Genomic DNA, 55,812 nt, shown 5'->3' with positions numbered 1-55,812 from the left:
CTCGTTCGGCAAGGACGACATGGTCGTGCCGGACAACAAGTGGTCGATCGTCGACGACACCCGCACGCTGGTGAAGGACTACGAGCAACAGTACAACGACGGCCTGATCACCCAAGGTGAGAAGTACAACAAGGTAGTTGATGCCTGGGCCAAGTGCTCGGACAAGCTCGCCGCCGAGATGATGCTGCGCATCTCCACCGTGCAGAAGGACGAGAACGGCGCCGACAAGCAGATCAACTCGATCTACATGATGAGCCACTCGGGCGCGCGCGGCTCGCCGGCGCAGATGAAGCAGCTCGCCGCCATGCGCGGGCTGATGGCCAAGCCGTCCGGCGAGATCATCGAGACGCCGATCATCTCGAACTTCAAGGAAGGCCTCGACGTCCTCGAGTACTTCAACTCCACCCACGGCGCCCGCAAGGGGCTGGCGGACACGGCGTTGAAGACGGCCAACTCCGGCTACCTGACCCGCCGCCTCGTCGACGTGGCGCAGGACGCGGTGATCCGCGAGGTCGATTGCGGCACCGAGAACGGCATCAAGATGCGCGCCATCATCGATGCCGGGCAGGTCGTCGCGACGCTCGCCATCCGCATTCTCGGCCGTGCGACCGCTGAGGATCTGGTCGCCCAGGACGGCACGGTCATCGTCAAGACCGGCGAGACCATCGAGGAGCGCCACCTGCCCGCTATCCAGGCGGCGGGCATCCAGGAGGTGAAGATCCGCTCGGTGCTGGTCTGCCAGACCCGCCAGGGGGTTTGCGCCACCTGCTACGGCCGGGATCTGGCCCGCGGCACGCCCGTCAACATGGGCGAGGCGGTGGGCGTCATCGCGGCGCAGTCGATCGGCGAGCCGGGCACCCAGCTCACGATGCGCACCTTCCACATCGGCGGCGCGGCGCAGATCGCGGATTCGTCCTTCATCGAGTCGAGCTTCGAGGGCACGATCAAGATCCGCAACCGCGCGGTCGCCAAGAACTCGGACGGCGACCTGATCGCCACCGGCCGAAACGTGGCGGTGGTGATCGTCGGTGCCGACGGGGCCGAGCGGGCGGTGCACCGCCTCCAGTACGGCGCGCGCCTGCGGGTCGACGACGGCGACAAGATCAAGCGCGGCCAGCGCATCGCCGAGTGGGACCCCTACACCCGCCCGATCATCACCGAGACCGACGGCACCGTGGTGTACGAGGACATGGTCGACGGCCAGTCGATCACCGAGACCACCGACGAGTCGACCGGCATCGCCAAGCGCGTCGTCATCGATTGGCGCGGATCGGCCCGTACCTCGGACCTGAAGCCGGCGATGGTCGTCGTCGACGCCGAGGGCAAGCCGTACAAGCTGCCGCGCGGGTCGGATGCCCGCTACTTCCTGCCGGTGGACGCGATCATCGGCTACGATCCGGGCGGTACGGTGAAGGCGGGCGACATCCTCGCCCGCGTCTCCACCGACTCGGCCAAGACCCGCGACATCACCGGCGGCCTGCCGCGGGTGGCGGAGCTGTTCGAGGCGCGGCGCCCGAAGGACGCGGCGATCATCGCCGAGAAGTCGGGCACCATCGCCTTCGGGCGCGACTACAAGAACAAGCGTCGGCTCTCGCTGACGCCGCACGACGGCAGCGAGAATGTCGAGTACCTGATCCCGAAGGGCAAGCACATCCACCTTCAGGACGGGGACGTGGTCGAGCTCGGCGACTACATCGTCGACGGCAACCCTGCGCCGCACGACATCCTGGCGATCAAGGGCGTGGAGGAACTGGCCGCCTACCTCGTCAACGAGATCCAGGAGGTCTACCGGCTCCAGGGCGTGTCGATCAACGACAAGCACATCGAGGTCATCGTCCGGCAGATGCTGCAGAAGGTCGAGATCACCGACGGCGGCGATTCCGACATCCTGGCGGGCGACCAGATCGACCGCACGGAGCTGACCGAGATCAACGAGAAGCTGTTGGCCGAGGGCAAGAAGCCGGTCCAGGGCGTGCCGGTCCTGCTCGGCATCACCAAGGCGTCGCTGCAGACGAAGTCGTTCATCTCGGCGGCCTCGTTCCAGGAGACCACCCGCGTGCTGACGGAGGCGGCGGTCAACGGCAAGGTCGATCACCTCGAAGGGCTCAAGGAGAACGTCATCGTCGGCTCGCTCATCCCGGCGGGCACGGGCTCGATGGTGGCCGACATCCGCACGATCGCGCGGCGGCGCGACAGCATGATCCTGCAGCAGAAGGCGAGCGAGAGCGGTGCCCGCCCGCTGGAGGAGCTGCCCCCGGCCGCCGCCGAGTAAGGGCGGGCAGGACGTGCGAAGGGGCGGCCCGGCGGGCCGCCCCTTCCTCGTTTACGGGCTCGATTTCGGGAGGCACATCCCTTGCAGTCCGGAGCGGGCGGCCTCGCCGATCCGGGCGGCGGCCCGGCCGGTCCCGCGTCGGGCCCGGAGGGATGAATGCCGTTGACGCCGAAGGATCTGACGGCCGGGAGCTGCTACCTCGCGCATGACGGTCAGGTTCGATGCATCGAGGTGGTGACGGCGAAGGATGTCATCTATCGACCGCGCGAGGGCGTTCCTGGCCGGCGCAGTTGGACCTTCAGCGAGACCGTTCGGATCGCGCGCTTCCTCGCCGAGGCGGACCGCGAAGTCCCTTGCGATTACGAGCGCAGCTTCGTTTGACGCCGTGTCTCACGGCCTCGGGGCGTCCCGCCTCAAGGACTGCCCTCCGCCGAGGCAGGCAACCCCCGCACCGCCCGACGCCGACCCGCGAGCTTGGCCTGCCGGGTCGCGTCGTTCGTCGTCGCGCGGAAGCGCCGGTCCGGGCGCTGGAGGTCGGCGAAGCGTTCCGGCTCCGGGTAGAGGCCGCCGACGAGGCCCGCGAGGTCGACGGCGCCGCATGGTGGTCTTTCGGCGAGGGCTCGCGCAGGGGTCACGGCCGCGCTGCCACCGCCGGTACTCCCGGCAGGTGTCACGCGCGCCCTGCTCGCGGAACCCGGGTTGATGGCCCGCCGCGGCCCCGCCCATCATGCGCGGCGGGGCCGGGACCAGCAGCATGACCGACGACGCCGACAGAACACGTATGGCGCAGGTCGTCGCCGGCCTCGGCGAGGGCGTGATCCTGATCGAGCCGAACCACACCCTTTCCTACGCCAACAAGGCCGCGCTCGCCATGCACGGCGTCGCCGACCTCGAAGACCTCGGTGTCACCGCGGCCGAGTACCGCGCCAATTTCGTGCTGCGCTACCGCAACCACCACGAGGTCGGGCCGCTCCAGCCGCCGATCGAGCGCGTGCTCGCCGGCGAGGCGTTTCGCGACGCCGTCGTCGAGGTTCGGCACGCGCGGGGACGGGACGGGATCTGGATGCATCGCATCCGCGGGCTGGTGACGACCGATGCGGCCGGGACGCCGACCGGCCTCGCCCTCGTCATGCAGGACGTGAGCGACCGCTACGAGGCCGAGAAGCGCTTCGAGAGCATGTTCCGCGCAAACCCGGCGCCGGCCGTGGTCTGCCGGCTCTCCGACCTGCGCTACGTCAAGGTCAACCAGGGGTTCGCCGATCTGACCGGATACACCCGCGCACAGGTGCTCGGCCGGACCTTCACCGAAATCGACCTCCTGGGCCAGGGCGAGCATCGTGCCGCCGCGATCGCTAACCTGCACGCCGGCACCACCATCCGTCAGCGGGAAGCGTGCCTGTCCGTTCCGTCCGACGGCGAGAAGTACGTCATCGTGGCCGGCCATCCCATCGAGATGCCGGGAGGCGAGCCGTGCATGCTGTTCACCTTCGCCGACCTGGAGGATCGCCGAAGGGCGGAGGCCGAACTTCGCCTGAGCGAGGAGCGCTTCGCCAAGGCCTTCGCGCTCAGCCCCATCCCGACGGCCCTCCTGAGTTCGGACGCGGACGTGCCGACGAGCGTCAACGATGCGTTCGCGGCGGCCTTCGGCGATGCCGCGAACATCGCCTCGGTCCCTTGGGCCGAGGAGGCGGAGCGCACCCGGTTTCGGCGCGAGTTGCAGCGCTACGGGCGGGTCCGGGCCTTCGAGGGGCGCCTGCGCACCCGGCAGGGCGATGTGCTCGACTGCTTGGTCTCGGCCGAGCAGGTCGTGGTGAACGGCGCCGCCGGCCTGCTCTGCGCCGTGCAGGACATCACGGCGCGCAAGCGCACCGAGACCGAGCTGATCTCAGCCATCGAGGCGGTGATGGCCGACGCGTCGTGGTTCAGCCGCGGGGTGATCGAGAAGCTCGCCCTGCTGCGAAACCCGCCCCGGCCCGGGGCGCCTCCGTCCTTCTCCGGCAAGCTCACGGCCCGCGAGAGCGACATGCTGGAGGGGATCTGCCGCGGTGCCACCGACGCGGAGATCGGTGCCGCACTCGGCCTGTCCCTGAGCACGGTCCGCAACCACGTCGCGAGCCTCTACCGCAAGATCGGGGTGAGACGGCGCAGCGCGGCGGTCGTCTGGGGGCGGGAGCGCGGGATCGGCAGCAGCCGGCCCACCGATCCGGCGGGATCTGCGAAGCTGGGTCGAAAACACTAAGCCGACTGGGCTAAAATATTATTATGTAAATCGTCGGAACATCGCCTGACGAGGCGTCTTGTGAGGCCAGAAGCTAATTTGAGCCGAGCATCACATCACTAGGTCGCGAGACCGGAAGTGGTGAGCGGCTTGAACATGCGGTGAGCTTCTGTCGGATGGTTGTGGTCGCGCTCTGATCAAGCAAAACTTGGCATGATCCGCGGAAACGGCCAAGGCAAGGGGATACGACTGTCAAATTCGTCGCACTTAAAACGTGGCACGCCAGCCGGCCGACCACGTTGTTTCGGTATCTCCACTCACAACGACCGAGTTCGGTCTAGATCAACCATCCCGTCATTCAAGCTCGCAGGCCGCATCCTGTGGGAGCACCGACGCGCACCTGAACGCCGGAGCCAGCTCTTGTCCCCTCCTCGCTCGGATCGCCTCGGGGTCCTTCACGAAACGCCCCAACCGCGGCTCTCACCGGATCGGCCACGAAGTTCGAGCGTTTCCTGAGGAATTCCTGGGCCCGACCGCGGCCTTCCTCGACGGTTTCCCGCATCGTCGCGTCTCGGCACACTCAAACCCTCAGTAATCCTGGAACTCGGCTCGGCGCCGTCACGCTCAACCCATCGCCGGGCCGGCCGGAACACGTTCTCATCTTTACCGTAAAACTCAAGGATCGATCCGCATGGCAATCGTCTCAGAGACAACCCGACCGGTCGTCGACCGTGACATTCCGCAAACTAGCATGGTGACGCCGGCCGAGGACATGCGCACGATGATGCTGCACTCGGTCTCGTGGGGTGCGGTGTTCGCGGGTGCCGTGGCGGCGCTGATCACGCAGGTCATCCTCAACATGCTCGGCATCGGCATCGGTCTCTCGACGGTCGATCCGATGGGCGACGGCACGCCGTCGGCGAGTTCCATCGGGATCGGCGCAGGCTTGTGGTTCGTGCTCTCTGGCGTGCTCGCCGCGGCCGCTGGCGGCTACTTGGCCGGCCGCCTGTCGGGCAAGCCCTCGACTTCGACCGCGGGCTATCACGGCCTGATCGCCTGGGCGGTCTCCACCCTCGTGGTGCTCTACCTGCTGTCCTCGGCCGCCAGCGGCCTCGTCGGCGGCGCGCTCGGCACCGCATCGAGCGCCATCGGCGGTGTCGGCAACGCGCTCGGCGGCTCGGTCAAGACCGCGGCGCAGGCGGCGGCGCCGTCCCTGACCAAGCTGTCGGACCCGTTCTCCGGCATCGAGGGTCAGGTCCGCGGCAGCACCGGCTCGGACCCGGCAGCGCTCAAGGACGCGGCGGTGACCGCGATGCGCTCGGCCGTCACGGGTGACGCCGCTCAGCAGGCCGACGCCTCCGAGAAGGCGGCCCAGGCTCTGTCCAAGGCGCAGAACATCCCCGTCGAGCAGGCTCGTGCGCAGGTCGCGCAGTACACGCAGCAGTTCAAGGACACGACGGTGAAGGCCAAGCTCCAGGCGCAGCAGGCCGCTGATGCCACGGCCCGCACCGTGTCGCAGGGCGCCCTGTTCGGCGCGCTGGCGCTGATCTTCGGGGCGCTGGCCGCCTTCTTCGCCGGGCGCGGTTCCGCGGTCGATCCGACCGTGACGCGCACCGCGCCGCTCACCGCCCGCCGCGCATGAGCGGGAACGACCTCGCCGCGCCCGAGCCTCCCCTGCTCGGCGCGCGGGAAGCCGACGCGGCGAGGATGGTCGGCGGTTCGGAGATGGTCCTGCCCCTGGTCGAGGAGACCGCGCGCATCGATGTGCGTGCGGTCGAAACGGGGCGAGTCCGGGTCAGCACCCGAACCGAGACCACCGAGCAGATCCTGCGCGAGAGTCTGCGCAGCGACGGGGTTGGGGTCACTCGGGTGGCGATCAACCGCACGCTCGCCGAGGGCGAAGCCCCACCAAAAGTTCGGACGGAGGACGGCGTGACCGTCATCCCCGTCCTGGAAGAGATCCTCGTCGTCGAGAAGCGGCTGGTGCTCCGGGAAGAGGTGCACATCCGCAGCACGACATCGAACGATGAGGTCGAGGTCCCCGTCACGCTGCGCACGCAGCGCGCCGTGGTCGAGCACGTGAGCCCGGACGGCCACGTCGCGGAGCAACCATCCCTACCAGAGGAGACGACATCATGACCCAGACCATCACAGCCATGTACGACAACCACGCCGACGCAGTCGCTGCGCAGGCCAAGCTCGTCACCCTCGGCATCCCGGCCAGCGCGATCAAGATCCTGTCGGGCAAGCAGACGACCCAGACCGGGACCACCAGCGCCAGCGGGAACGAGGGCGGCGTGTGGGGCTCGCTGAAGGAGTTCTTCATGCCGGAGGAGGATCGCTACGCCTACAGCGAGGGCCTGAACCGCGGCGGCACCATGCTGAGCGCAACCGTCGAGGACGCTCATGCCGAGAAGGCCTACGACATCCTCGAGGAGCAGGGCTCGGTCAACCTCGACGAGCGCGAGGCCACGTGGCGCAAGGAAGGCTGGACCGGCTACGCCGGCGCTGCCGGCACGACCACCGCCGGCGCGGCAACCGGCGCGACCGCGTTGCGGGCGCAGGGCGCGACCGAGGCCGTCGGCGCCCGCGGCGCGGCGGTCGGCGACAAGGACTACATCCCGGTGGTCGAGGAGCGTCTCAACGTCGGCAAGCGCTTGGTCGACAGCGGCCGGGTGCGGGTGCGGTCGTACGCGGTCAGCAAGGACGTCAGCGAGAACGTGACGCTGCACGACGAGACCGTGACGGTGGACCGCCGCGCAGTCGATCGCCCGGTAACGGTGGCCGACGAGGCGCTGTTCGCCGACAAGACGATCGAGGCGACCGAGATGCGCGAGCAGGCGGTGGTGTCGAAGGACGCCCGCGTGGTCGAGGAGGTCGGTATCCGCAAGGACGCGAGCCAGCGCACCGAGACGGTCAGCGACACGGTGCGCCACACCGAGGTCGAGGTCGAGGACGAGCGCGGCAACGTCACCCGGACCGGCACGACCGGGACCACGACGAGCACCACGCCCCGCAAGCCGCTCTGAAGGCCACGAGCCGACCTGCCCGGTGTCGCCGCGACGCCGGGCGGGCCCTCGAAACGCCCCGCGCGTGCGCTGCCGACCTGCAGCCGTACGGGCCCCACCCAAAACCCCGAGACCCTCATGCGAACGAAGCTGACCATCCTCGCCGTGCTATCGCTGATCGGGACGGCCGGTCCCGCCCCTGCGCAGACCACCGTCACGGGGACTCCCGCCACCGGGGGCACATCGAGCGCGACGTCCGGCGGCCAGAACGCCGTGACGCGGCCCAACACCGACCATGCCGTGGACGGCAAGCCCGCAGGCACCGGTACCCTGGCGAACGTCAAGCTGGAACCGGGTGCCAACAGCTTCACCGAGAACGAGGCGCGCCGCCGCTTCGAGAAGTCCGGCTTTCACGAGGTCAAGGACCTCAAGAAGGACGCGGACGGCATCTGGCGCGGAAGCGCGATGCTGGATGGCAAGGCTACCGAGGTCGGCCTCGACTTCAAGGGCAACGTCGCCCTCCGGTAGGCGCCGTTCACCCCCGGCCATCTCCTCAGATCCTCAATCCCTTCGGGAGCACACCATGCCGACGCGTACCTTGACGGCTCTCTACGACCGCTACGAAGACGCCACGACAGCCGTGACGAAGCTCGAGACGGCCGGCGTACCGCACGGCGACATCAGCCTCGTCAGCAACAACGAGGGCCAGGCGACCGACGGGACGCGCGAGACTGCCGAGCACGCCTCGACCGGTGCCGGGACCGGTGCCACGCTCGGCACGGTCTTGGGCGGAGGCGCGGGCCTGCTCGCCGGCCTCGGCCTGATGGCCATCCCCGGCGTCGGCCCGGTCGTGGCCGCGGGCTGGCTCGTCGCGACGCTGACGGGCGCCGGCATCGGGGCCGCCGCCGGAGGGCTCGCCGGCTCGCTCGCGGGCGCCGGCCTGAGCGAGGCGGACGCTCACGCCTACTCGGAGGGCGTGCGCCGCGGCGGAACCGTCCTCACCGTACGCGCCGACGAGGCGCACGTCGCCATGGCCAGCACCATCCTGGAGGAGCACGGCGCAGTCGACATCGACGCGCGTCAGGAAGGCTGGAAGCAGTCGGGCTGGACGGCCCCGGGGACCGATGCCGAGGCGATCCGCACGGAAACCAACACCTCCACGCTCACCGGCGCGAACCCGGCCGCCGGGTCGGTCCTGGGCGACACCGCTTCGGCGGGCCACGCGCGCGTGCCCATCGGCCGGCGTGTGCGGGTCTACAACTACCCGGGCTGAGGCGGTCGAGGACCGTTGCGCCTCGCCGACGCCGCGACCGGGCGGAACGGCCATCTGCTGCGGGTTCCGCGACGATCGGAGTCCGCGCGGCGACCGGTTGCCGGCCCCGGGCTCGCGCGGCCCCGGCTCGCGACTTGGCCGCCCATCGTCGGGCCCGCCAAGCGCGACGGGCAACGCCGTCACCGGATCAACGAACGCAACGTCTGAGGACACCGTGACCATCATCAAGAGCCTCGCTCTCGCCGGCACACTCAGCCTGCTCGCACTCGACGGCATCTCGGCCAAACCCTGCGCGGTCGGGACGACGACGGACAGCACCGGGCAGAAGGCATCCGGAGACAACACCTCGATCGCCGACGGCTCGTCGACGGCGAAGGTCACGCCCGGCGCCAAGAAGGAAGATCCGGGTGCTGTGGGCGCGATGGAGAACGTCGGCGCCAACGAGCGGATCAAGCCCGACGAGGCCAAGCCTGCCGAAGGCAAGGTGGTCAAGCAGGGCAGCGACGATTGCTAGCAGGGGCGCAGCGGCTCGGGCACGCACCTCGGACCGTCACGCGGCGTTCGGCTCCAGGGCCGCTTCAGGAGTAGAGAACATGGGACTTCTCGACAGCATCATCGGCAGCGTGCTGGGCGGCAACGCCGGCCAGCAACAGGGTTCGGGAGCCAACCCCCTGGTGGGCGTCCTGATGAGTCTGCTCGCGGCGCAATCCGGCGGCAATGCCGGCGGGCTCAGCGGCCTCCTGGGGCAGGCGGCTGGCGGCAGCTTGGGCGGTTCGACGCAAGGGAGCGGTCTCGGCGGCCTCCTCGGCGGCGCGGGCGGGGCCGGCGGCCTCGGCGCCCTGGTCGAGCAGTTCACCCGGGCCGGCCACGGCGACACGATCAACTCGTGGATCGGGTCCGGCCAGAACCAGCCGATCGCACCGCACGATCTCGGCGCCGCGCTCGGCCCCGAGACGGTGGGACAACTCTCGCAGCAGACGGGGATGGGCGGTTCGGACCTGCTCTCGCAGCTCTCGCAGATGCTTCCGGGCGTGATCGACCAGCTCACCCCGCAGGGCCGCATGCCGACCCAGCAGGAGCACGCGCACTGGTAGCGATCGTCGCCGGCCGAGCCGAAGGCATTCACGCCGACTTGATCCTGAGCCGGTGTGTCTGAGCAGGCCCGCCGACGAAGACACGCTTAACCCTCCCGGCTGCGAAGCCCCGAGTGAACCCGAACGGCCGAACGTCCTTCAACGTGCGCAGCAGGTGGTCGGCCCTGTTGCGCGCGGTACGTCTACCTCGATCCGGCCTCTCCACTGCCCCTCACCTGACCTGCACGCTGTCGACGACCTCGCGGAACTTCGCCAGCATGCCCTCGCGCTGATCTTGCCGCACGACGCCGAGCGCGCGCAGGTATCCGTCCGGCGCGAAGCGGATGGTCTGGGAGACCACTACAGGGGTGTTCGTCGGCAGGTCGGTGGCGCGCGCCACGATCTCGTGCCAGTCGGTGCCGTTCGAGCGATAGCTCTGCGCCCGCTCGATCACGAAGTCCTTCATGGTCTGGTTGGCGTAGAGCGCCGCCCTGGCGAACGCGTCGCGCTGCTCGGCGGCTGGGGGGGGTTGCACCGCCTGAGCCAGAACCAGGATCGGCTGCTCCAGGCTGGTCATCTGGTCCTTCGGCCCCTCCGTCATCAGGATCGAGTTGCCGGCAAGCACCCGCAACGGCCGGAAGCCCGCCGGATCGGCGATCCGGAACGGCAGCGCCTCGACCTGCTGCGCCAGCGACAGGGCCGGGCGGATCGTCACGCCGGTGACGAGGTCGCGCATCGTCGTCTCGGTCTCGGCGTCCGGCAGCGCCTGCCCGATGATCAGGCCGGTCACGGTCGGATCACCGACGAGGAGCAGCCACTTGCGGACCGTGGGCGTGCCGCTGCCCGGCTCGCCCGGTTGCGCACCGATGAACAGCATGCCCTCGGCCTCGCCGATCTTGACCGGCTCGCGCGTCTCCACCTGGAAGCCCTGACTCTTCAGGTTGGCGTCGGTGAAGTTCGTCACGAGGTCGGCGAAGGCGGCCGGGGGCAACTCGACCACCGACAGGGTGGCGCCGCCCTCCTTGCGCTCGAAGCCCGAGAACCGGCGCGAGGGCGCCATGTCGGAGGGCGGCGCGAAGCCGAAGCGCGAGCCCGCCGGGTAGACCGGCTCCACCGCCACCGCCGGCATCGAGGCGGCGAGGCCGAGCGCCGCCGCGGGCGCCAGGAGCCCAAGGAGACGAATCACGTGGCGTAGCCGCATCGGACGTCGGTCTCCGTCGGGCATCCCAGGAGGTGCCCATCCGAGTTCGATGGGTCGGCCCGCATTCTTCCGGTGTCAAGCGGGTCGGAGCGCCCTAGGCCGTAGACTCATTACTTCGGAGCCAGATGCGGATGGCGGCGAGCTTGACGCTGGCGAGGTAGTTTCCCGAATCCTTGTCGTAGCGTGTCGCGACGGCTCGGAAATGCTTGATCTTGCTGAAGAAACGCTCGACCAGATTGCGGTAACGATACAGGAAGGCACTGAAGGCTGGGACGTTCTTGCGGTTGGGCATCGGCCGGACATTGGCCCAGGCGCCTTGTTCGGAGAGGCGCTGACGGCGCGCGTCGCTGTCGTAGGCCCGGTCGCCGAGCAGGATCTGACCGGCGCCAAGCTCGCCCAGCATGTCGTCGGCAGCCTTGCCGTCGTGGGCTTGGCCCTCGGTCAGCTTGAGGGCGATCGGCCGGCCCTGGGCATCGACGAGGGCGTGGATCTTGGTGGTCAGGCCGCCGCGCGAGCGACCCATGCAACGGGATCGGTCGTCTTTTTTTTGGCGGTGGCGGCCTGCTGGTGCACGCGCACGCTGGTGGCGTCGATCATCTGAATGTCGCCATCGTAAGTCTCTGACACGGCAGCAAGAACACGGTCCCATACGCCGCGCTTGCGCCACCGACGAAAGCGGTTGCCACAGGTGGTGACCGGACCGTAGCGCGCCGGGATTTCCGCCCACGGCGCACCCGTGCGCAGACGCCAGAAGATCCCGTTCAGCACCCGACGATCATCCACCCGCTCCTTGCCGCGCACGTCCGTCGGCAGCACCGGCTCGATCGCCGCCCATTCCTTGTCCGTCAAATCGTAGCGTCCCATCGGCTCCTCCATACCCAGAGAAAACCACCCAGACGCCACGCCGATCCAAATCCCGATTTATGGGTTCACGACCTAGGTCGCTGCGGCGTTCCCCGTCATGCCGCAGCCCACGCCAGTCTCCGATTTGCGGACGCGGCAGCGACGATTCCGAGGGCGTGGGCCACGAGGTTCCAGGCCGAGAAGATGCGGCGGATGAAGCGCGCGCGTGGCGGCCACTGCGCGGCGGTGCTTCCAGAGCCTCTCTCCCGCACGCGTCTCAAGCGACCGCCGCGCACGTCACCCGCCGCAGGGTCAGGTTGCAGCGCCCACTCAGTGGGAGGCCGGGCAGGACCGCCTCCGCACCAGACAGGAGATCGCCGTCGGAAAAGATCCGGTCGATGCCGTGGTGGATCAGGCGCGCGGGGCCGCCGATCACCAGGGCGTCGCCGGGCATCAGGCGCACCGAGCGGGTCGGGTCGCCGCGCCTCAGCCCGCCGTAGCGGAACAGGGCGGGCGCGCCGAGGGACAGCGACAGGACGGGGGCTGCGAGATCCGCCTCGTCGCGGTCCTGGTGCAGGCCCATGCGGGTGCCCGGCGCGTAGAGGTTGATCAGGCAGGCCTCCGGCGGATCGGGATAGCCGGAGAGCGCCGCCCAGGCGGTGAACGCGACCGCGGGCATCGGCGGCCAGGGCCGTCCGGTCTCGGGATGGAGCGACTGGTAGCGGTAGCCGGACCGGTCGGAGACCCAGCCGAGCGGCCCGGCGTTCGACATCCGCACCGAGAACGGCTTTCCGGTGCGCGGCATCGTCGGCGTGAAGGGCGGGGCCTCGGCGAGAACGGCCGCGACCTGCCCCGCGAGGGTTCCTCGCGCCTCCGCGTCGAGGAAGCCCGGATGGTGGATCAGGCCGGGTGCGAGCGCGACCGACACGTCGGCACCCTCAATCCTGGTCGATGTCGCGCTCCAGCACCGTCTTCATCGCGACGGTGGTGTCGGCCTTCAGGCGGTAGACCAGGGGCACGCCGGTGGCGATCTCCAGGCCGGCGATGGTGGTGGTGGTCATGTGATCGAGGACCATGACCAGGGCGCGGAGCGAATTGCCGTGGGCGGCCACCAGCACCCGGTTGCCGGCCATCACGCGGGGCAGGATGGTCTCGATGTAGTAGGGCAGCACGCGGGCTGCGGTGTCCTTCAGGCTCTCGCCGCCGGGGGGCGGCACGTCGTAGGAGCGGCGCCACTGGTGGACCTGCTCGGCGCCCCAGCGCGCCCTTGCGTCCTCCTTGTTGAGGCCCGAGAGGTCGCCGTAGTCGCGCTCGTTCAGAGCCTGCGACCGGACGGTCTCGATGCCGGAGAGGCCCATCTCCGCGAGCATCAGGGTGCAGGTGCGCTGCGCGCGCCCGAGATCGGAGGTGAAGGCCACGTCGAAGCCGTAGCCCTCGCTCCTCAGCCAGCGCCCGGCCTTCAGGGCCTCCTCGACGCCGAGTTCGGTCAGGTCCGGGTTGCGCCAGCCCGTGAACAGGTTCTTGAGGTTCCACTCGCTCTGGCCGTGGCGAGTGAGGACGAGCAGGCGGTCCATGTCGGTCGGGACTTTCCGGGGTAAGATCGAAGGGGCGGGCTCGCGCGGCTCCTATCAGAGCCGGTCCCGGTGCCCAAGCGCGGCAAACGCTTAAAGGGCGCACTGGCTTAAAGCCCGAGCACGTCCGTCATGGCGTACAGGCCCGGCGGCTTCGGATGCGCCCAGAGCGCCGCCCGCACCGCGCCGCTGGCGAACAGGCTGCGATCCTCGGCGTGGTGGGACAGGGTGATGCGCTCGCCCGCGCCGGCGAAGATCACGGAATGGTCGCCGACGACGCTGCCGCCGCGCAGGCTCGCGAAGCCGATGTCGCCGGGCCGTCGCGCGCCGGTATGGCCGTCGCGGGCCGAGACCCGCACGTCGGGCAGGCGCACGCTGCGGCCGGCCGCAGCCGCCTCGCCGAGGAGCAGCGCGGTGCCCGACGGCGCATCGACCTTCATGCGGTGGTGCATCTCCGCGATCTCGATGTCGAACTCCTCACCCAGCGCCGCCGCCACCCGCTGCACCAGCGCGGCGACGAGGTTGACGCCGAGCGACATGTTGCCCGAGCGCACGAGGCGGGCGTGGTAGGCGGCGGCCCGGAGCTTGGCGAGGTCGTCCTCCGACAGGCCGGTGGTGCCGATGACGTGGACGATGCGGGCCTGCGCCGCGAGCTCGGCGAAGAACACGGTGGCCGCCGGCACGGTGAAATCGAGCACCCCGTCGCTTCCCGCGAAGGCCGCCAGCGGATCGTCGGTGACGGGTACGCCGAGCGGTGACAGGCCGGCCAGCGTCCCGGCATCCTGCCCGAGCGCCGCCGAGCCCTCGCGCTCGACCGCGCCCGACAGGGTGCAGCCCGGAGCCTCCGCCACCGCCCGGATCAGCATTCGCCCCATGCGCCCGTCGGCGCCGACGACGACAAGCCGCATGACCTCTCCGTGCTCCCTCACTGATGCCCGGAGGTACAAGCTCCGCCGACGGCTGCCAACCCGCGGGCGCTTCGGGATGTTAGGGTCGCGACCGGGCTCGCAGCCGCGTCAGGCGGCAAGCTCCCGTCCGAGTTCCGCCACCCGCCGCAGGTCGTCGACGAAGGCCGCGTAGGCCTCCGCCTTGGCCTCGTCGGGCAGGCGCAGCAGGTAGGAGGGATGCACGGTGATGAAACCCTGGCGGTTGTCCAGGCGCTCGAACCGGAACGGCCCCCGGGCGCGGGTGACCGGGATCGCCTTGCCGGTCAGTGCCAGCACCGCGGTCGCGCCGAGCGCCACCACGAGCTTCGGCGCGACGAAATCGAGTTCCCGGTCGAGCCACCAGCGATAGTGGCTGACCTCGCCCGCCGTCGGCTTCTGGTGGATGCGGCGCTTGCCGCGCGCCTCGAACTTGAAGTGCTTGACGGCGTTCGTGAGGTAGCTCGCCTCGCGGTCCACCCCCGCGTCAGCCATGGCGCGGACGAGGAGCTGCCCGGCCGGTCCGACGAAGGGGCGGCCCTGCCGGTCCTCCTGGTCGCCCGGCTGCTCGCCGACGAAGGCGATCGTCGCGCCGACCGGCCCCTCGCCGAGCACCGCCTGCGTCGCGCCGGGCACCAGCGACTCGGACCGTTTGATGATCGCGTTCAGCGCATCCAGCGTCTTCGGGTCCTGATCCGCCATGGCGGCAACGGCACGGACGGGGTCGCGCTTCGCGGGCATCGTCGGGCTCCTCTCGATCATCTGTGCGGTGCGCGCGGCCGCCGCCCGGACGAGGCCGGGGATGGCTGCGGTCTCCGGCATGTTGCGCCAGTACTTCCTGGGCATCTCCGCCCGCATCGCCTTCAGGTTGGTGCGGGCCGGGTTGAACGTGCTCTCGTAGTAGTCGCGCCAGCCGGCCTCGAAGCCGTCGCCCGCGGGCAGGTGCTCTCGGCGTCCCGGCGGTCCGAAGGTCAGCGCCGCGCCGTCCCAGTGCGCCGACCCTTCCGGCGTCAGGATCGACCACGTCAGCGCCCGGAAGCGATCGACGAAGAAGGGTGCCGCCGCCGCCAGGATGTGGTGGTCCGGCTCGAACCACGCGACGAAGCGCTCGCCGTCCGCATCCTCCGTTCGGCGGAAGCGCAGGAAGGCGTGCATCTTGTGCAGGTCGCGGGCGACCGCCCTGCGCATGAGGTTCAGGCGGTGGACCAGCGGGTCGCTTGCCACCTCCGGCAGGTGCCGCTCGCCGGCAAGCACTCGTCGGACGAGAGTGTGCAGCAGCGCGTAGCGCTCAGGATCGCGGTGGGGCACCGCCATCGGGATCAGCCCGGCCACCGGTTTCGGCAAATGCACGGCCGCCGCGGTGGAGGGGGCGGACGCGGCGTCCCCGAACAGGCCGGGCGCGTCGCCGATCGACCATGTCACGCGCTCGGGCGGGACGCCGTCGGCGACGAGGCGGCGCAGGGCCGACCGAAAGCCGACGAGGTCGGCGCCGGGTCGAAGCAGGATCGTGCGAAGCGCGCACGACTCCACCTGCCGGATCGGAAGGGGCGCTCTCATGGCCCTGCAAATTCGTTCGCCGTGCCGAACCCTCCCCCCTTTGCGGGGGAGGGCGGGCTTCGCGTCAGCGAGGGTCGGGAGAAGGGAGCGCCGTATCCCACACGGTCGCTCCCCTCTCCCGACTTAGCTCGCGGGCCATCCTCCCCCGCAGAGAGGGGAGGGAAGAGGCAGATCTGCACGCTCACCATCAGAATAAGCTCAACTGCCGCGCCGGCTCCGCGAGCCGCGTGCGCAGGTCGAGCCGGTCGGTCAGTCCCGCCGGGGTATAGTCGGCGGCGATCAGGAACGGCCGCGCCCGCTTCAGGGCCGAGGACAGGCGGTCAACGTCGGCAAGCCGCAGCCGCGTGTGGCGGCGCGCGCGGACGATCTTGTCGACGGCCCGCGCCCCGAGGCCCGGCACCCGCAGCAGCATCTCCCGGTCGGCCCGGTTCACGTCGACGGGAAAGCGATGGCGGTTTTTCAGGGCCCAAGCGAGCTTCGGATCGATGTCGAGAGAGAACATCCCGTCCTCGGCGGCGTCCGCCACGTCGTCGGCGGAAAAATCGTAGTACCGGATCAGCCAGTCGGCCTGGTACAGCCGGTGCTCGCGCTGAAGGGGCGGCGCCTTGAGCGGCAGAATGCCCGAGCCCTGGGGGATCGGGCTGAAGGCGGAGTAGTACACCCGCTTCAGGCCGACGCTGCCGTAGAGGTGCGCGCTCTTGCGGATCAGGGCCTCGTCGGTCGTCGCATCGGCGCCGACGATCACCTGCGTCGACTGGCCGGCGGGCGAGAACCGTCGGCCCTCGGCCCGCGCCTCGACGATGCGCTCGGAGATCTGCGCCATCGCCCCCTGGATCGTCGCGCCGTCCTTCTCCGGCGCGAGCCGCTGGAGGCTCGCCTCCGTCGGCAGCTCGACGTTGATCGAGAGCCGGTCGGCGTAGAGGCCCGCCTCCTCGATCAGCCAGGGACTCGCCTCGGGAATGGATTTCAGGTGGATGTAGCCGCGAAATCCATGCTCGCGCCGCAGCGACTTTGCCACCCGCGTCAGCAGCTCCATCGTGTAGTCCGGCGACTTGATGATGCCGGACGACAGGAACAATCCCTCAATGTAGTTGCGCTTGTAGAACTCCACCGTCAGCGTCACCACCTCCTGCACCGAGAAGCGCGCGCGGGCGACGTTCGAGGACCGGCGGTTGATGCAGTAGGCGCAGTCGAACAGGCAGTAGTTCGTCAGCAGGATCTTGAGCAGCGAGATGCAGCGCCCGTCCGGCGTGTAGGCGTGGCAGATGCCGGCACCCGTGGTCGAGCCGAGCTCGCCCTTGCCGGCCTTGCGCCTGGGCGCGCCCGAGGAGGAGCACGAGGCGTCGTACTTGGCCGCGTCCGCGAGGATGCGCAGCTTCTTGGCGAGCGTTTCGTCCATCGAACAAACAATGAACCTGAGCTCCCCGGAGGCAAGGCCGGACGATGACGTTGCCCCCGGTCCGCGATGCCGCACCCCGGCGCGCGGGTTCCGCCAAGACGATCAGGCCGGCTTGAGGGTCGCCTTCAGGGTGATCTCGCAGTCGAGCACCTTCGAGATCGGGCAGCCGATCTCGGCGGCGTGGGCCAGTTCGTCGAACTTGGCCTGATCGATCCCGGGGATCGTCGCGGTCAGCGTCAGCGCCGACTTCGTCACCTTGAAGCCGGGACCGTCCTTCTCCAGCGTCACGACGGATTCGGTCGTCATCTCGGTGGCGGCGAGCCCCGCTTCCTGGAGCTGGAACGCGAGCGCCATGGTGAAGCAGCCGGCATGGGCGGCCGCGATCAGCTCCTCCGGGTTGGTGCCGGGCGCGCCCTCGAAGCGGGTGTTGAAGCCGTAGGGCTGGTCCGAGAGCACGCCGGACCCGGTCGTGATCCGGCCCTTGCCCGACTTGCCGTTGCCCTGCCAGACGGCGTGCGCCTTGCGATCGATCATGATGTCTCCCCGTCTCGCGGCGACCGGCGCGGCATGCGCGGCCTCTGCCGGTGATGGCCGGGGAAGTGGTGCGCCCGCCCGTGGGTTCCAGGTGTCACCCCTCGTCCGGTTCGATCTCGGCGTCGACGGTGCGGCGGGCAAGAGCGTAGGGAAAACCGGCCCGCGCCAGGGCGGCCAGATCCCGGTCGCGATGGAGCGCCCGGGTGTCCGGCCGCCGGAACGGCCCGAGGCGCCGCCGCTTGGCGTAGGCCTGCGCGGCCGCGGCCTCGACCGCCGTGTCGGCCTCGGGGGCGGCCTCGCGCTCGGCCTCCATCGCGGCCTCCACGATATCCCGCGTCAGACCCTTGGCGGCGAGCTTGGCCGAGGCGCCGCGGGCCGACGCGCCGCGACGGCGCAAGGTTGCCAGCCGCGCGGCGGCGAAGCGCCTATCGTCGACGAGCCCGGCCGCGACGGCGCGCGCCACCGTCGTCTCCACCATCTCCGCGAACGCGGCCGGCTCGTCGCCGCGAGCGCGGGCCCGTCTCTCGACCCGGCGGCGCAGCGTCCGGCGCAGCATCTCCACGGACGCGCTGTAGCGCTCGAGGTAGTGCAGGGCCGCCCGCTCGATCCAGGCGGCCGTGATCCGAGGCGCGGGTCTTGCCGCGCGCCCCGCGCGGGCCTCTGCAACGGTTGGGCGTTTCACGGGTTCTTCACGCTCTGGACAGGTTTGGGTTCCATGCTCCGTGCACGGAGCGCAGGCAACGCCGCAGGAACGGTCATGGTCTCGTCCACGCAGCATCGGTCGCCCTGTTGAGGCGCGAGTGGCTCCTGGTGCTGCTCGCCCTCGGGCTCGCCGCGGTCGCGGCCGCCGTGGTCTACCTGTCGCGTCCGACCACGCTCACCGTCGCCGTTGGTCCTCAGGACGGGCCGGAGACGGCCTTGATCGAGGCCTACGCCAACGCGCTTGCCCGCGCCCGCGAGGACGTGCGGCTGAAGGTGATCCGCTACGACGACGTGCGCGACAGCGCCGCCGCGCTTCAGTCGAACACCGCAGACCTCGCCATCGTTCGGCCGGACGTTCTGCTCCCCGAGAACGGCCTGACGCTCGCGATCCTGCACGACGAGGCCCTGATCGTCGCGGCCTCCGAGGCCGGCGACATCGACGACTTCCCCGACCTCGCGCGCAAGCGCCTCGGGATCGTGGTGCGCCACGGCGCCGACATGCCCTTCGTCACGAACCTGCTCACCTTCTATGACTTCCTGCCTGCCGATCCTGAGATCGGGGCCGGAGAGGAGATTCCGCCCGGGCAGGTCGCCCTGGTGCCGCTCAAGGCCAGCGAGGTCACCGCCGCGATCGCCGAGAAGCGAGTCGATGCGGTGGCGATCATCGCGAGCCCGTCCTCGAAGGCGGCGGTCGCCACGGTGCACGCGGTGGAGATGGGGTTGCCGGACCGGAAGGTCGGCCTCGTCGCGGTGCCCGACGGCGAGGCGCTCCTGCAGCGCTACCCCGAGCTGCAATCGGTCACGATTCCCCCGGGCACCTTCGGCGGCCGCCCAAAGCGGCCGGCCGATGAGGTCAAGACGGTGGGTGCCTCCTATCGGCTGATGGCGCGCGGCTCCGTGAGCCGGGTGGCGGTGGCATCCGCCACCCAGCACCTGTTCGAGTGGCGCTCGCGGCTCGCGGCGGTGGCCCCGGTCGCCAAGCTGATGAAGGCGCCGGACTTCGACACCACCGTGGCGGCCACCTCCGCCCGGTTGCCGAACCATCCCGGCGCGGTCGACTACTTCGAGCGCGAGCAGCAGACCTTCCTCGATCGTTACGAGGACTACATCTACCTGCTGGCCTTCTTCGGCGGCACGATCGGCTCGACCGTCGCGTGGCTCGGCCAGCGACTCGCCCGGAAGCGCCGGGAGCGGGTCGACATCGTCCTCGACCGCCTGCTCGACGTGATGCGCGAAGTCCGCGCCGCGACGACCAAGGCCGAGCTCGACACCCTGGCGCTGGAGGTCGACGGCCTCGTCGCCGACGTGGTGCGCTACGCCCGCGAGCGCGCGATCGACACCCGCACGGTCAGCGCCCTGATCCTCGCCGTGGACGGGGTCCACGCCGCCATCACCGACGGCCGCCGCGGGCTCGCCGCCGGCCACGATCCGGCGAGCCAGTTGACCGAAACCCGGTCCGGCGCCCGCGCCCGGCGGCTGCTGGCCCTCAACATGCCGGCGGCGGAGTAGATCACCCCTCGATGATCTCGCGGATGCGGCTGGCCAGCACCTCCACCGGGAACGGCTTGGTGATCATCTGCATGCCCGGCTCCAGGCCGCCGTTGCCGAACATCGCGTTCTCGGCGTAGCCCGTGATGAACAGCACCTTCAGGCCGGGCCGCACCAGCCGGGCGCGGTCGGCGAGCTGGCGCCCGTTGAGGCCCGGCAGCCCGACATCGCTCACCATCAGGTCGATCCGCGCCTGCGATTCGACGATGCGCAGGCCCGCCGGGCCGTCGATCGCTTCCAGCGCCCGGTAGCCGAGTTCGCCCAGCACCTCGACGATGAGGTCGCGCACCACGGCCTCGTCCTCGACCACCAGCACCGTCTCGCCGCGCTCGGCCCGCAGCGACGGGGCGACGCCCGGCGCGGTGCCCTCGGCCGCGGGCGCGCCGCGGTGGCGCGGCAGGTAGATCTTGATCGTCGTGCCCGAGCCGACCTCCGAGTAGATCTTGGCGTGCCCGTCCGACTGCTTGACGAAGCCGTAGATCATCGACAGCCCCAGGCCCGTGCCCTGGCCGAGCGGCTTCGTGGTGAAGAACGGGTCGAAGGCCTTGGCCGCCACGTTCGGGCTCATGCCTGTGCCGGTGTCCGTGACGCAGATGCAGATGTACTGACCCGGCTCGACCTCCGGGTGCAGCCGGGCGTAGGCGCGATCGAGGTGGGTGTTGCAGGTCTCGACCACGAGGCGGCCGCCCTCCGGCATCGCGTCGCGGGCGTTGATCGCAAGGTTGAGGATCGCGTTCTCGAGCTGGTGCGGGTCGCACAGCGTCAGCCACAGGCCGCCGGCGGTGACGATCTCCAGGCCGACCCGTTCGGTCAACGTCCGGCGCAGCATATCCTCCATGCCGGCGATCAGCCCGTTGGCGTCGGTGGGTTTGGGCTCCAGCGGCTGCCGGCGGGCGAAGGCCAACAGGCGGTGCGTCAGGGCGGCGGCGCGGTTGGCCGAGGACAGGGCCGCCGTGGCGTACTTCCCGACCTGCTCGATCCGGCCCTGACGGATTCGGGTCTGCATCAGGTCCAGCGAGCCGACGATGCCGGTAAGCAGGTTGTTGAAGTCGTGCGCAAGGCCGCCGGTGAGCTGGCCGACCGCCTCCATCTTCTGGGCTTGACGCAGCAGCTCCTCGACCGCGCGCTGCTCGGTGATGTCGCGGCCGATGACGTAGAACAGCGCGCCCTCCGGCACCGCGTTCCACATCACGGTGAGCCGCTCCCCATCCTTGCGGATGACGCGGTCGACGAAGCCGTCGACGGGCTCGCCGCTTGCCAGCCGCGCCACGACGTCAGCGGTCTCGGCATGGTCGGCGGCGTCGATAATCGCGGCGAAGGGGCGCGCGAGCAGCTCCTCCGCGCTCCAGCCGAGCACGCGGGTCCAGGCCGGATTGACGGCCTTGAGGTAGCCGTCGAGCCCGGCCGTGCCCATCAGGTCGTTCGTCGTCTCCCAGAGGCGGTTGCGCTCCCGGGTTCGGGCCTCGACCTGCCGGGTGAGCGAGGCCTCGATGCTCTTGCGGTCGGTGATGTCGTGCACGAAGGCGTAGAAGCCGTCGACCGTGCCGTCGGCCCTTCGGCGGGGCAGGTAGCGGATGTCGGCGGTGCGGGGACGACCGTCCGGGTGCGGCCAATCCACCTCGAACTGCACGTCCTTGCCGGCGAGCACGGTGTCGAACGCCTCCTTCCGCGCCGTCATCCCGGCCTCGCCGACGAGGTCCCGCACGTCGTGCCCGATCACCTCCGAGAGCGGCTTCGAGAACCACGATTCGTAGGCCGCGTTGGCGAAGCGATAGGTCAGCGACGGGTCGATGAAGGCGATCAGGCTCGGAAGGGCGTCGGCGACGAGGCGCAGCTCCTGGGCTGCCGCCCGCACCGCCTCCTCGGCGATCCGACGCTCGGTGATGTCGAAGGTGACGCCGGGAAACCGCAGGGGCGCACCGTTCCCGTCGAGCACGCAGCGTCCCTGCGCGGCGACCCAGCGCACGCCCTCGGGCCGGACGAGGCGGTACTCGGACGCGAAATCTCCGCCGGTCCGCATCGCCTCGGCGATCTTCGCCTCCACCCGCGCGACGTCGTCGGGATGGATGCCCTCGAAGAAGGCGGCGACCGGCGTGCCGGCCGCAGCCTTCTCCGGGTCGACGCCGTAGAGGCGGGCGAAGCGCGCATCGGCCGTGACCCGGTCGGCCTGGGTATCCCAGTCCCAGGTGCCGATGCCGTTGCCGGCCGAGAGCGCCAGGTCGAGGCGGGCTTGGCTCGCGGCCCGTTCCCGCTCCGCCAGGACCTGGGCCGTGGTGTCGCCGGTGATGCAGAGCATGCCGGCGACGGCTCCGGCATCGTCGTGCACGGGCGAGTAGGAGAACGTCCACCAGGTCTCTTCGGGTCGGCCGTGGCGGATCATCGTCAGCGGCATGTCCCGCAGGGAGACCCGCTCGCCGGCAAGCGCCCGGGCGCAGAGGGGCGCGATGTCGGCCCAGATATCGGACCAGAGATCGGGCAGGCGCGTGCCGAGCGCTCCCGCCAACCGGTCGCCGAGAAATGCCCGGTAGGCGTCGTTGTAGAGGCTGATCAGCTCCGGGCCCCAGGCGAGGTACATCGGCACCGGGCAGGCCAGCATCATCGCCAGCGTCGTGCGGAGCGAGACCGGCCATGCCGCGGTCTCGCCCAGCGCCGTGTCGGACCAGTCCTTCGCCAGGATCTCGCGCCCGGTCTCGCTGCCCGCCTCGAGGAAGCGGAGGCTCTGCGGCACGATGGCATCCGTTCCGGGACGACTCACGGGATCGACGAGGCCGGCCGGAGGCCCGGACACGGGTTCGGCGCCGTCGGGAACGCGATCCTGCACATGCCCGAAGGGATGTCGGCAACGCGGGTTCAAGTCAACGCGGCTCGCGCGGGGGTTGATGCCTCCGTTGCTCATCGAGGGTGGGCCGGACGGTCGGCTTGCGACTCCAGAGCAGCCGTTCACGCCTTCCGCGTTCAGGCTTCGTGGACCTCGCGCAGATCGTAGACGATCGGGTTGAAGGACGTCGCGATCCCGGCTGCCTCGCGCATGTGCACCTGTGCGGCCGGGTCGGCGAGCATGGCATCCATGTCGGCTTGGCTCCGCCATTGGGCGTAGTTGGCAATGTGACGGCCATCCCGGCTGACGTGGAGATTGGCCGAGATGAAGCCGGGCACGGAGCGGATGGTCTCCTCCGTGGCCTTGGACAGAACCGCGAGGAGTTCCGCGGCGCGGTCGGGTTCGACATCGAAGGTGTTGATCAGCGTGAGGTATCCGGCGGACGGATCGAGCTTGGTCATGGGGAGGCCCTGCGATTGAAGATCGGTGTGTTCTAAGCCATCATCAGGCTCCTGATATTGAATGTAAGGAGCCTGATATGTCAATCCGGAGCATGCCCGATCCCGTCGCCAAGCGGCTCGGCTATGCCCTGAAGCGCGCCCAGCACGCCCTCCGCGTCCGCATGGACGACGTGCTGCGCCCGCTGAACCTGACAGCTCCGCAATATGCCGTGCTCTGTGCCATCGAGGCGGAGACGGGGATCTCGAACGCGCGGCTGGCGCGCACGGCCTTCGTAACCCCGCAGACGATGCAGGGCATTCTGGTCAACCTGGAGCGCAACGGCCGACTGACCCGTGAGACCGACCCGACCCATGGACGTGTCCTGCGCAGCAGGCTCACGGGCCTGGGGCAGGCAACACTCATGCAGGCGCATCTGCGCGTGCAGGAGATCGAGGACGTGATGACGGCCTCCGTCGGTCGAGAGCAGGTATCGCATCTCGCCGGCGTTCTTTCACGCTGCGCCGACGACCTCACCTCGACGACCACGCTCTGAAGGCTTGGCGCGTGATGGGTCTTCGTCGTACGTCCGCTCGCCGCGGACGATGGCGCGAACCGATCCGGTCGCCGTCGCCGGGCGCGCCGATCGCGCAGGTCTGAATTTCAACCTGAAACACGATCCGAGCGAGGCGGTTGCCCCTCACGCCCCCGGCCATCCGGCCGCCATGGCCCCTGCAACGGCGGCGAGCGCGACCACGAGCCATGCGGGCGCGCGGGCCGCCGTCAGGCCGAGGAAGGCGAGCATCGCGATCGCGAGGTCGGGCGCGCCGCGGATGCCGGAGGTCCAGACCGGATCGTAGAGCGCGGCGGCCAGCAGGCCGACCACCGCCGCGTTCACGCCCTTCAGCGCGCGGGCGGCCCACGCGGCCCGGCGCAGCGCCGCCCAGAACGGCAGGATGCCGGGAACGAGGAGGGCGGAGGGCAGGAAGATGAGGACGAGGCCGAGGGCAGCCCCCCCGACGCCGTCGATCGCCGCCCCGAGATAGGCCGCCAGCGTGAAGAGCGGCCCCGGCACCGCCTGCGCCGCCCCGTAGCCGGCCAGGAACGCGTCGTTCGAGACGAAGCCCGGCACCAGCGCCCCCTGGAGGAGGGGCAGCACCACGTGGCCGCCGCCGAAGACCAGGGCGCCGGCCCGGTAGAAGGCCGCGGCCAGCGCCGTATCGCGCGCCGGATGCGCGGCGGCCAGCACCGGCAGTCCGACGAGCAGGAGCCCGTAGAGGGCGAGGCACAGGGCGCCGGTGCGGCGGCCGGAATGCGCAGTGTCGACGCCCTCCGGCACCGGGGCGTCGCGATACAGGGCGAGGCCGAAGGCGGCGCCGAGCAGGATCGCGCCGATCTGGCCGGGCGCGCCGGGCACTGTCAACGCCAGAACCGCCGCCGCCGCCGCGGCTGCGCGTCGTGGAGCGTCCGGGGCGAGGCCGCGGGCCATGCCGATCACGGCCTGGGCCACCACCGCCACGGCGGCGGCCTTGAGGCCGTGCAGCCAGCCCTCGCCCAAGCTCGGGCCGAATCGCGCGACGCCGAGGGCGAACAGGGTGAGGAGGAGGGCGGAGGGCAGGGTGAAGCCGAGCCAGGCCGCGACGGCGCCGCGCGCGCCGGCCCGCCGCAGGCCGATCAGCATCCCGACCTGACTGGAGGTCGGCCCCGGCAGCACCTGGCAGAGCGCGACGCAATCGGCGTAGCCCGCCTCGTCGAGCCAGCGCCGCCGCACGACGAAGGTCTCCCGGAAGAAGCCGAGATGCGCGACCGGGCCGCCGAAGGCGGTGAGCCCGAGCCGGAGGAAGGCCAGGAAGACCTCCGCAGGGCTGCCCGCCCGCGTGGTCAGGCGCCGACGCGCCCGTCCAGCGGAAACACCTTGGCGGGGTTCATCAGCCAGCCGGGATCGAAGACGTTGCGCACCCGCATCTGCTGGTCGAGGTCGGCCTGAGTATACTGGAAGCGCATCAGCTCGCGCTTCTCGATGCCGACGCCGTGCTCGCCGGTGAGGCAGCCGCCGACCTCGACGCAGAGCTTGAGGATTTCATCGCCTGCGGCCTCCGCCTTCTGCAACTCGCCGGGAGTGTTGATGTCGAACAGGATCAGCGGGTGCAGGTTGCCGTCGCCGGCATGGAACACGTTGGCGACGCGCAGGCCGTAGCCTGCGCAGATCGCGCCGATGCGCTCCAGCACCGGGGCGAGCTGGCCGGTGGGGATGGTGCCGTCCATGCAGATGTAGTCGGAGATGCGCCCCGTCGCACCGAAGGCGGACTTGCGGCCCTTCCAGATCGCGGCGGACTCGGCCTCGGACTTCGAGACCCGGATGCTGGTGGGCCGGAAGTCCCGCGCGATGGTCTCGATGCGGGCAAGCATCGCCGTGCACTCGGTGTCCGACCCCTCGACCTCGATGATGAGCATCGCCTCGGCGTCGCGCGGGTAGCCGGCGCCCGCGAAGTCGTCGGTGATGAGGATCGCCTCGCGGTCCATGTACTCGATCGCCACGGGGATGATGCCGGCGGCGATGATCGCGGCGGTGCAGGCGCCGGCATCCTCGACCGAGGCGAAGCCGACGAGCACCGGCCGCGCGCCCTCCGCCGCGCGAAGAATCCGGACCGTGGCCTCGGTGACGATGCCGAGCTGCCCCTCCGAGCCGCAGACCAGCCCGAGCAGGTCGTAGCCGCCGCTGTCGAGATGGTCGCCGCCGAGCTCGACCACCGTGCCGTCGTTCATCACCAGCGTCACGCCCATCAGGTTGTTGGTGGTGACGCCGTACTTGAGGCAGTGCGCGCCGCCGGAATTCATCGCGATGTTGCCGGCGATGGTGCAGGCGAGCTGGCTCGACGGGTCGGGAGCGTAGAAGAAGCCCTCGTGGGAGACGGCGCCCGAGATCGCGAGGTTGGTGAGCCCGCTCTGCACCCGCGCGGTGCGGTTCGCGAAGTCGAGGTCGAGCACGCGGGTCATCTTGGCCACGCCGAGGATGATCGCGTCCGCCTGCGCGATGGCGCCGCCGGCGAGCGACGTGCCGGCGCCGCGGGGCACGACGCGGAGCCCTTGCGCGTGGCAGTAGGCCATCACCGCCGAGACCTCCTCGGTCGTGGAGGGGAGCACCACGGCCAGCGGCATCCTGCGGTAGGCGGTGAGCCCGTCTGTCTCGAAGGCGCGGCGCTCGTCCTCGGTCGTCACCAGGGCCTCGGGCGCGACGAGGGGGCGAAGGCCGGCGATGATCGCCTCGCGGCGGGCGACGACCCCCGCGTCGGGTTCGGGAAAGCGGATCGACACGGCGTTGGTCCCTCCGGCGTTTTTCGATGCGTTTGCCGCACCTTCAGGTTCCGCTCAGGTGCCTCGGCGCCTGCTGTTCAGAGGAACAGGATGCAGCGTCCGAAGCGTACGTCAAAGGCCGGCGGTGTGCACGGGCGGCCGGCGGACGCCGGGGCGCGCTTCGAGGCTTCTTTTGGTCGCAGGCGCGCGCGGCGCCCGAGGGCGTTTCAGTCTCGACTTGTTCCAGATAGACAAGCTCTGCCATAAAATCGCGGGCGGTCGTTGCCGTCCAAACGGAGGAACTACCATGCGTGACCTGATCCTCGGCGCCGCGTTCGCGCTGTTGCTGCCCCTGTCCGCCCAGGCCCAGGAGGCCGGCGATGCCGCGGCGGGCGAGAAGGCGTTCGCGCCCTGCAAGGCGTGCCACAACTTCGTCAAGAACGGCGTCGGTCCGAACCTGAAGGGCGTCGTCGGCCGACCGGCCGCCAGCTACGAGGGCTACACCTACTCGGCCGCCCTGAAGGGCGCGGGCATCACCTGGGACGAGGCCAACCTGCACGAGTGGCTGAAGAATCCCAAGGCCAAGGTCGCCGGCACCAAGATGATCTTCCAGGGCTATCCCGACGACAAGAAGATCAACGACGTGATCGCCTACCTCAAGACCCAGTCCTGAGCGCAGGAAGACGGGCTGAGGCCCGGGGGGGCCTCGTCCTCCCGGGCCAGGGCCTCATCGTCTCCGCTTTCAGGGCGGCGGTTCGTTCCGTGAGCCGCCGCCGCGCGGTCAGACCTCCGTGCCCGCGTGCAGACCGGCCCGCAGCGTGACGAGGTTGTCGAGGAGCGCACGTCGCCCCTCGGGGTCGAGGCCGGTCAGCGCGCCGGCCCGATCGGGGATGCAGGCCAGCGGCTCCTGCAGCCCGCGTCCCTCGGCGGTGAGGAAGATGCTCACCTGCCGCTCGTCCGCGCGGTCCCGGGCGCGCCGCACGCGCCCCGCCGCCTCCAGCCGATTCAGCAGCGGCGTCAGGGTGCCGGAATCGAGAAACAGCCGCGTGCCGATCTCCTTCACCGTCAATCCGTCCTCTTCCCACAGGACGAGAAGGACGAGGTACTGCGGATAGGTCAACTCGTGCGCCGCGAGCAGGGTGCGGTAGGCGCGGCCGAAGGCGTGCGCCGCAGCGTAGACCGCGAAGCAGAGCTGGCCGTCGAGGCGTTGCAGGTTCCCCGCACCTCCGACAGGTCCGGTCGCGGCCTTCCTCGGCGCCCGCGACCGCGGGGATTGCCGACCTGACATGGACTTCGACTCCGTTCGCGAGGCCCATCCGCGGGACGCGCCGACCAAGCCCATCACGCGTGGGTTCGCATGAGGCAATATTCTAGCCAGGGCAACGGTCTGTCCGCAACGGACGTGACCCCTTCGCGCCTGAACGTCGCGTTCCCGCGACCGGAGGTCGGCTTCAATCCCTCACGTCTTCCCGTGCGCACGCTATGCCTTCCAGTCTTTCAGGGCGGCGAAGGGACTTGCGGACCGGTCCGGCGGCGGCGGGTTCAGGATCGGCTCGACCTGGGCGATGGCGTCCGATAGCGAGAACGCCGAGCCGGCGGGCAGCTTGCCGCCCGCCGCATCGCGGTGGCCGCCGCCGCGGAACTTGCGCGCACCGTCGAGCGCCGTCTCGTCGTTGGAGCGGAACGACAGCGATCCCGTGCGCTGCACGTTGACCACGCGCGTGGCCGCCCCGCGCTCCATGATCAGGTCCGAGACCCGCTGGAACGTGCCGGAATCGAGGCCGAAGGACAGCAGCGTCCCGTCGGAGAGGGGCCGGAACAGCACGTCCGAGCGTGCCAGCACGCGCGCGATCCGCATCCGGGTGGTGAGGGTGCGGTCGTCCTCCGCCTCGCCGTCGAGGAAGTCGTCGAGGATGTCCCTGCGCAGTTGCGCGACCTTCACCTCGATTGCGGCGGGCGTCAGCCCCGCGCCGATCAGCCCCGAGACCGACCGCAGCAGCGCGCCGACGAAGCGGTCGTGCCAGGGATGGCCGACGGGCACGAGGTTGGAGACGTTGTCCCAGAACACCTCGTCGAGCATCAGGCCGCCGGCAAACGTCGGGCGGTCCTTCCGCCAGAGGTCGAGGGCGTCCACGGCCTCGACGAGCGTCGCGAGGTCCGCACCGTCCCGGCTCGCGTACAGGGCGCGGTGCGCGTAGGCCATCTTCGTGGCGCAGCAGCCCTCGTCGATCAGGACCGTCACGTCCGGGTCCTCGAGGTCGAAGCGCCGGAGCGTTCCCGCGTCCTCGCAGGCCATCGGCTCCAGGCCGTGCTGGCGCAACTGGTCGATCGACGAGGCGTGGTGATCGAGGACGATCAGGCGGTGGCGGGTGCCCTCGGGCCGCCGCCGGTTCAGGGCGGCGAAGCTCCTGAGGAACTTCACCGCCACCGGCTCCAGCCCGAGATCAGTGAGGATCAGCGTCTCCGGGGCCTCCGCCTTGGAGAGCTGCTTCAACGCGTCCTCGACCACGGGGCCGACATCGGCGTAGCGCGGCACGTGGACGATCCGCGCCACGTCGACGAAGGCACCGACGACGGCCGCGGCCGCGTAGCCGTCGAGGTCGTGGTGGGTGATCTGGGTGACGGTCACGGAACGGTCCTCGGGGCGCGGGCGGCACGTGTCTTATGCGGCAGCGGGCGCCGTCCGGCGAGCCCGATGAAACGGTCCGCCGCCATGCGCATTGCCGTCCCAGCACGATCGTACGAGACAGCCATGCCCCACCCGAGCCCGTTCCTCGCAGGCTTCCATCTCCACGATATCGACGCCGACGGCGTGCGCATCCGTGCGGCCGTCGGCGGCGCGGGGCCGCCGCTGCTGCTGCTGCACGGCCACCCGCAGACGCACGCGACCTGGGGGCGGATCGCGCCGCGCTTGGCCGAGCGCTTCACGGTCGTGGCCGCGGACCTGCGCGGCTACGGCGATTCCGACAAGCCGCCGGGCGGTGTGGGCCACGCCGCCTACGCCAAGCGCGCGATGGCCGCCGATCAGGTGGCGGTGATGCGCGCGCTCGGCCACGAGCGCTTCGCCCTCGTCGGGCACGACCGCGGCGGCCGGGTGGCGCACCGCCTCGCCCTCGACCACCCGCACGCCGTCACGCGGCTCGCCGTCCTCGACATCGCGCCGACGGCGACGATGTACGCCCGCACCGACCGAGCGTTCGCGACGCGCTACTTCTGGTGGTTCTTCCTGATCCAGCCCGAGCCGCTGCCGGAGCGGCTGATCGCGGCCGACCCGGCGTTCTTCCTGCGCAGCCAGATCGATGGGCAATCGAAGACGCCGGGCGCGACGAGCGAGGCGCTCTTCGCCGAGTACCTGCGCTGCTACGCCGACCCGGCGACGCGCCACGCGATCTGCGAGGATTACCGGGCGGCCGCCTCCATCGACCTGGAGCACGACGCGGCGGATGCGAGCGCCCGCATCGCGGTGCCGCTGCTGGCGCTCTGGGGCGCGAAGGGGACGGTGGGCCAGCTCTACGACGTGCTGGCGACGTGGCGCGAGAAGGCCACCGACGTGTCCGGCCACGCGCTCGCCTGCGGCCACACCCTGCAGGAGGAGGCGCCGGAGGAAACGCTCGCCGCGCTGCTGGACTTCCTCACGCCTTGACGATCGTGTCCGACACGAGCCCGGCCCGGGCGCAGGCGTTGCGGGTGTCGACCACCAAGGGGCTGTGCGCGACGAGGCTGCGATAATCGATCCCGTCGTGATCGGTCACGATCAGGACGGCCGCGCAGGCCGCCAGCATCGCGGGGTCGAGCGCCACCGAGCGGCGCCCGGCGAGCTGCGGGAACTCGCGGGTCGGCGGAATTTCGGACACGAAGGGATCGTGGAACGCGACCTCTGCCCCGCGCGCTTCCAGCAGCGCGGTCAGCTTGAGGGCCGGGCTCTCGCGCACGTCGTCGACGTTGCGCTTGTAGGCCATCCCGATCATCAGGATCTTCGCGCCGCGCAACGCCCGCCCGAAGCGCTCGTCGAGGGCCCGCGCCAAGCGCTCGACGACGCGGTGAGGCATGGCCCGGTTGACCTCGCCGGCGAGCTCGATGAAGCGCGTCGCGACATCGTGCTCGCGCGCCTTCCACGTGAGGTAGAACGGGTCGATCGGGATGCAGTGGCCGCCTAAGCCCGGCCCCGGCTGGAACGGCATGAAGCCGAAGGGCTTGGTGGCCGCGGCCTCGATCACCTCCCACACGTCGATGCCCATGGCGTCGTAGACGACCTTCAGCTCGTTCACGAGGGCGATGTTGACCGCGCGGAAGATGTTCTCGGTGAGCTTGACCGCCTCCGCGGCCTGGGTCGAGGAGACTGCAACGGTGCGGGCCACGATCTGTCCGTAGAGCGCGACGGCGAGATCGCGGGCGGCGTCCCCGTCGCCGCCGACCACCTTCGGCGTGCCGGCCAGCGTGTGGGTCCTGTTGCCGGGGTCCTCGCGCTCGGGGGAGAAGGCGAGGAAGACATCCCGGCCGCTCTTCAGACCGGTCGCCTCCAGGATCGGCTTGACCACCTCCACCGTCGTCCCCGGCCACGTGGTCGATTCGAGCACCACGAGCTGGCCGCGGCGCAGGGTCCGGGCGATGTCGGCGGCCGTCGCGCGGACGTAGGAGAGGTCGGGCTCGCGCTGGCGCGTGAGCGGCGTCGGCACGCAGATCAGGATCGCGTCAGCCTCCGCCAGCCGCGCCATGTCGCCGGTCGCGGAAAACCGCTCCGTCGCGAGCGCCGCCCGCATTGCTTCGACGTCGAGGTGGGCAATCACCGGTTCGCCTGCCTCGATCCGCGCGACCCGCTCCGGGTTCACGTCGAAGCCGATCACCGTGAAGCCGGCGCGCACGGCGGCGAGCGCCAGCGGCAGGCCGACGTAGCCGAGGCCGACCACGCCGATCGTGGCGCGGCGCTCGGTGAAGGCGCGGGCAAGCTCGTCCATGGACACGAACTCAGTGGTACGGGTCGGCGGCGTCGCGCAGGCCGTCGCCCATGAAGTTGAAGGCCAAGACCGTCACCAGCACCGGCACCACCGGCAAGAGCAGCCAGGGATAGAGCTGAACGGCGGCGAGGTTCTGGGCGTCGTTCAGGAGCACGCCCCAGCTCGTCACCGGCGGGCGAAGCCCTAAGCCGAGGAAGGAGAGCGCGGTCTCGCCCAGGATCATCGTCGGGATCGACAGCGTCGCCGAGGCGATGAGGTGGCTCATGAAGTTCGGGATCAGGTGGCGGCCGATCACGCGGGCGGGCGAGGCCCCCATCAGCTCGGCGGCCTGGACGAAATCCTCCTCCCGCAGGGCCAGCAGCTTCCCGCGCACGGCGCGGGCAAGGCCCGGCCAGTCGAGCAGCCCGAGGATGACGGTGATGCCGAAGAACACCCAGAGCGGGCTCCAGTTCGGCGGCAGCGCCGCCGACAGGGCGAGCCACAGCGGCAGTTCGGGCAGCGAGCGCACCACCTCGATCAGCCGCTGCACGGCGGCATCGACGAGGCCGCCGAAGTAGCCGGCGACGCCCCCGAGCAGCAAGCCCAGCGCGAAGGAGATCGCGACGCCCACGAGCCCGATCACCAGCGAGATCCGCGCGCCGTAGATCATGCGCGAGACGAGGTCGTGCCCGAGGCGGTCGGTGCCGAGGAGGTGAAGGGTGCCGCCTTGAGGGGGGCAGACGAGGTGGAGGTCGGACGGGATCATCCCGAGATAGCGGTAGGCGTCGCCCCGGCAGAGGAACCGCACCGGCTGCGGCGTGGTGGTGTCGCCGACGTAGTCGCGGCGGAAGGTGTCCGGGTCGAGGCGCTGCCGGTAGGGGTAGACGAAGGGGCCGACGAGGCGGCCCTCGTGGAACAGGTGCACCCGTTGCGGGGGCGCGAACAGCATGTCGCCGTTGCGCTTGGCCTGCTCGTAGGGCGCGAGCCATTCCACGAACGGCACCGCGGCGTAGAGGGCGAAGAGCACCAGCGCCGAGGCGACCGCGAGGCGGTGGCCGAGGAACTTGCGCAGGATCAGCCGCCACGCCGAGGCGTAGGCGGTGCCGGAATCGCGCCCGCCGCCGGCATCGGGATCGAACGGGGCCGGGTCGACGAAGTGGCGCGGCTCCGGCACGCGCAGCATCAGCGCCCGCCCATGCGGATGCGCGGATCGAGCCAGACCAGGACGAGGTCGGAGATCAGCATGCCGACCAGCGTCAGCAGGGCGACGAACATCAGGATGAAGCCGGCCATGAACTGGTCCTGGCTCTTCAGGGCGTCGAGCAGCAGCGGGCCGACGGTGGGCAGGCTCAGCACCAGCGAGACCAGCACCGAGCCGGAGACGAGGTGCGGCAGGAGGTTGCCGATGTCGGCCACGAACGGGTTGAGCGACATCCGGAACGGGTACTTCAGCAGCGCCCGCAGGGGCGGTAGGCCCTTGGCCCGCGCGGTGACGGTATAGGGCTTGGCGAGTTCGTCCAGGAGGTTCGCGCGCATCCGCCGGATCATCGCCGCGGTGCCGCCGAGCCCGATCACCAGGGTCGGGACGGCCAGGTGCGCGAGCAGCGAGCGGACCTTGGGCCAGTCCCAGGGCTTGCCGGTGAAGCCCGCCTCGTACAGGCCGCCGATCGAGAGACCGAACCACAGGTTGGCGTAGAACAGCAGGATCAGGGCCAGCAGGAAGCCGGGCACGGCGAGCCCCACGTAGCCGAGCACGGTGACGACCGCGTCGCCCGCGCTGTGCCGGTGGGTCGCCGAGTAGAGCGCGATCGGGATCGCGACGATGTGCACGAACACCAGCGCCGTGAGGTTCACGACCAGCGTCAGCCAGAGCGCGTCGCCCACCACCTCGGAGACCGGGCGGTCGTACTCGAACGACCAGCCCCAGTCGCCCTGGAGCAGCCCGGCAAATCCCGCCGGCCCCGGCATCAGCCCGATCCAGATCAGGTACTGCTCGTAGACCGGGCGATCGAGGCCGTACTGCCGGATCAGCAGCTCGGCCTTGGCGACGGACGCCGCCTCGCCCATGGAGCGCAGCTCCATGATCCGGTTGGAGAGGAAATCGCCCGGCGGCAGCTTGATGATGAGGAACACCAGCGCCGAGATCACGAGCAGCGTCACCGCCATGGTGAGCACCCGCCGGAGGATCGCGCGCGTCACGGCAGCCCCGCCTGCCGCCCGGCGGCATCGTCCCAGAACATCTCGTCGAGGCGCTGAAGGCCGATCATCGCGGTCGGGTCCCAGGCGTAGAGGGCGCGTGCGGGCACGTTGGCGAGGTGGGCGGCGGCCACCACCGGCTGGAGCGCGCCGGCCACCGTGCCGATCACCCAGGTGTTGTCGGCGTGGTTGTCCAGCATCTCGCGCCAGATCGCGGCCTGACGCCCCGCGTCGTCGGTCTCCCGCCATTGCCGGTCGAGGTCGATCAGGCGCCGCACCTCGGGCAGGTCGCAGGGCTCGCCGCTGGCGCCGTGACTCTCGACGTGGAGGCTCCAGCGCGGCCAGGCATAGTGGTCGGGTTGCGCCGGGCTCAGGCCCGTCGGCGGCATGATCGCGGTCGGCACGGCGAGATCCAGGCCTTGAGCTGCCACCATCACGGTCATCCCCGCGATCGAGCGGCGGCGCAGGTTCGTCCGCTCCTGGGGCTTGACCACGAGCCTGATCCCGACCTCGCGCCAGAACTCGCCGATCAGCAGCAGGCCGTCGAGCACCATCGCGGCCTCGCCGTCGCTCTCGGCGACGATCTCCAGGAGCCGCCCGTCCGGCATCAGGCGGATGCCGGAGGGATCGCGCTTGTCCAGGCCCGCGGCGTCGAGGAGCCGGGACGCGGCGTCCGGGTCGTAGCCGGCGTTGCGCGTGCGCAGGTCGGGCGAGAACAGCGGGCTTTCCGGGACCAGCGTGTCGTTGCCCTCGGTGCCGAGGCCGAACAGCAGGGTGTTGTTGAGCGTCCGCCGGTCGATGGACAGCGACAGGGCGTGGCGGTAGCGGACATCGCGGTTGAGCACCCGCCAGCCGGGATCGAGCGTCGTCAGGTTCGGGTAGAGGGCGATCTCGGAGCCGCGGGCGACGGGCCACAGGTGGGTGCGGTAGCCGTGCGCGCGCTCGCCCGCCTTCAGGCTCGGGATGTCGGCCATCGACAGGCCGCGGAACATCAGGTCGGCCTCGCCGGCGTTGGTCTTGGCCACCAGCAGCCCCGTCGAGGCGACATCCATGACGATGCGGTCGAGGTAGGGCAGTTGCGTGCCGGCGGCATCGACCCGGTGGTAGTGCGGGTTGCGCTCGAACACGAAGCGGGTCGCGGGCGCCCGGGTGCGCGGGCGCCAGCCCTGGAGCGTCGGGGCGTCGGGGTCGTTCAGTTCGTAGTTGTCGTCCATCCGGTTGTGGAGCGCCGCCCAGCCGCGCAGCTTCTGCCCCTTGGCCAGAGCCTCGGCCGCGTCGCGGCCGACGTAGCGCGGATGGATCGGCTTGAGGTAGTGCGCCGGCCGGTAGATCAGCGGATCGCGCGCCGCCGCGAGCGCCGGCAGGAAGCGGGGATTGGGCCTGTCCCAGGCGTAGCGGACGGTGAGCGGATCGAGGATCTCGACGGTGGGCGGCCTGCCGTCCACGAGGAAGACGTCCGGCGGGCCGCCGGGGCTCAGGTCCCGGTCGTTGGCGACATCCTCCCAGTAGTAGCGGAAATCCTCGGTGGTGAAGGGATGGCCGTCGGACCAGCGGTGGCCCCTGCGCAGGGTGAAGGTGAAGCGCCCGCCCTCGACGACGAAGCGCTCCAGCACGTCCGGCTTCAGGGTCAGGTCCGCGTCGTAGCCGACGAGCCGGGTGTAGCCGTAGACCGAGAGGTAGCGCACGTCGCGCGCCTTCGCGACGAGGGTGCGGATCGTGCCGCCGCGGGCGCCGGTTTTTCGGTTCCGGGCGGCAAGGTCGACCACAAGCGGGGAATCGGGGGGGGCCGACGGTATCGTATCGGCGCAGGCGCCGCATGGCGCGAGATGGGCTACCGGGACGGCCGCGAAGCCGATCATCATCGCGCGGCGGGAAACGCCGGTTGCCGGGTTCTCGCATTCGGTCCCGCGCCTCTCCCTCCCCCCTCTGCGGGGGAGTGTGGCCCGCGCAGCGGGTCGGGAGAGGGGAGCGCGTTCTCCGGAGAGGTCGCTTCCCTCTCCCGACCCTCGCTGACGCGAGGGCCACCCTCCCCCGCAGAGGGGGGAGGGAGAGGCGGCCGCGTCGGAAACGGGAACGCCGTCACGGAGGGGGGAAGGTTCGTCGCGATCCACCGTCACGCCGCCCACCCTCTCGAGGCGGCCGGCGCATGCAGCGTCACGGAGGTCAGCCGCGCCGGCGCGTAGCCCGTGGCCCGGTGCAGGTCGTCGAAGGCGTGCGTGCGGGCGATGGCGGCGGCGGCCGCCCGCGCCAGGGGATCGTCGGCGGGTTGCTCGAAGGCGCGGCCGTTACGCTGCCAGCGGATCGGTTCGGACGCATCGCGCAGGGCCTCGATCATCGCGATGGTCGGGTGGGCCGGGCCGCCGTGGGCGTGGATGCGGTGGCCGGCCGCGTCGTCGTCGAACAGTAGGCGGGTGAGGCCCCGCGCCTGCGCCTCGACCACGCGGCGGGCCTGCGGGACGTGGTCGTCGAAGAACGCCACCGTGCCGGCCGGGTCGCGGCCGTAGCCGTCGGCCTCCGACCAGTCGGCGGTGCCGTAGGTCGCGGCGGCGTCCCGGTACTGGAGGCCCGACAGGTCGGGGTCGTGGCAGTGGATCGACGCATCCGGGCAGGCCTGCCGGATCACCCAGGTGGTGAGGCCGCGAAACACGCCCGACTCGATCACGATGCGGGGCTTCAGGGCCCGCAGCGCCACGTAGAGCTGGAGCGCTCCGTTGAAGCCGCTGCCGCCGCGCCGCTGCCGCACCGGCGCCGACGGGATCAGGTCCCAGAACGTCTTCGTCCATTCGCGGACATCGCCCGATGGCGTGATGCCGGAAGCCGCGAGGTCGCGCTCCAGGCTCGCGGCTGCGGAAGACAGCAGGAGATCGACCTCGCGGGGCGAGGTTGGGCGGTGCGACCAGTCGGGGGCGGCCGGCACGAGATCGTAGCCGAGCCGGTCGAACAGCGGTACCAGCACGCGGCGGCGCAGGCGCTCCATCGCGTGGGAGGGGCGCGGCGCGTTCACGCCGCCCGCCGCGCGTCGGCGCTCCCGTGCCGGACGAGGTAGCCCGGCTCGATCTCGACCATGTGTCCGGCCTCGTCGGGGGCGAGCCGGTAGGGCTCCGGCCAGCGGCCGGGGTCGGAATGGTCGCCGGTCACGGCCGCGAAATCGAGCGGGTGGTCGAGGCTCGGGTCGGGCACGGCGGCGAGCAGGGCGCGGGTGTAGGGGTGGACGGGGTTGCGGAACAGGGCGGCCTTGGGGGCTTGGCCGACGATCCGCCCCCGGCACATCACCGCAATGGAATCGGCCATGTAGTCGATCACCGCGAGGTTGTGAGAGACGATGAGGTAGGTGAGCCCGAGCGCGGCCTGGAGGTCCTTGAGCAGGTTGAGGATCTGCGCCTGGACCGAAACGTCCAGCGCCGAGACCGGCTCGTCGAGCACCAGGAGCCGCGGTTCGAGCGCGAGCGCCCGGGCGATGCCGATGCGCTGGCGCTGGCCGCCGGAAAATGCGTGCGGGTAGCGCGCGAGCGCCCCCGGTTCGAGCCCGACCATCGCCATCAGCGCCGCGGCCCGCGCGCGGCGCTCCGTCCGTCCGACCCCGTGGACCTCCATCGGCTCGGTGAGGATCTCGCGCACGCTCATGCGCGGGTCGAGCGACGCGTAGGGGTCCTGGAACACGAACTGCACGGCGCGGCGGTAGGCGAACAGGCCGCGGCCGGACAGGGCCTGCACGTCGCGCGGGCCGGCGCCGTCGTCGAACAGCACGCGGCCGGAATCAGGCCTCAGCGCCCGCATGACGATCTTCGAGACGGTGGTCTTGCCGGAGCCCGACTCGCCGACGAGGCCGAGGGTGGTGCCGGCCGCGATCTTCAGCGACACGTCGGAGACCGCGCGCACGGTCCGCGGCGGGCCGCCGAACCGTCCCGAGCGCAGGGTGAAGCTCTTCGTGACGCCCTCGACGCGCAGGATCGTACCCCTCGTCGCGATCGGCGGCCGGGCGGACGGGATCACCGCGTCGGCCGAGCGGATCGGCGTCAGGCGCTCGCCCGGCGCCATGGCGAAGCGCGGCACCGCGTGGAGCAGGGCCCGGAGGTAGGCGTGGCCCGGGCGGCGCATCACCGCCTCGCGCGGGCCCGACTCGACGAGGCGGCCGCGGTAGAGCACCGCCACGTCGTGGGCCACGTTGGCGACGACGCCGAGGTCGTGGGTGATCAGCAGGATCGCCATGCCGGTCTCGCCCTGCAGCCGGGCGAGGAGGGCGAGGATCTGGGCTTGGGTCGTCACGTCCAGCGCCGTCGTCGGCTCGTCGGCCACCAGCAGCGCGGGCTTGAGGATCAGGGCCATCGCGATCATCGCGCGCTGGCGCAGGCCCCCCGACAGCTCGAACGGGTAGGTGTGGAGCGCCCGCGCAGGATCGGAAAAGCCGACGCGGGCGAAGGCCTCGACGGCGCGCGCATCGGCTTCGGCGCGGGTGGCGTTGCCGTGGATGCGCAGCGCCTCGCCGACCTGGTCGCCGATGGTGTGCAGCGGCGACAGGCAGGTCATCGGCTCCTGGAAAATCATGGCGATGCCGGCGCCGCGGATCGCGCGCATCGCCGGCCCGTCCGCGGGGAGCGCGGTGATGTCGGTCGGCGCCGCGCCCGCATCGAACAGGATGCGCCCGCCGGTGATCGCGGCCGATCGCGGCAGGATGCGCAGGATGGCCTGCGCGGTCACCGACTTGCCCGAACCCGACTCGCCGACGAGCGCCAGCGTGCGCCCGCGCCCCACGTCGAGCGACAGGCCGTGCAGGGCGCGGAACGGCGCGCCGTGGCCGGAGAAGTCGACCCGAAGGTCCTGGATGGACAGGAGCGGGCTCAAGCCACCCTCGCAGGTCGGGCGATCCGGGGTATCTCGCACGGCGCGCCTGCCTCGTCCGCTGCCGGCCGGAACAGGCGCCGGGGGTCCTGGATCGCCACGGCCGGGTGGCGCAGGAGCACGCCGAGGAGGTCGACGAGGAAGTCCCAGATCGCGGCGTCGTGCGCGCGGTGGTGGGTCAGCAACCCGACCGGCCGGCCCGGTTGCCGCGTTAGCGCGCGGCAGAGGCCCGCGATGATCGCATCCGGGTCTTCGAGCGAGCGGGTGCCGCGCCACGCGATCGGATCGACCTGGGTGTCGGCCCGAATCAATCCCGGGACCGGCGGGCCATCGACCGCCGACAGGCCTTCGTAGCCGAGGCCCGGCAGGGCGGCCGCGAGGCCGGGGGCGATCCGGTTCCAGGGGGGCACGAAGACCGGCATCAGGCGATCTGCGGGGAGCCGTTCGCGAGCGAGGCGCAGGGCCGCGGCGGCGTCCGCGACGAGGGCCGGAAGCGGCCGATGCGGGCCGAACTCGGCGGGCTTGACGCCGGCCGGCGCGTGGTTCTCGTGGGTCAGCCCATGCACGGCGAGGCTGACACGCCCGGCCGCGTGCAGGCGCTCGCCGAGGGACGCCGCCACGCGCGCCGGGATCGCGGCGACGAGGACCGGAGCGTCGAAGGACCCGGCGAGATCCAGCAGGCGATCGAGGGCGGGGGTCGCCGCGACCGCGTCGTCGTCGCGCCACCAGAGGGGCACGCGGCGCCCGTGCTCGGCCGCAGCGTCGAGGGCTGCGCGGAGGCAGTCGAAGTGATCGGGTGCCGCTCGTCCGATGCACCGCCGCCCAGCGTGCAGGGCCTCGATGATCGCCACCGAGCGGGCCGCGCCGCCGAGATCGATCCCGTGGGCGGGCGGCGCCGGCGCGGCGCGAGCCGCATCCACGGCGTCGAGCAGGGTCGTCGCGGTGAGTTCGGCCTCCGGCACCACATGCGCTAGCCCGCGGGCGGCGAGGCGGTCGGCGCGCAGGCGCTGCTCGGTCTCGCGGCCCGCCTCGAAGGGGACGAGCACGGCGCGCGGCCCGGTGGCGAGGAGGTCCACGGCGGTGTTGTAGCCGCAGGCGCTGACCGAGACGGCGGCGCGCATCACCAGGGCCCGGTAGTCGGGTCGCGCCCGCGCCAGCACGCCAGCAGTAAGCCCGTCGCCGAGGCCGCGGAAGTCGGCATCCGCGATACCGTGGCCGGCGAGGATGCGCCAATCAAGCTCCGGCCGAAGCCGCGCCGCCGCGGCGGCCGCGCGGCAGAGGGCGAGCCCGGCGGCGCTCGAACCCGCCGAGACCAGAATCCCCGCCCGCGGGCCCGTCCAGTCGGCGTGCGAGGAGTCCTCGTCGACGTAGCCGGTGTAGCGCAGCGTTCGCCGCAGGGCTGCATCGACGGGCCAGGAGGCGTCGAGGGGGATCAGGTCCGGGTCGCCGTGGACGAGGACCGCGTCGTAGGCGTGCGCGATCCGCGCGTGCGCGGCGCGGACCTTCTCCGGCTCGCCCGGCGCGACGAGGACATCGCGGATCGAGGCGAGGATCAGCGGCCCCGGGCGGAGCGCCGCCGCGGCCTCGATCAGGCCCAGGAACTCCGCCGCGAGCGCGCGCCGGCCGAACGGGAATAGCTCGGTGATTACCGCGTCCGGCGCGGTCTCGGCGAGCGCGGCGCGCAGCATCGCCGCGCGCGCAGCCAGCAGTTCGGCGCCGGCTTCGCGGCCGTCCGCGTCGAGGAGCCGGCCGAACGCGGTGCCCACGACGTGCAGCGGCGGAAGCTGCACGAGCCGCACGCCGTCGAGGCGGACCAGCGCCGACGGCGCCCCGCCCGAGACCAGCGTCGCCGCGTGACCGGACCGCGCCAGTGCGCGCGCGAGCGCCGCCGCGCGGGTCAGGTGCCCGGCGCCGAGCAGGTGCGTCACCGCGATCAGCACCCGCATGCGCAGGCCTCCGCGGGGCGCAGGGACGTGGGCGCCGGCATCGCGGTCAGGCCGGCCGCGTCGCTGAGCCTCGCGGCGATGAGGTCGATGCCGGCATCCAGCGAGAAGTCGCGCACCAGCCGTGCGCGGGCGGCATCTGCGAGGCGCCCGCGTCCGGACGGATCGCGGGCGAGGCGCAGGATCGCCGCCGCCAGGGCCTCGAAATCGCCCGGCGGAACCAGCACGCCCTCCACGCCGTCGCCGATGAACTCCGGCGTGCCGGCGAACGCGGTGGCGAGGATCGGCAGGCCCTGGCTCGCGGCCTCCATCAGCACGTTGGGCAACCCGTCGCGGTCGCCCGACGGTGCGAGCTTGACCGGCAGCACGAACAGGTCGGCCGCGCGCATCGCCACGATCACGTCGGGCTGCGCCCGCGCGCCGTGGATGGCGATGCGATCGGCGAGACCGCGTGCCGCGATCCGGGCTGCCAGCGCCGTGCGCCGTTCGCCGTCGCCGATCAGGTCGAGGCGCCAGTGCAGCGCGGAGGGCAGGGCGGCGAGCGCGTCGATCAGGTCGTCGTGCCCCTTCTTGGCGACGAGGCGGCCGACGCAGAGGAGCCGGACGGGATCGCCGGCGTCCGACCCGTCGCGGGGCGGCCGGGTGGCGGGCGGCTCGGGGAAGCGCGCGAGGTCGAGGCCGTGATAGGCCAGGGCGATGTGGCCGGTCCTCGTCGCGGATCGGCGATGCGCCGCGCTCACTGTCCGTGTGAGCCACGGCAAGCGCGACGGCACGTCCTCTCCCGAGCGGGAGAGGGTTGAGGTAGGGGACGAGACCTGTCCGGAGACGTAGCGCCCCTCACCCTGTCCCTCTCCCCCAAGGAGAGAGAACCCGAGCCTCACGGGGCGACTCGCGAATTCGTGGGGCTGCGATCGCTCCGATCCGCACAGCGCCCGCAACCGCACCAGCCCGTCCCGCGTGCACGTCACGCCCCACGCCGCGTCGGCGAGCTTCTCCGCCAGCTCCCAGTCGGGCGTCGTCCAGATGTCCTTGGCGTGAGCCGAGAAGCTCCAGCTCCGGCCCGTGAGGATCGCGGCGTAGCGGGCGACGCTCGCCGGCGCGTGCAGGAAGTGCGCGTGGAGGTGCCGGACCGCGTCGGGCAGGCTCCGCGCCAGGATCAGCGCCTGTCCGAGCCGGCGCAGGCGCGCGGGCGTCGGATCGCGAAGGAGATCCCGCGCGAACAGGCGGGCGAGCGCGCGAAAGCGCGGGCGCCGGAGGCTCCAGGCGAGCGCGCGCAGGGTCCGCAGGGGCGCCTCGTAGAGGTACTCGGGCAGGTAGGCGACGGGCGCCGCGATCTCCGCGTGCATCGGGTGGCGCGCCGGGTCGGTCGCGCGCCGGAGCGACCAGATAGCGAGTTCGAGGCCCCGCCGTTCCAGGGCCAGCAACTCCTGCGCGATGAAGGTCTCCGACAGGCGCGGATAGCCCTTGAGCACGACGGCGATGCGGGGCGCCTCCGTCATTGCGCTGCCGCGAGCCGCCGCGCAACGGGCGGTGCGGTCAGGGCGCGCACCCGCCGACCGATCACGTCGAGGCCGTCGAGCAGGCCCGGCATCGTCGCCCGCGACGGCAGGGGTTGCCGCGGCAGGGCCCGCAGCGCCTCCGCCATGCGCAGCGCGCTCCGACCGTCCTCCTCCAGCAGGGCGCGTGCGAGGCCGAGCGCGTCGGCCGCCACCGCCCTTATCCGCTGCTCCCGGCGGGGATGGGTGCGCGGCACCAGCAGGGCGCGCTTGTCGAAGGACAGGATCTCGCAGAACGTGTTGTAGCCCCCCATGGCGACGATGCCCGCGGCCTTCTCCATCAGCAGCTCGATCTGGCTGTCGAAGGTGATCGCGGCGATGCGTCCGCTCAAGGCCGCGATGCGCCCCAGGAAGGCCGCGCGGCTGGCCTGCGCCATGAATGGACCGAAGGCGACCAGCGCACGATACGGGATGCCGGGGTCGGCCTCGTAGGCCGCGATCACCCAGTCGATCAGCCCGTCGCCGTCGCCCCCGCCGCCGGGCGTGACCAGGACGAAGGGCTCGGTCGCCGCGACCGGCTCCGTCCGCCCTGCGCGCGCGCGCGGCACGGCACGGCGCAGGTAGCCGGTGTAGGCGGTCCGGGCGGCGATCTCGGCGCCGACGGGCAGGGCGCTGAGCGGTTCGTGGATCTGCGGCAGGCCGTAGACCCAGACTTCGTCGTAGTACCGCCGCACCGCCTCGGACGCGCCCTTTCGTTCCCATTCCGGCACGAGGCGGTCGGCGTCGTCGAGGACATCGCGCAGGCCCAGCACCAGTCGGCATCCGCTCCGGCGCAAGCGCTCCAGCGTCGGGAGGATCTCGCCGTGGAAGCCGGTCGGTTCCTTGTCGACGATCATCAGGTCGGGCCGGACGATGCCCGCCGTGCGGGCGATGATGTCGGCCCGCCGCGCCACCGTCCGCTCCAGGGAAACGCGCGCGTCGAGGCTGGCGTAGCCGCCGTCGGGCAGCTTGGTGATACCGGGCACGCGCACCGAGGCAACGCCGTCGGCGAAGGCGAAGCGGTCGACCACCGCCGAGCCGGAGATAATCGTCGCCTCCACCTCGCCCCCGCGCGCCAGGGCATTGGCGATGGCGCGCGAGCGGCGCAGGTGCCCGAGCCCGAACGTGTCGTGGCTGTAGATCAGCACGCGCCGGGCCCCTGTCGCCAGCGCGTCCGGGCGGAAGCTCCTCGCCCTCGGCATGCGCGTCTCGCTCAATCCGAACCCCTCCGAGCGTCGCAGCGCGACCGCGATCGCACAAGGCAGGCCGTTGTGACACGGACGGCGTTCCGCGCCTATATTCGCGCCGCGTCCGGCGCATCGTCTCGTGAGGTCGCGCACAGACCCGCTCCGTCCTCCCGCGCCCTGGTGACGTTCGCGTGACGGGCCGCGTGCGGGCGACGTTAACAGAGGCCGGAATACGGGCGATGCGCGATCTGGAGCCGAGGCTCTTCGGATACATCCGGCGGCATTCGAGGCGCGATCAGCTCGTGATCTGCGCCGTCGTGCTCGCATCCCTGCCGTTCTACTTCGCCTCCCTCGATCTGCCCAAGCGCATCGTCAACGACGCCATCACCGGCAAGGCGTTCCCTGAGGGCCGAGACACCACGCGCTTCCTCGACCTCACGATCCACTGGCCGCACTGGCTCGGCGGCGGCGAGGACGTGCTGTTTGCCGGCTTCCAGGTCGGGCGGACGGAGCTGCTGTTCGGCCTGTCGGGCCTGTTCCTCGCCCTCGTCCTGATCAACGGGGCGTTCAAGTTCTGGATCAACCTGAGCAAGGGCGTGCTCGGCGAGCGCATGCTGCGGCGGCTTCGCTTCGAGCTGTTCTCCCTGATGCTGCGCTTCACCCCCGAGGCGGTGCGCGAGGTGAAGTCGTCGGAGACGGCCACGATCATCCGCGACGAGGTCGAGCCGATCGGCGCGTTCATCGGCGACGCGTTCGTCGTGCCGGTCTTCCTCGGCACGCAGGCGGCCACCGCCCTGATCTTCATCCTGATGCAGAACCTGTGGCTGGGCGCGGCCGCGGGCGCGATCGTGCTGGTGCAGATCGTCGTCATCCCGCGCCTGCGCCGCGAGATCATCCGGCTCAGCCGCAGGCGCCAGATCGCCTCGCGCAGCTTCGCCGGCCGGGTCGCGGAGGTGCTCGACGGGTTGGAGACGGTCACCGTCAACGACACCGGGCGCTGGGAGCGGGCCGAGATCGGCGGGCGCCTGTTCAGCCTCTACGACCTGCGGATGCGGATCTACCGGCGCAAGTTCCTGGTGAAGTACCTCAACAACCTGCTCGCGCAGGTGACGCCGTTCCTGTTCTACGCGATCGGAGGCCTGTTCGCGCTCAGGGGCGAGCTCGACATCGGCCAGCTCGTGGCGGTGCTGGCCGCCTACCGCGACCTGCCGCCGCCCCTGAAGGAGCTGATCGACTGGGATCAGCAGCGCCTCGACGTCGAGGTGAAGTACGAGACGGTCGCCGCCCACTTCGCACCCCACCGCCTGAGGCCGTCCGAGCCGGCCGCGCCCGGCGCGGCAGCGGTCCTGGGCGGCCCGCTCGTGGCCGAGGGCGTCAGCCTGAAGGACCCTCACGGCGGGCCGCCGCTCGATCTCGGCGGCTTCGCGCTGCCGCTGCCCGCGCAGGTCGCCGTGCTGTCGCCCGGCACGGGCCTGTCGCGCGTCGTCGCGCGGCTCGTCGCCGGTCTGCAGGCGCCGCAGGGTGGGACCGTCCGGATCGGCGGCCACGACCTCGCGACGCTGCCGGGGGCGGCGCGGGCCCGGGCGATCGCCTATGCCGGCCCGGAGCCGGTGCTGTTTCCCGGCACGATCCGCGACAACCTGCTCTACGGGCTGCGTCGGCACGCCCTGCCGCCCAAGCGCGGGTCGGACGACAGGGTCGACCTGCGGCAGCGCGCCGAGGCGCTGCGGACCGGAAATCCCACCGAGACCACCGACGACCCGTGGATCGACTTCTCCGCGCTCGGCGTCGCCGATGCCGGCGGCCTCGATAGGGTGATGCTCGACCTGCTCGAACGGCTCGGAATGGGTGACGACCTCTACCGCTTCGGCCTGAGCGCCTTCAGCCTCGTCCGGCACGATTCCGAGGCGGGGGCCCGCGTGATCGCCGCCCGCCAGCACCTGCAGCAGCACTTCGCCGAGGCCGGGATGGCGGACCTCGTGATCCCGTTCGATCCGCAGCGCTACAACGATCAGGCGACGGTCGCCGAGAACCTGCTGTTCGGCGTTCCCCTGACTCCCGACCTGGAGGGACGCTGCCTTGCCCGCGAGCCGCGCTTCCGCGCCGCCCTCGACAAGCTGTTCCTCCTCGACGATCTCGCGAGGATGGGCATCGACATCGCCCGGAACCTCGTCGAGATCTTCCGGGACGTGCCCCCGGGCCATCCGCTGTTCCGGCGCTTCTCGTCGATCGCGCCCGACGAACTGCCCGAGTTCGAGCGGCGCCTGTCCGCCATCGCGCCCGACGGTGCGCTGCGGAGCGCGGACAACGAGGCCTTCCTTGCGCTCGCGCTCTCCTACGTGGAGCCGCGCCAGCGCCTCGGTCTCCTCGACGTGCCCTACCGGGCGCGCTTGGTCGCCGCCCGCTACGCGATCCGGGAGGCGCTGCGACGGCCGGACGGCGAGGACGTCGAGCCCTACGAACGGGGGCGGATCAATCGGCACAGCTCGGTTCTGGACAACCTGCTGTTCGGCCGGATCAACACGGCACGGATGCACGGCGAGGCGGAGATCCAGCGGCAGGTCCGCGCGGTGGTGCGGGAGTTCGACCTGGAGCGCGGCATCCGCCTGCGCGGCCTCGACCATCCGGTCGGCAACAGGGGCCGCCTGCTGACGCCGCGCCAGCAGGCGCTGGTCGATCTCGCCCGCGCCTGCCTGCGCCGGCCGGAAGTCCTGATCGTCGACGGCGCGATCGCGCATCTCGACGGCGGCGCGGCGACCCTGATCGCAGCGGCGGCACGCGCCACCGGTGGTGCCACCCTCATCGCCGTGGTCGGCAGCGAGGCCGAGGCGTCGGTGTTCCCGACGCGGCTCCGCGTCGCCGCGAGCGGCGCGGTGACGATCGAGGCGGCCGAGGGGGCGTCCGGCCGGCGGACCGGCGCGCCACCGATCCGCCTGTCGGCGTGAGGCGGCATTTTTCATCCCCCATCGCGAAGTTTTCGGCCCTCGTCTGCGATGTTGGAAACACATTCCTCATTGTTGTCTCGACAAGATGCCTGGAAACCGGCATGGAATACGGTACGCGTCCGCGCGTTCCTGTCCAATCACCAGAGAACCATACGCCGCATGTTGCGCAGCCGTGTGCGACGGTCCTTCACCGTCGAGATCAAATCCAAGACCCGCCATGTTCCGTCCTGGCCGGAAACGCAGGCCCCGTCGCCCGTGAACTGGGCCGCGCTCGATCCGTCCCCGGAGCCGCCCGAGACGCCTCCTGCCGAAGCCGCCGCCGGATTGCGGGAGATCGAGAAGCCGCGGCGCATCCTGCCGAGCCTGCTCGCCGCGGAGCCGGCGCCCGAGGTGCCCGAGCCCGCCGCGGAGCGCGAGCCGCCCCTGCCCCGCGTGCGTCGGGTCAAGCCACGGCGGCCGCTGTCCGAGCCGGCGCCGAGCGTCCCATCGTGGTCGCTCGCGGATTTCGACGACGCGGCGCCGGCACCGGAACCGGCCATCGCGCCGCCGGCCTCGGTCGCGCAGTCCGCGCCACCGGCGCGCAAGGTGCCCCTGCGGCGCACGTCCGCCGTGCTGCGGCCCGGCGAGCGCTGGAAGCGGCGCCTGCCGCGCTCCTGCTGGTAGGCGCTCCGGTCAGGCGGCGCGGCGCACGGCGTAGCGGTATCGGCGTCCGTCCGCATCCAGAAGCTCGCTGTCCGGGCCCTCGCGCCAGACCACGTGGTCGCCCGGCCGTGCGGCATCGGTCAGCACCGCCCCGCGGACGATGCTGAGCGCGAGGCCGAAGCCGTAATTGGTCGTCGTCGCCTCGGCGACGGCCTGCGCGACGTCGGCCTCGTCCGGCAGGCAGGCGAACAGGACGCCGTCGGCGATGGCGAGGGTGTAGGTTCCCATGTGCGCTCCCGCTGATCGAGGCGCCGGACCCTCGTTGCTTGCGGGCGCCGGGGAAAGGCCGCCCGGTGGGATGCTGCAATGCAGCAGGCAGATGGGCAGGGCCGACCGGTTCCGCGTTCGGTCCCCCTGCGCCCAGGCGGGACGCGTGGGCGGTGCGAGGTCTGACGCACCTCCGGGATCCGACCGGACAGGCAGTCGTGTGGATGGCGCGATCCCCGCGGCCGTCACCCGCCGCGATGGCAGCGGCATCCCGTGGAACTCGGCCGCCGGGAGCGGCGAGACGGCTCAGAATCCGACACGATCCCTGCCCTTCAGCGACAGCATCGCGCGGGCCTCGTCCGGCGTCGCGACCTCCAGGCCGAGCCCCTCGATGATCCGGCGGACTTGGCGCACCTGCTCGGCGTTCGAGGTCGCCAGCCGTCCCGGCCCACCCCACAGGCTGTCCTCCAGACCGACCCGGACGTTGCCGCCCATCGCTGCCGCGATTGCCGCGATATTCATCTGGTTGCGGCCGGCGCCCAGCACCGACCACCGATACTGATCCCCGAACAGCCGGTCGGCCGTGCGCCTCATGTGCATCACGTCGTCCGGGTGCGAGCCGATGCCGCCCTGGAGCCCGAACACCGTCTGGATGAACAGCGGCGCCTTCACCAGCCCGCGGTCGAAGAAGTATTTCAGGTTGTAGAGGTGGGCGGTGTCGTAGCACTCGAACTCGAAGCGGGTGCCGTTGGGCGCGCAGACGTTGAGGATGTGCTCGATCTGGCCGAACGTGTTGCGGAAGATGATGTCCTTGTTGGCCAGATACGTCCGCTCCCAGTCGTGCTTGAGGTCCTTGAACCGGTCGAGCATCCCGAACAGGCCGAAGTTCATCGAGCCGAGGTTGAGCGAGGCCACCTCCGGCGCGAAGGTCGCGGCCGGACGCACCCGCTCCTCGATCGACATGGTCGGCGCGCCGCCGGTGGTGAGGTTCACCACGCAGTCGGTGCGCTGCTTGATGATCGGCAAAAACTTGGCGAACGCTTCCGGTGACTGGTCCGGCTCGCCGGTCCCGGGGTTGCGGGCATGCAGGTGGACGATGGCCGCCCCGGCCTCCGCTGCGCCGACCGCCGCGTCGGCGATCTCCTCGGGCGTGACGGGGAGGTGCGGCGACATGCTCGGCGTGTGGATCGCCCCGGTGACGGCGCAGGTGATGATGACTTTTCGCGGTGCCATGGGCGCCTTCCTTGCGCGGCGATTTTCGGTGCGGGCCCGTGGCGGCCCCGTGGGTCGATCGTATCCGGGGCTGCGCGCACGGGCAAAGCGCGGGCGTCAGCCGGACGCGGGCGCCGGACGGGGACGCCGCAGCCGGCGCCAGCCGATCACCACGCCGGACCCGGCGATCACGGAGCCCGCCGCGAGAAGCAGGATCACGAAGGCGTCCCAGGCGGGGCGGTGGCGGACGAGGAGGCCGAGATCGAAGGTGTGAAGCAGGTTGAACGCCCAGCGGTTGATCCGGCCCGAGCGATCGAGCCGGTCCAGGATCTCGCCCGTTCGCGGATCGATGTGGAACCAGGTCGCGGCCGGATCGTCGAAGATCGCGCGCAGCACCGGCAGGGGTCGGTCCTGGTGGTGCGAATACCAGTACGCGTCCTCCTCCCGCAGGAGATCGGCGGCGAGCAGCGTCGCGTTGGGCAGGAGCCGGCGTGCGGCCTGCGCGAGGCGCGCCACGGGCAGGATGCCCTCCGTGCAGCAGACTCGCGCGCTGCCGTCGCGGCAGGTGATCGCGGCCAGCGGGCCGCCGTCGAGCCACGTGAACCGCACCTCCGCCGCATCGGCGCACGAGGCCGCGCGGACGGCGGCGAGGTCGAGGCCGGTGCGCGGGCCGGGCGCGGCGGCGTAGCGCTCCAGCATCGCCTGCGTCGGGGTGCGCGAGGAGAACCACTGGTTCGGGTTCACCGAGAGCCAGCCGCTGACGATGAAGCTCAGGAGCGCCAGCCCGCCGACCACGCCGCCGAGATGGTGCCATTTCGCCAAGGACCGATACGGCGTCGCCGCTCCGGACGGGTAGCGGCGCCGTGGACGCAGGCGCATCAGCCCGAGGATGAAGCCGGTGGCCGCCCCGAGGATGCACAGGCCGGAGACCCACAGCACCACGTCCCGCCACAGCGCCGCCTGCGCGCGCAGCGGCGTCAGGTAGATCCAGTGCGGCACCGCCCCGAACCAGTTCCAGATCCGCTCGTGCCGGGTGGTGTCGAGGGCGACCGCGCCGGTGACCTGCGAGACGTAGAGCTCGGTCCCGTCCGCGTCGCCGAGCGCGACCCGGTGGAACGGGCGGAGCGGGTCGTAGCGGGCGACGACCGACCACTGGTCGCGCGCGACCGTGTCGAGGACCTGCGGACGAACCGCGCGCGGGTCGTGGCCGGCGATGCCCAGTGCGCAATCCGGCGTCACCGCCGCGACGGCCCGCCCGTCGGCGGCCGAGACGGTGCGGCGCCCGCCGTCCCAGCCGGTGATCCGGTAGACGGGCTCAGCGTCGAGCATCGCGAGGCGCAGGTCGCGCGGGAAGCGGGCCTCCCCGGCGAGCACCGCCTCCGGCGGGATCGCCACCCTGTCCCAGACCAGAGGCGGCAGGGCGGCCCGGCGCTCCGGCTCAGTCAGCGTCGGAAAGGCCACGTACATCATCACCAGCCCGCTCGTGAGCCACGTCGCGAACAGCAGGCCGGTGACGATGCCGAGCCAGCGGTGGGCGAGGTGGAGCCAGCGCTTGCCTGCCTTGGCGAGGCGTCTTGCCGAGACCGGCACCTCAGAACGCCGTGCTGAAGACGACTTCGAACGCGCGCGGGCGCCCGAGCAGCCAGTTGGTGCCGACGCCGTCCACCGCGTTGCCGCTGATCGCATAGATCTTGTCGAACAGGTTGAAGACCCGCAACGACAGCCGTGAGGCCGGCGTCACCTGATGGTCGAGGCCGAGGTTGACCAGGCCGTAGGACGGGCGCCGGGCGAGGTTGCCGAAGTCGCTGTAGACCTCGCCGACGTACTGGAACCCGACCCGCGCCTCCCAAGTCGGCGCGAAGGCGTAGTTGACCCAGGCGTTGGCCACGCGCTCGGGCACGTCGATCGGCTGGCGCCCGGCATAGGAGATCACGGCGCCGTTCACGGTCTGGTCGAAGGTGTCGTACTGCGCGTGCAGCAGGGCGAGGTTGGCATCGACCCGCCAGAGCGGCGTCACCTGGAACGACAGCGCTGCCTCGACGCCGACCGAGGATTGCCGCCCGACCTGCGTCGCCACGGTCGGCTGGCCCGGCACGTTCGAGATCAGGTTGTCCTTGACGATGCGGTAGCCGGCCAAGGTCCACTCGCCCTTGCCGTCGAGGAACACGCCCTTGGCGCCGACCTCGACCTGCTCGCCGGTGGTGAGCTTGAAGCCGGCCAGCGACTGCGACAGGGTGATGAGGCTGTTCACCGGGTCGGTCGCGGTGGCGTACTGCGCGTAGAGTGCCGTCTCCGGCGTTGGGTTGAACATCAGCCCGAAGCGGTAGCCGAGCCCCTGGAAGCTCTTCTCGAACCGGTTGCCGGTGACGAGATCCTCGCGTTGGAGAGTGGGAGCGTCGTAGCGAACGCCCGTCAGCAGCGAGAGTTGATCGGTCAGGATCAGGCGGTCCTCGGCGAAGACCGAGGCTTGGTTGGTCTGCGTCGCGTAGGCGGGCCGCGCTCGGCCGTTCACCGGGAACAGGCCGGGATCGTAGTTGGTCAGCGGCACGCTCGTGGTCTGGTCGAAATAGAAGTTGTTGGTGTGGCGGAAATCGATGTGGTTGACGTCGAAGCCCGCCAGGAATTCGTTGCGGAATCCGAACAGGCTGCCGCGGAAGGCGGCGTCGAAGCGGTTCCCGACCTGCTCCTGCTGATGGTAGATCTCCAGGTAGTCGCCGCGGTCGACCAGCCCCGTGCCGCGGTTGAAGCTGTACTGCTCCACGTCGAGCCAGTGGCGCCGGCTCTGGAGGCGGTAGGCGGTGTTGCGCACGGTGATGTCGGCGGTGGGCGTCCACTCGGTCTTGAACTGCGTCCAGTTGTCGGCCCAGGTGATCTTGGCGTCGCGGACGTTGTAGTTGTTGAACCGGATCGAATCCGGGATGCGCCCGTTCACGAGCGGCGTGCCCCAGTAGCGGGCCGGCTCCTGGTAGCCGAGGTCGTGGCTCACGGTGAAGGCCAGATCCGGCGTCGCCTGGAGCAGGATCGCGCCCGAGACCGCGAGGTTGCGGAAGTCGCCCTCCGGGCTGATCCAGCCGCCGGCGCGGTTGCCGCTGATGTTGAGGCGGTAGGCCACGGCGTCGCCGATCGGGCCGCCGGAATCGAGCGCGAGCCGCGCGATGCCGTCGGTGCCGAGCCCCCCGCGCACCACGTTGATCGGCGTGAAGGTCGGCTTCTTGGGCACCACGTTGATGACGCCGCCGATCGCCCCGTCGCCGTAGAGCACCGAGGCCGGCCCGCGCAGCACCTCGATGCGCTCGACGTTCCAGGTGTCGAACGGGAACGTCACGGTGTTGGCGCCGACATACATCCGCGTGCCGTCGTAGAGCTGCTGGATCGAGTTCGGGCCGGCAAAGCCGCGGGATGTGAAGGCGCCGTTGCCGTTGCCCGGAGACGCGATGGTGGTGATGCCGGTGGCGTTCTGCGTCACCGCGTCGGCGATCGTGTCCTGGCCGCGCAGGCGCGCGGTGTCGCCGGAGATGATGTCGATGCTGCCGGGCGTCTCCAGCGGCGTCAGCCCGAGGCGGCTCGCGCCGCGGTCGGGGGTGTTGAGGTTCAACCCCGTCGGCGCGGCTCGCGTCAGGCCGACGCCGTTGCCCTCGACCGACAGGGTATCGAGGAGGACGCTGGATGGCGGCTCTCCCGTGGCGACCGCCGTCTGAGCGCGGGCGCCGGCGGCGCCGAGCCCTGCTGCGGCGAGGAGGAGCGTGCGAAGGGCCGCGCGGCGGTCGCGCGGTCTGTGGAGGAGGCGCATGATGGGTCGGCTTCGGCTGTTTCGACGCGGCAGCACGGCCTCGACGACCCAAGCCCTATCGTGACTGTAACAATGTTACAATCCGTCGGGCCACCGGACGCGGACCGGCCGTCGGCGCGCGGCGGCCGATGGCCTCCGCGGATGCGGGCGGCCGGTGCGCTCGGGGCGGGATGGGGCATCGATTCGGACGTGCGGACGCGGGTGTGGCACGTCACCGCGAACGAGGCCGCCCCGCATGGCCCGGCGGGCGCACGCGTCTCGACACCCGCCGGAGCACCCCGCCCGACGCGTTTCGCGTGTGACCACGACTGACGGCAGGTCTCCTGGCTCGCGGGTCGCTGCCCCTCATCGTCTTCCCAGGTGCCAAGCACCCAGTGACGTGTTGATGGAGGGCTCGCCGCTTACAGTTGCGGGGGCAGCCGCGGCATCGGACGAATCCTCACCGCGTTCCCTTTTGATCCCCGAAGGGAACCGTCGCGTCCACTTGGGCGATGGCGCGCGGGAGAGTCAACACGAGGCAACACATCCGCGTAGGCTGTGCTTTAGCGGTGACAATCGGACCTCGGTCCGAAGCATTCCGTCGTGCGATAGGCTCTTCATCGATCGGTTGCGCCGGCACGGGCGCGTTCGATCCTTCAGCAGGGTCGAAGGCTGGCATTTGCGTTGCTTAGCCAGCTTTTGCGGCCTCGTACGGCGGATCATCCGACCTGGGGCGATGGCGCCGCGCCCCAGGATCAGCCGATGTCCACGATCGCCGCCGTCGTTCCCCCACCCGCCCCGGCGGTGCGCGCGCCGCTCTACAAGTCGCTCTTCGTGCAGGTGGTCGTGGCGCTTCTGCTCGGCATCGTGCTCGGCATGGCGGCGCCCGACTTCGCGGTCGGCCTGAAGGTCTTCTCCGACGCCTTCCTGAAGCTGATCTCGATGATCGTCGCGCCGATCGTGTTCTGCGTCGTCGTGCACGGCATCGCGGGCGCGGGCGACCTGAAGAAGGTCGGGCGCGTCGGCGTCAAGGCGCTGATCTACTTCGAGGTGATGACCACGATCGCGCTCGCCCTCGGAATCATCCTCGCCTACCTCGTCGGGCCGGGCCACGGGATGAACATCAACCCGGCCAACCTCGACGCCAAGGCGCTCTCGACCTACGCCGACAACGCGCACAAGCTCCAGGGCGGCGGCTTCTCGTCCTTCCTGATGAACATCATCCCCACCACCTCGTTCGACGCGCTCGCCCGCAACGACGTGCTCCAGGTGCTGTTCTTCGCGATCCTGTTCGGCGTCAGCCTCGCGATGTTCGGCGGCGAGAAGGGCAAGACGGTCACCGACCTGATCGACGCGGTCTCGGGCGTGCTGTTCAAGGCGATGGGGCTGATCGTGCGCGTCGCGCCGCTCGGCGTGCTCGGCGCGGTGGCCTACACGGTCGGCCGCTACGGCGTCGGCTCGCTGACGCAACTCCTGTCGCTCGTGGCCCTGTACTACGTGGCGCTCGCCGTGTTCGTGCTGGCGGTCCTCGGGGGCGTGATGCGGCTGGCCGGCATCGGCATCTTCAAGTTCCTGGCCTACCTGCGCGAGGAACTGACCATCGTGCTCGCCACCGCCTCGTCGGACGCGGTGCTGCCGCAGATCATGCGCAAGTTGGAGCGCCTCGGCATCAAGCCCTCGGTGGTCGGCCTCGTGGTGCCGACCGGCTACTCGTTCAACCTCGACGCCTTCTCGATCTACCTGACGCTCGCCGTGGTGTTCATCGCCCAGGCGACCAACACGCCCCTGTCGCTGGGCGACCTGCTCCTCGTGCTCGGCGTCTCCCTCGTGACTTCGAAAGGCGCGCACGGGGTGCCGGGCTCGGCCATCGTGATCCTGGCCGCGACCTTGAACGCGGTGCCGTCGATCCCGGCGATCGGCCTCGTGCTGGTGCTCTCGGTCGACTGGTTCATCGGCATGGCCCGCGCGCTCGGGAACCTCATCGGCAACTGCGTCGCCACCGTGGTGATCGCCGCCTGGGAGGGCGACCTGGACCGCGACCAGGCCGCGCGCGTCCTGGACGGCCACGAGCGGGTCGACGTGCTCGCCGGCGGCTGAGGCTCATCTCACCGAAACCAGAGGCGATCGGGACGATTCCGGTAAGGACGCGAGTCCTTCTCCCATAGGCCTACGGCATTCACACATCGCTCCGCGCGATCCGGGACGAACGCGGGTCCCCTCTCCCGTTCGGGAGAGGGACAGGGTGAGGGCTGAGAACTGTCCGGAGAAGTCACGCCCCTCACCCCAACCCTCTCCCATCCAAGCCGAGCCTACCCGACTTGGACATCCGCATTGCACGTCTCGGGCAAGCCCGAGCTGTGTGGGGAGAGGGGGCCGCCCGGCGCTTCGCCCGATCCACGCAGCACCGGTCTCAAGATGTGTGAAGCCGCAAGCCCACGGGGCGAGGGACGGGGCGAGAGGCGTGACCTCTCCAGATAGGTCTCGTCCCTCGCCTCAACCCTCTCCAGCACGGGAGGAGAGGCTTGTTGCGCTACGTACGTGTCGCCCTCATTTTCTTCGCAGCGCGGCGCGTGAGCGGCGCGCGGGAAGCAGGGTACCTCACGCGGACTTCCAAGCCCCCAGTGGTTGCGAGGCACGAGGTCTCGACGCTCAGTTGGGGTGGAACACCACCTTCACGCAGCCGTCCTGCTTCTTCTTGAAGGCGTCGTAGAGGGCCGGCCCGTCGGCGAGGTCCGTGGAGCGGTGGGTGATCATCGATGTCATGTCGAACTTGCCCTCCTGGATCAGCTTGGTCAGCGTCTCGAGGTAGCGCTTCACGTGGGTCTGGCCGCTCTTGAGCGTGAGGCCCTTCTGCACGATCGAGCCCATGTTGATCGGCACCGGGCCGCCGTAGACGCCGGGGACCGAGACGATGCCGCAGGGCCGCACCGCCTTGATCGCCTCGGCCAGCACGTAGGGCCGCTCCGTCGAGGTCAGCTTCTCCTGGATGGTGCTGAGCACGCCCGTGAGGCCGTGGCCGGACGTGGCCTCCATGCCGACGCAGTCGATGACGCCGTCGGCGCCCTTGCCCCGGCTGATCTCCTTGATGCGCTCGAACACGTCCTCCTCGGCGAAGTCGATGATGTCGGTCGCGCCCGCCTTGCGGGCCAGCGCGATGCGCTCGGGCACCGTCTCGATGGCGATGATGCGCTCGGCGCCCATGATCTTGGCTGACTGGATCGCGAACAGGCCGACGGGGCCCGCGCCCCAGATCGCGATGATCTCGCCGCCCCGGATCTCGCAATGCTCCGCGCCCTGCCAGCCGGTGGGCAGGATGTCGGTGAGGAACAGGACCGACTCGTCGTCCATGCCGTCCGGCACCTTCATCGGGGCGACGTCGGCCATCGGCACGCGCACGTACTCGGCCTGGCCCCCGGCATAGCCGCCGGTGAGGTGCGAGTAGCCGAACAGCCCGGCGGTGGTGTAGCCGAACTGCGCGGCGGCCATCTCGGCGTTGCGGTTCGAGCGCTCGCAGACCGACCAGTTGCCGAGCTTGCACTGGCGGCATTCACCGCAGTTGATGTTGAACGGCACGACCACCCGGTCGCCCTTTCGGAACTTGGTGAAGCCCTGGCCCACCTCGACGACCTCGCCCATGAACTCGTGGCCGAGCACGTCGCCCGCCTCCATCG

The 55,812-nt window shown here is 71.0% G+C and carries 45 protein-coding genes, 2 pseudogenes and 1 riboswitch; of the genes and pseudogenes, 17 read left to right on the top strand and 30 right to left on the bottom strand.

The features are described 5' to 3' along the window. Both ACFE8Y_RS05205 and ACFE8Y_RS05200 read left to right on the top strand, forming a co-directional pair. Positions 1-2,272: pseudogene (locus tag ACFE8Y_RS05205) on the top strand (DNA-directed RNA polymerase subunit beta'); the annotation flags it as partial. 156 nt (positions 2,273-2,428) lie between these two features. Next, entirely contained in the window at positions 2,429-2,653 is a 225-nt protein-coding gene (locus tag ACFE8Y_RS05200; protein WP_375463329.1) for a hypothetical protein, read from the top strand. 32 nt (positions 2,654-2,685) lie between these two features. Here ACFE8Y_RS05200 and ACFE8Y_RS05195 read toward each other — a convergent pair whose 3' ends face one another. After that, positions 2,686-2,907: a hypothetical protein gene (locus ACFE8Y_RS05195; protein ID WP_375463328.1), complete on the bottom strand. Its 222-nt coding sequence runs from the start codon at positions 2,905-2,907 to the stop codon at positions 2,686-2,688. Between the two features lie 119 nt (positions 2,908-3,026). Between ACFE8Y_RS05195 and ACFE8Y_RS05190 the strand changes: the two genes are divergently transcribed. The 8 genes from ACFE8Y_RS05190 to ACFE8Y_RS05155 all read left to right on the top strand — a co-directional run bounded on the left by ACFE8Y_RS05190 (position 3,027) and on the right by ACFE8Y_RS05155 (position 9,865). Beyond that, entirely contained in the window at positions 3,027-4,511 is a 1,485-nt protein-coding gene (locus tag ACFE8Y_RS05190) for a PAS domain S-box protein (protein ID WP_375463327.1), read from the top strand. A gap of 730 nt (positions 4,512-5,241) precedes the next feature. Beyond that, on the top strand, positions 5,242-6,132 hold the full coding sequence (locus ACFE8Y_RS05185; protein WP_375463326.1) for a hemophore-related protein: 891 nt from the start codon (positions 5,242-5,244) through the stop codon (positions 6,130-6,132). Between the two features lie 65 nt (positions 6,133-6,197). Further along, on the top strand, positions 6,198-6,629 hold the full coding sequence (locus tag ACFE8Y_RS05180; RefSeq protein WP_375463332.1) for a YsnF/AvaK domain-containing protein: 432 nt from the start codon (positions 6,198-6,200) through the stop codon (positions 6,627-6,629). Beyond that, entirely contained in the window at positions 6,626-7,519 is an 894-nt protein-coding gene (locus tag ACFE8Y_RS05175) for a YsnF/AvaK domain-containing protein (RefSeq protein WP_375463325.1), read from the top strand. Before ACFE8Y_RS05180 ends, ACFE8Y_RS05175 begins: the two co-directional genes overlap by 4 nt. A 117-nt stretch (positions 7,520-7,636) precedes the next feature. Further along, entirely contained in the window at positions 7,637-8,026 is a 390-nt protein-coding gene (locus tag ACFE8Y_RS05170) for a hypothetical protein (RefSeq protein ID WP_375463324.1), read from the top strand. A 55-nt stretch (positions 8,027-8,081) separates the two neighbouring features. After that, on the top strand, positions 8,082-8,771 hold the full coding sequence (locus ACFE8Y_RS05165) for a hypothetical protein (RefSeq protein ID WP_375463323.1): 690 nt from the start codon (positions 8,082-8,084) through the stop codon (positions 8,769-8,771). 214 nt (positions 8,772-8,985) lie between these two features. Further along, positions 8,986-9,285 carry a hypothetical protein gene (locus ACFE8Y_RS05160; protein ID WP_375463322.1) on the top strand — a complete coding sequence of 100 codons (300 nt, stop codon included), beginning with the start codon at positions 8,986-8,988 and terminating at the stop codon, positions 9,283-9,285. A 79-nt stretch (positions 9,286-9,364) separates the two neighbouring features. Next, positions 9,365-9,865 (top strand): YidB family protein, encoded by a 501-nt coding sequence (locus ACFE8Y_RS05155; protein ID WP_375463321.1) that lies wholly within the window; start codon positions 9,365-9,367, stop codon positions 9,863-9,865. Between the two features lie 211 nt (positions 9,866-10,076). On the opposite strand, the gene ACFE8Y_RS05150 is transcribed toward ACFE8Y_RS05155, so the two are convergent. The 9 genes and pseudogenes from ACFE8Y_RS05150 to ACFE8Y_RS05110 form a co-directional block, all read right to left on the bottom strand. Next, on the bottom strand, positions 10,077-11,045 hold the full coding sequence (locus ACFE8Y_RS05150; RefSeq protein WP_375463320.1) for a hypothetical protein: 969 nt from the start codon (positions 11,043-11,045) through the stop codon (positions 10,077-10,079). A 94-nt stretch (positions 11,046-11,139) separates the two neighbouring features. After that, positions 11,140-11,909 (bottom strand): annotated as a pseudogene (locus tag ACFE8Y_RS05145) (IS5 family transposase). Between the two features lie 256 nt (positions 11,910-12,165). Then, on the bottom strand, positions 12,166-12,816 hold the full coding sequence (locus ACFE8Y_RS05140; protein WP_375463319.1) for an alpha-ketoglutarate-dependent dioxygenase AlkB: 651 nt from the start codon (positions 12,814-12,816) through the stop codon (positions 12,166-12,168). Positions 12,817-12,826: 10 nt separating this feature from the next. Continuing rightward, positions 12,827-13,462, bottom strand: coding sequence for a 2,3-bisphosphoglycerate-dependent phosphoglycerate mutase (locus ACFE8Y_RS05135; protein WP_375463318.1), 636 nt, complete (start codon positions 13,460-13,462; stop codon positions 12,827-12,829). Between the two features lie 107 nt (positions 13,463-13,569). After that, positions 13,570-14,367: a 4-hydroxy-tetrahydrodipicolinate reductase gene (dapB, locus tag ACFE8Y_RS05130; protein ID WP_375463317.1), complete on the bottom strand. Its 798-nt coding sequence runs from the start codon at positions 14,365-14,367 to the stop codon at positions 13,570-13,572. Between the two features lie 108 nt (positions 14,368-14,475). Further along, positions 14,476-15,939: a UdgX family uracil-DNA binding protein gene (locus ACFE8Y_RS05125; RefSeq protein WP_375463316.1), complete on the bottom strand. Its 1,464-nt coding sequence runs from the start codon at positions 15,937-15,939 to the stop codon at positions 14,476-14,478. 187 nt (positions 15,940-16,126) lie between these two features. After that, positions 16,127-17,338: a putative DNA modification/repair radical SAM protein gene (locus tag ACFE8Y_RS05120; protein ID WP_375463315.1), complete on the bottom strand. Its 1,212-nt coding sequence runs from the start codon at positions 17,336-17,338 to the stop codon at positions 16,127-16,129. 102 nt (positions 17,339-17,440) lie between these two features. Next, positions 17,441-17,872, bottom strand: a complete 432-nt coding sequence (locus ACFE8Y_RS05115) for an OsmC family protein (RefSeq protein WP_375463314.1) — start codon at positions 17,870-17,872, stop codon at positions 17,441-17,443. 94 nt (positions 17,873-17,966) lie between these two features. Then, on the bottom strand, positions 17,967-18,554 hold the full coding sequence (locus ACFE8Y_RS05110; protein ID WP_375463313.1) for a RecX family transcriptional regulator: 588 nt from the start codon (positions 18,552-18,554) through the stop codon (positions 17,967-17,969). 107 nt (positions 18,555-18,661) lie between these two features. Between ACFE8Y_RS05110 and ACFE8Y_RS05105 the strand changes: the two genes are divergently transcribed. Next, positions 18,662-20,083 carry a TAXI family TRAP transporter solute-binding subunit gene (locus tag ACFE8Y_RS05105; protein WP_375463312.1) on the top strand — a complete coding sequence of 474 codons (1,422 nt, stop codon included), beginning with the start codon at positions 18,662-18,664 and terminating at the stop codon, positions 20,081-20,083. Between the two features lies 1 nt (position 20,084). Here ACFE8Y_RS05105 and ACFE8Y_RS05100 read toward each other — a convergent pair whose 3' ends face one another. Together ACFE8Y_RS05100 and ACFE8Y_RS05095 are read right to left on the bottom strand one after the other, a co-directional pair. Next, positions 20,085-22,850, bottom strand: coding sequence for a PAS domain-containing protein (locus ACFE8Y_RS05100; protein ID WP_375463311.1), 2,766 nt, complete (start codon positions 22,848-22,850; stop codon positions 20,085-20,087). 227 nt (positions 22,851-23,077) lie between these two features. Beyond that, positions 23,078-23,401 carry an antibiotic biosynthesis monooxygenase family protein gene (locus tag ACFE8Y_RS05095; RefSeq protein ID WP_375463310.1) on the bottom strand — a complete coding sequence of 108 codons (324 nt, stop codon included), beginning with the start codon at positions 23,399-23,401 and terminating at the stop codon, positions 23,078-23,080. Positions 23,402-23,493: 92 nt separating this feature from the next. On the opposite strand from ACFE8Y_RS05095, the gene ACFE8Y_RS05090 reads away from it, so the two are divergent. After that, positions 23,494-23,934, top strand: a complete 441-nt coding sequence (locus ACFE8Y_RS05090; protein ID WP_375463309.1) for a MarR family winged helix-turn-helix transcriptional regulator — start codon at positions 23,494-23,496, stop codon at positions 23,932-23,934. A 144-nt stretch (positions 23,935-24,078) separates the two neighbouring features. On the opposite strand, the gene chrA is transcribed toward ACFE8Y_RS05090, so the two are convergent. Both chrA and ACFE8Y_RS05080 read right to left on the bottom strand, forming a co-directional pair. Continuing rightward, a complete protein-coding gene (chrA, locus tag ACFE8Y_RS05085; RefSeq protein WP_375463331.1) occupies positions 24,079-25,263 on the bottom strand; it encodes a chromate efflux transporter in 1,185 nt (394 codons plus the stop codon). Next, positions 25,260-26,693, bottom strand: coding sequence for an FAD-linked oxidase C-terminal domain-containing protein (locus tag ACFE8Y_RS05080; protein WP_375463308.1), 1,434 nt, complete (start codon positions 26,691-26,693; stop codon positions 25,260-25,262). Before ACFE8Y_RS05080 ends, chrA begins: the two co-directional genes overlap by 4 nt. Positions 26,694-26,979: 286 nt before the next feature. On the opposite strand from ACFE8Y_RS05080, the gene ACFE8Y_RS05075 reads away from it, so the two are divergent. Then, on the top strand, positions 26,980-27,345 hold the full coding sequence (locus tag ACFE8Y_RS05075) for a c-type cytochrome (RefSeq protein WP_375463307.1): 366 nt from the start codon (positions 26,980-26,982) through the stop codon (positions 27,343-27,345). 108 nt (positions 27,346-27,453) lie between these two features. Here ACFE8Y_RS05075 and ACFE8Y_RS05070 read toward each other — a convergent pair whose 3' ends face one another. Together ACFE8Y_RS05070 and ACFE8Y_RS05065 are read right to left on the bottom strand one after the other, a co-directional pair. Then, on the bottom strand, positions 27,454-27,960 hold the full coding sequence (locus ACFE8Y_RS05070; protein WP_375463306.1) for a MarR family winged helix-turn-helix transcriptional regulator: 507 nt from the start codon (positions 27,958-27,960) through the stop codon (positions 27,454-27,456). Positions 27,961-28,152: 192 nt separating this feature from the next. Beyond that, positions 28,153-29,301, bottom strand: coding sequence for a dimethylmenaquinone methyltransferase (locus tag ACFE8Y_RS05065; RefSeq protein WP_375463305.1), 1,149 nt, complete (start codon positions 29,299-29,301; stop codon positions 28,153-28,155). Between the two features lie 123 nt (positions 29,302-29,424). Between ACFE8Y_RS05065 and ACFE8Y_RS05060 the strand changes: the two genes are divergently transcribed. After that, positions 29,425-30,315: an alpha/beta fold hydrolase gene (locus ACFE8Y_RS05060; protein ID WP_375463304.1), complete on the top strand. Its 891-nt coding sequence runs from the start codon at positions 29,425-29,427 to the stop codon at positions 30,313-30,315. Here ACFE8Y_RS05060 and ACFE8Y_RS05055 read toward each other — a convergent pair. The 9 genes from ACFE8Y_RS05055 to ACFE8Y_RS05015 form a co-directional block, all read right to left on the bottom strand. Further along, complete coding sequence (locus ACFE8Y_RS05055; RefSeq protein ID WP_375463303.1) at positions 30,305-31,627, bottom strand: nucleotide sugar dehydrogenase; 1,323 nt, start codon at positions 31,625-31,627, stop codon at positions 30,305-30,307. The genes ACFE8Y_RS05060 and ACFE8Y_RS05055 overlap by 11 nt on opposite strands. Positions 31,628-31,637: 10 nt before the next feature. Next, entirely contained in the window at positions 31,638-32,789 is a 1,152-nt protein-coding gene (locus ACFE8Y_RS05050; RefSeq protein WP_375463302.1) for an ABC transporter permease, read from the bottom strand. Beyond that, on the bottom strand, positions 32,789-33,805 hold the full coding sequence (locus ACFE8Y_RS05045; protein ID WP_375463301.1) for an ABC transporter permease: 1,017 nt from the start codon (positions 33,803-33,805) through the stop codon (positions 32,789-32,791). The genes ACFE8Y_RS05050 and ACFE8Y_RS05045 overlap by 1 nt, the downstream gene beginning before the upstream one ends. Then, positions 33,802-35,568, bottom strand: coding sequence for an ABC transporter substrate-binding protein (locus tag ACFE8Y_RS05040; RefSeq protein ID WP_375463300.1), 1,767 nt, complete (start codon positions 35,566-35,568; stop codon positions 33,802-33,804). Before ACFE8Y_RS05040 ends, ACFE8Y_RS05045 begins: the two co-directional genes overlap by 4 nt. Before the next feature lie 347 nt (positions 35,569-35,915). After that, positions 35,916-36,779, bottom strand: coding sequence for a hypothetical protein (locus ACFE8Y_RS05035; RefSeq protein ID WP_375463330.1), 864 nt, complete (start codon positions 36,777-36,779; stop codon positions 35,916-35,918). Positions 36,780-36,802: 23 nt separating this feature from the next. Continuing rightward, the gene (locus ACFE8Y_RS05030) at positions 36,803-38,644 is read right to left on the bottom strand and encodes a dipeptide ABC transporter ATP-binding protein (RefSeq protein ID WP_375463299.1); all 1,842 of its coding nucleotides are present in this window, start codon (positions 38,642-38,644) and stop codon (positions 36,803-36,805) included. Beyond that, positions 38,641-40,587 carry a glycosyltransferase gene (locus tag ACFE8Y_RS05025; protein ID WP_375463298.1) on the bottom strand — a complete coding sequence of 649 codons (1,947 nt, stop codon included), beginning with the start codon at positions 40,585-40,587 and terminating at the stop codon, positions 38,641-38,643. The genes ACFE8Y_RS05030 and ACFE8Y_RS05025 overlap by 4 nt, the downstream gene beginning before the upstream one ends. Continuing rightward, positions 40,575-42,083: a glycosyltransferase gene (locus ACFE8Y_RS05020; protein ID WP_375463297.1), complete on the bottom strand. Its 1,509-nt coding sequence runs from the start codon at positions 42,081-42,083 to the stop codon at positions 40,575-40,577. Before ACFE8Y_RS05020 ends, ACFE8Y_RS05025 begins: the two co-directional genes overlap by 13 nt. Further along, positions 42,080-43,321 (bottom strand): glycosyltransferase family protein, encoded by a 1,242-nt coding sequence (locus ACFE8Y_RS05015; protein ID WP_375463296.1) that lies wholly within the window; start codon positions 43,319-43,321, stop codon positions 42,080-42,082. The genes ACFE8Y_RS05020 and ACFE8Y_RS05015 overlap by 4 nt, the downstream gene beginning before the upstream one ends. Before the next feature lie 224 nt (positions 43,322-43,545). On the opposite strand from ACFE8Y_RS05015, the gene ACFE8Y_RS05010 reads away from it, so the two are divergent. Next, positions 43,546-46,251: an ABC transporter transmembrane domain-containing protein gene (locus tag ACFE8Y_RS05010; protein ID WP_375463295.1), complete on the top strand. Its 2,706-nt coding sequence runs from the start codon at positions 43,546-43,548 to the stop codon at positions 46,249-46,251. Between the two features lie 159 nt (positions 46,252-46,410). Next, entirely contained in the window at positions 46,411-46,914 is a 504-nt protein-coding gene (locus ACFE8Y_RS05005) for a DNA-binding protein (RefSeq protein ID WP_375463294.1), read from the top strand. A gap of 9 nt (positions 46,915-46,923) precedes the next feature. Here the strand turns inward: ACFE8Y_RS05005 and ACFE8Y_RS05000 are convergent, their stop codons facing one another. The 4 genes from ACFE8Y_RS05000 to ACFE8Y_RS04985 all read right to left on the bottom strand — a co-directional run bounded on the left by ACFE8Y_RS05000 (position 46,924) and on the right by ACFE8Y_RS04985 (position 52,162). Continuing rightward, positions 46,924-47,181, bottom strand: coding sequence for a hypothetical protein (locus ACFE8Y_RS05000; protein WP_375463293.1), 258 nt, complete (start codon positions 47,179-47,181; stop codon positions 46,924-46,926). Between the two features lie 285 nt (positions 47,182-47,466). Then, the gene (locus ACFE8Y_RS04995) at positions 47,467-48,393 is read right to left on the bottom strand and encodes a 3-keto-5-aminohexanoate cleavage protein (protein ID WP_375463292.1); all 927 of its coding nucleotides are present in this window, start codon (positions 48,391-48,393) and stop codon (positions 47,467-47,469) included. A gap of 96 nt (positions 48,394-48,489) precedes the next feature. Then, on the bottom strand, positions 48,490-49,962 hold the full coding sequence (locus tag ACFE8Y_RS04990) for a PepSY domain-containing protein (RefSeq protein WP_375463291.1): 1,473 nt from the start codon (positions 49,960-49,962) through the stop codon (positions 48,490-48,492). A 1-nt stretch (position 49,963) separates the two neighbouring features. Then, entirely contained in the window at positions 49,964-52,162 is a 2,199-nt protein-coding gene (locus tag ACFE8Y_RS04985; protein WP_375463290.1) for a TonB-dependent receptor, read from the bottom strand. 295 nt (positions 52,163-52,457) lie between these two features. Further along, a riboswitch (cobalamin riboswitch) is annotated at positions 52,458-52,653 on the bottom strand. Positions 52,654-52,903: 250 nt separating this feature from the next. Here ACFE8Y_RS04985 and ACFE8Y_RS04980 point away from each other — a divergent pair. Beyond that, positions 52,904-54,238, top strand: coding sequence for a dicarboxylate/amino acid:cation symporter (locus ACFE8Y_RS04980; RefSeq protein ID WP_375463289.1), 1,335 nt, complete (start codon positions 52,904-52,906; stop codon positions 54,236-54,238). A gap of 552 nt (positions 54,239-54,790) precedes the next feature. On the opposite strand, the gene ACFE8Y_RS04975 is transcribed toward ACFE8Y_RS04980, so the two are convergent. Then, the coding region (locus tag ACFE8Y_RS04975) for a zinc-binding dehydrogenase (protein ID WP_375463288.1) at positions 54,791-55,812 on the bottom strand (1,022 nt) is incomplete at its 5' end.

It is taken from the genome of uncultured Methylobacterium sp. (assembly GCF_964242245.1).
Taxonomy (GTDB): Bacteria; Pseudomonadota; Alphaproteobacteria; order Rhizobiales; family Beijerinckiaceae; genus Methylobacterium.
Note: the sequence above shows the minus strand (reverse complement) of the source record. Positions and strands in the feature narration are given on the sequence as shown.

Bases quoted from the DNA above. Each gene is read 5' to 3' on its own strand.
- ACFE8Y_RS05165 (WP_375463323.1), top strand. From the start codon at position 8,082: ATGCCGACGCGTACCTTGACGGCTCTCTACGACCGCTACGAAGACGCC.
- ACFE8Y_RS05020 (WP_375463297.1), bottom strand. From the start codon at position 42,083: ATGACGGAGGCGCCCCGCATCGCCGTCGTGCTCAAGGGCTATCCGCGC.
- ACFE8Y_RS05075 (WP_375463307.1), top strand. From the start codon at position 26,980: ATGCGTGACCTGATCCTCGGCGCCGCGTTCGCGCTGTTGCTGCCCCTG.
- ACFE8Y_RS05050 (WP_375463302.1), bottom strand. From the start codon at position 32,789: ATGCTGCGCGTGCCGGAGCCGCGCCACTTCGTCGACCCGGCCCCGTTC.
- ACFE8Y_RS04985 (WP_375463290.1), bottom strand. From the start codon at position 52,162: ATGCGCCTCCTCCACAGACCGCGCGACCGCCGCGCGGCCCTTCGCACG.
- ACFE8Y_RS04980 (WP_375463289.1), top strand. From the start codon at position 52,904: ATGTCCACGATCGCCGCCGTCGTTCCCCCACCCGCCCCGGCGGTGCGC.
- ACFE8Y_RS05000 (WP_375463293.1), bottom strand. From the start codon at position 47,181: ATGGGAACCTACACCCTCGCCATCGCCGACGGCGTCCTGTTCGCCTGC.
- ACFE8Y_RS05125 (WP_375463316.1), bottom strand. From the start codon at position 15,939: ATGAGAGCGCCCCTTCCGATCCGGCAGGTGGAGTCGTGCGCGCTTCGC.
- ACFE8Y_RS05120 (WP_375463315.1), bottom strand. From the start codon at position 17,338: ATGGACGAAACGCTCGCCAAGAAGCTGCGCATCCTCGCGGACGCGGCC.
- dapB (WP_375463317.1), bottom strand. From the start codon at position 14,367: ATGCGGCTTGTCGTCGTCGGCGCCGACGGGCGCATGGGGCGAATGCTG.
- ACFE8Y_RS05035 (WP_375463330.1), bottom strand. From the start codon at position 36,779: ATGGAGCGCCTGCGCCGCCGCGTGCTGGTACCGCTGTTCGACCGGCTC.
- ACFE8Y_RS05175 (WP_375463325.1), top strand. From the start codon at position 6,626: ATGACCCAGACCATCACAGCCATGTACGACAACCACGCCGACGCAGTC.
- ACFE8Y_RS05025 (WP_375463298.1), bottom strand. From the start codon at position 40,587: ATGCGGGTGCTGATCGCGGTGACGCACCTGCTCGGCGCCGGGCACCTG.
- ACFE8Y_RS05015 (WP_375463296.1), bottom strand. From the start codon at position 43,321: ATGCCGAGGGCGAGGAGCTTCCGCCCGGACGCGCTGGCGACAGGGGCC.
- ACFE8Y_RS05200 (WP_375463329.1), top strand. From the start codon at position 2,429: ATGCCGTTGACGCCGAAGGATCTGACGGCCGGGAGCTGCTACCTCGCG.
- ACFE8Y_RS05005 (WP_375463294.1), top strand. From the start codon at position 46,411: ATGTTGCGCAGCCGTGTGCGACGGTCCTTCACCGTCGAGATCAAATCC.
- ACFE8Y_RS05010 (WP_375463295.1), top strand. From the start codon at position 43,546: ATGCGCGATCTGGAGCCGAGGCTCTTCGGATACATCCGGCGGCATTCG.
- ACFE8Y_RS05070 (WP_375463306.1), bottom strand. From the start codon at position 27,960: ATGTCAGGTCGGCAATCCCCGCGGTCGCGGGCGCCGAGGAAGGCCGCG.
- ACFE8Y_RS05135 (WP_375463318.1), bottom strand. From the start codon at position 13,462: ATGGACCGCCTGCTCGTCCTCACTCGCCACGGCCAGAGCGAGTGGAAC.
- ACFE8Y_RS05170 (WP_375463324.1), top strand. From the start codon at position 7,637: ATGCGAACGAAGCTGACCATCCTCGCCGTGCTATCGCTGATCGGGACG.
- ACFE8Y_RS05185 (WP_375463326.1), top strand. From the start codon at position 5,242: ATGGTGACGCCGGCCGAGGACATGCGCACGATGATGCTGCACTCGGTC.
- ACFE8Y_RS05115 (WP_375463314.1), bottom strand. From the start codon at position 17,872: ATGATCGATCGCAAGGCGCACGCCGTCTGGCAGGGCAACGGCAAGTCG.
- ACFE8Y_RS05095 (WP_375463310.1), bottom strand. From the start codon at position 23,401: ATGACCAAGCTCGATCCGTCCGCCGGATACCTCACGCTGATCAACACC.
- ACFE8Y_RS05180 (WP_375463332.1), top strand. From the start codon at position 6,198: ATGGTCGGCGGTTCGGAGATGGTCCTGCCCCTGGTCGAGGAGACCGCG.
- ACFE8Y_RS05090 (WP_375463309.1), top strand. From the start codon at position 23,494: ATGCCCGATCCCGTCGCCAAGCGGCTCGGCTATGCCCTGAAGCGCGCC.
- ACFE8Y_RS04995 (WP_375463292.1), bottom strand. From the start codon at position 48,393: ATGGCACCGCGAAAAGTCATCATCACCTGCGCCGTCACCGGGGCGATC.
- ACFE8Y_RS05155 (WP_375463321.1), top strand. From the start codon at position 9,365: ATGGGACTTCTCGACAGCATCATCGGCAGCGTGCTGGGCGGCAACGCC.
- ACFE8Y_RS05190 (WP_375463327.1), top strand. From the start codon at position 3,027: ATGACCGACGACGCCGACAGAACACGTATGGCGCAGGTCGTCGCCGGC.
- ACFE8Y_RS05060 (WP_375463304.1), top strand. From the start codon at position 29,425: ATGCCCCACCCGAGCCCGTTCCTCGCAGGCTTCCATCTCCACGATATC.
- ACFE8Y_RS05150 (WP_375463320.1), bottom strand. From the start codon at position 11,045: ATGCGGCTACGCCACGTGATTCGTCTCCTTGGGCTCCTGGCGCCCGCG.
- ACFE8Y_RS05055 (WP_375463303.1), bottom strand. From the start codon at position 31,627: ATGGACGAGCTTGCCCGCGCCTTCACCGAGCGCCGCGCCACGATCGGC.